Source organism: Spongiibacter sp., assembly GCF_041602295.1.
In the GTDB taxonomy this organism is placed as follows: Bacteria; Pseudomonadota; Gammaproteobacteria; order Pseudomonadales; family Spongiibacteraceae; genus Spongiibacter.
Window position 1 is genome coordinate 1 of record NZ_JBFIGO010000011.1, and the last position, 52,281, is coordinate 52,281.

At 59.1% G+C, this 52,281-nt stretch carries 47 protein-coding genes; 10 read left to right on the top strand and 37 right to left on the bottom strand.

Annotated elements, in window-relative coordinates:
• The coding region (locus ABYM29_RS03785; RefSeq protein ID WP_372862302.1) for a hypothetical protein at positions 1-199 on the top strand (199 nt) is incomplete at its 5' end.
• Between the two features lie 42 nt (positions 200-241).
• On the opposite strand, the gene ABYM29_RS03790 is transcribed toward ABYM29_RS03785, so the two are convergent.
• From ABYM29_RS03790 to ABYM29_RS03800, 3 genes are all read right to left on the bottom strand, one after another.
• Entirely contained in the window at positions 242-1,336 is a 1,095-nt protein-coding gene (locus ABYM29_RS03790) for a Rieske 2Fe-2S domain-containing protein (protein ID WP_372862305.1), read from the bottom strand.
• A gap of 12 nt (positions 1,337-1,348) precedes the next feature.
• Positions 1,349-2,110 (bottom strand): SDR family oxidoreductase, encoded by a 762-nt coding sequence (locus tag ABYM29_RS03795; protein ID WP_372862307.1) that lies wholly within the window; start codon positions 2,108-2,110, stop codon positions 1,349-1,351.
• 62 nt (positions 2,111-2,172) lie between these two features.
• On the bottom strand, positions 2,173-2,934 hold the full coding sequence (locus ABYM29_RS03800) for an SDR family NAD(P)-dependent oxidoreductase (RefSeq protein WP_372862310.1): 762 nt from the start codon (positions 2,932-2,934) through the stop codon (positions 2,173-2,175).
• A 225-nt stretch (positions 2,935-3,159) separates the two neighbouring features.
• On the opposite strand from ABYM29_RS03800, the gene ABYM29_RS03805 reads away from it, so the two are divergent.
• The 3 genes from ABYM29_RS03805 to ABYM29_RS03815 all read left to right on the top strand — a co-directional run bounded on the left by ABYM29_RS03805 (position 3,160) and on the right by ABYM29_RS03815 (position 5,672).
• Positions 3,160-4,026, top strand: coding sequence for a TIGR03619 family F420-dependent LLM class oxidoreductase (locus tag ABYM29_RS03805; protein ID WP_372862312.1), 867 nt, complete (start codon positions 3,160-3,162; stop codon positions 4,024-4,026).
• A gap of 132 nt (positions 4,027-4,158) precedes the next feature.
• Positions 4,159-4,821: a TetR/AcrR family transcriptional regulator gene (locus tag ABYM29_RS03810; protein WP_372862314.1), complete on the top strand. Its 663-nt coding sequence runs from the start codon at positions 4,159-4,161 to the stop codon at positions 4,819-4,821.
• Between the two features lie 2 nt (positions 4,822-4,823).
• A complete protein-coding gene (locus tag ABYM29_RS03815) occupies positions 4,824-5,672 on the top strand; it encodes a sterol desaturase family protein (protein ID WP_372862317.1) in 849 nt (282 codons plus the stop codon).
• Here the strand turns inward: ABYM29_RS03815 and hrpB are convergent.
• Both hrpB and ABYM29_RS03825 read right to left on the bottom strand, forming a co-directional pair.
• Positions 5,669-8,188, bottom strand: coding sequence for an ATP-dependent helicase HrpB (gene hrpB, locus ABYM29_RS03820; protein ID WP_372862319.1), 2,520 nt, complete (start codon positions 8,186-8,188; stop codon positions 5,669-5,671). The genes ABYM29_RS03815 and hrpB overlap by 4 nt on opposite strands.
• Positions 8,189-8,256: 68 nt before the next feature.
• Entirely contained in the window at positions 8,257-9,132 is an 876-nt protein-coding gene (locus ABYM29_RS03825) for an alpha/beta fold hydrolase (RefSeq protein WP_372862322.1), read from the bottom strand.
• A 424-nt stretch (positions 9,133-9,556) separates the two neighbouring features.
• On the opposite strand from ABYM29_RS03825, the gene ABYM29_RS03830 reads away from it, so the two are divergent.
• Positions 9,557-10,327, top strand: coding sequence for an EAL domain-containing protein (locus ABYM29_RS03830; protein ID WP_372862325.1), 771 nt, complete (start codon positions 9,557-9,559; stop codon positions 10,325-10,327).
• A 165-nt stretch (positions 10,328-10,492) separates the two neighbouring features.
• Here ABYM29_RS03830 and ABYM29_RS03835 read toward each other — a convergent pair whose 3' ends face one another.
• From ABYM29_RS03835 to fabV, 20 genes are all read right to left on the bottom strand, one after another.
• A complete protein-coding gene (locus ABYM29_RS03835; RefSeq protein ID WP_372862328.1) occupies positions 10,493-11,695 on the bottom strand; it encodes an acetyl-CoA C-acyltransferase in 1,203 nt (400 codons plus the stop codon).
• Positions 11,696-11,781: 86 nt separating this feature from the next.
• Positions 11,782-12,570, bottom strand: coding sequence for an SDR family oxidoreductase (locus ABYM29_RS03840; protein ID WP_372862331.1), 789 nt, complete (start codon positions 12,568-12,570; stop codon positions 11,782-11,784).
• 87 nt (positions 12,571-12,657) lie between these two features.
• On the bottom strand, positions 12,658-13,848 hold the full coding sequence (locus tag ABYM29_RS03845) for an acyl-CoA dehydrogenase family protein (protein WP_372862333.1): 1,191 nt from the start codon (positions 13,846-13,848) through the stop codon (positions 12,658-12,660).
• A gap of 49 nt (positions 13,849-13,897) precedes the next feature.
• Entirely contained in the window at positions 13,898-15,058 is a 1,161-nt protein-coding gene (locus ABYM29_RS03850; protein WP_372862336.1) for an acyl-CoA dehydrogenase family protein, read from the bottom strand.
• Between the two features lie 34 nt (positions 15,059-15,092).
• Positions 15,093-15,632 (bottom strand): YfaZ family outer membrane protein, encoded by a 540-nt coding sequence (locus ABYM29_RS03855; protein ID WP_372862339.1) that lies wholly within the window; start codon positions 15,630-15,632, stop codon positions 15,093-15,095.
• Positions 15,633-15,667: 35 nt separating this feature from the next.
• Complete coding sequence (locus ABYM29_RS03860; protein ID WP_372862342.1) at positions 15,668-16,552, bottom strand: SDR family oxidoreductase; 885 nt, start codon at positions 16,550-16,552, stop codon at positions 15,668-15,670.
• A 242-nt stretch (positions 16,553-16,794) separates the two neighbouring features.
• Positions 16,795-17,943 (bottom strand): acetyl-CoA C-acetyltransferase, encoded by a 1,149-nt coding sequence (locus ABYM29_RS03865; protein WP_372862344.1) that lies wholly within the window; start codon positions 17,941-17,943, stop codon positions 16,795-16,797.
• A gap of 51 nt (positions 17,944-17,994) precedes the next feature.
• Positions 17,995-19,044 carry an acyl-CoA dehydrogenase family protein gene (locus ABYM29_RS03870; protein WP_372862347.1) on the bottom strand — a complete coding sequence of 350 codons (1,050 nt, stop codon included), beginning with the start codon at positions 19,042-19,044 and terminating at the stop codon, positions 17,995-17,997.
• Positions 19,045-19,054: 10 nt separating this feature from the next.
• Positions 19,055-20,227, bottom strand: a complete 1,173-nt coding sequence (locus tag ABYM29_RS03875) for an acyl-CoA dehydrogenase (protein ID WP_372862349.1) — start codon at positions 20,225-20,227, stop codon at positions 19,055-19,057.
• Positions 20,228-20,275: 48 nt separating this feature from the next.
• Positions 20,276-21,031: an enoyl-CoA hydratase family protein gene (locus ABYM29_RS03880; RefSeq protein ID WP_372862352.1), complete on the bottom strand. Its 756-nt coding sequence runs from the start codon at positions 21,029-21,031 to the stop codon at positions 20,276-20,278.
• A complete protein-coding gene (locus ABYM29_RS03885; RefSeq protein ID WP_372862355.1) occupies positions 21,024-22,097 on the bottom strand; it encodes an NAD(P)H-dependent flavin oxidoreductase in 1,074 nt (357 codons plus the stop codon). The genes ABYM29_RS03880 and ABYM29_RS03885 overlap by 8 nt, the downstream gene beginning before the upstream one ends.
• Positions 22,098-22,173: 76 nt before the next feature.
• Positions 22,174-22,977 carry a CoA-transferase subunit beta gene (locus ABYM29_RS03890; protein ID WP_372862358.1) on the bottom strand — a complete coding sequence of 268 codons (804 nt, stop codon included), beginning with the start codon at positions 22,975-22,977 and terminating at the stop codon, positions 22,174-22,176.
• 21 nt (positions 22,978-22,998) lie between these two features.
• On the bottom strand, positions 22,999-23,874 hold the full coding sequence (locus ABYM29_RS03895; protein WP_372862360.1) for a CoA transferase subunit A: 876 nt from the start codon (positions 23,872-23,874) through the stop codon (positions 22,999-23,001).
• 137 nt (positions 23,875-24,011) lie between these two features.
• A complete protein-coding gene (locus ABYM29_RS03900; RefSeq protein ID WP_372862362.1) occupies positions 24,012-24,503 on the bottom strand; it encodes an Lrp/AsnC family transcriptional regulator in 492 nt (163 codons plus the stop codon).
• Positions 24,504-24,506: 3 nt separating this feature from the next.
• Positions 24,507-25,022, bottom strand: a complete 516-nt coding sequence (locus tag ABYM29_RS03905; RefSeq protein WP_372862364.1) for an Lrp/AsnC family transcriptional regulator — start codon at positions 25,020-25,022, stop codon at positions 24,507-24,509.
• On the bottom strand, positions 25,019-26,671 hold the full coding sequence (locus ABYM29_RS03910; RefSeq protein WP_372862367.1) for a FadD3 family acyl-CoA ligase: 1,653 nt from the start codon (positions 26,669-26,671) through the stop codon (positions 25,019-25,021). Before ABYM29_RS03910 ends, ABYM29_RS03905 begins: the two co-directional genes overlap by 4 nt.
• 128 nt (positions 26,672-26,799) lie before the next feature.
• Positions 26,800-27,915: an alanine dehydrogenase gene (gene ald / locus ABYM29_RS03915; RefSeq protein ID WP_372862369.1), complete on the bottom strand. Its 1,116-nt coding sequence runs from the start codon at positions 27,913-27,915 to the stop codon at positions 26,800-26,802.
• A gap of 87 nt (positions 27,916-28,002) precedes the next feature.
• Positions 28,003-28,833 (bottom strand): MBL fold metallo-hydrolase, encoded by an 831-nt coding sequence (locus ABYM29_RS03920; RefSeq protein WP_372862372.1) that lies wholly within the window; start codon positions 28,831-28,833, stop codon positions 28,003-28,005.
• Positions 28,834-28,894: 61 nt separating this feature from the next.
• Positions 28,895-30,256 carry an MATE family efflux transporter gene (locus tag ABYM29_RS03925; protein WP_372862375.1) on the bottom strand — a complete coding sequence of 454 codons (1,362 nt, stop codon included), beginning with the start codon at positions 30,254-30,256 and terminating at the stop codon, positions 28,895-28,897.
• A 133-nt stretch (positions 30,257-30,389) separates the two neighbouring features.
• Positions 30,390-31,580, bottom strand: a complete 1,191-nt coding sequence (gene fabV, locus ABYM29_RS03930) for an enoyl-ACP reductase FabV (RefSeq protein WP_372862378.1) — start codon at positions 31,578-31,580, stop codon at positions 30,390-30,392.
• A 341-nt stretch (positions 31,581-31,921) separates the two neighbouring features.
• Between fabV and ABYM29_RS03935 the strand changes: the two genes are divergently transcribed.
• On the top strand, positions 31,922-34,390 hold the full coding sequence (locus ABYM29_RS03935) for a TonB-dependent receptor (RefSeq protein WP_372862381.1): 2,469 nt from the start codon (positions 31,922-31,924) through the stop codon (positions 34,388-34,390).
• A 171-nt stretch (positions 34,391-34,561) separates the two neighbouring features.
• On the top strand, positions 34,562-36,055 hold the full coding sequence (locus tag ABYM29_RS03940; protein ID WP_372862384.1) for an FAD-dependent oxidoreductase: 1,494 nt from the start codon (positions 34,562-34,564) through the stop codon (positions 36,053-36,055).
• A gap of 117 nt (positions 36,056-36,172) precedes the next feature.
• Here ABYM29_RS03940 and pbpG read toward each other — a convergent pair whose 3' ends face one another.
• The 5 genes from pbpG to ABYM29_RS03965 all read right to left on the bottom strand — a co-directional run bounded on the left by pbpG (position 36,173) and on the right by ABYM29_RS03965 (position 40,344).
• Positions 36,173-37,072 (bottom strand): D-alanyl-D-alanine endopeptidase, encoded by a 900-nt coding sequence (pbpG, locus tag ABYM29_RS03945; RefSeq protein ID WP_372862385.1) that lies wholly within the window; start codon positions 37,070-37,072, stop codon positions 36,173-36,175.
• A gap of 129 nt (positions 37,073-37,201) precedes the next feature.
• Positions 37,202-37,603 carry a hypothetical protein gene (locus ABYM29_RS03950; protein ID WP_372862387.1) on the bottom strand — a complete coding sequence of 134 codons (402 nt, stop codon included), beginning with the start codon at positions 37,601-37,603 and terminating at the stop codon, positions 37,202-37,204.
• Between the two features lie 4 nt (positions 37,604-37,607).
• The gene (gene rimI, locus ABYM29_RS03955; RefSeq protein ID WP_372862389.1) at positions 37,608-38,069 is read right to left on the bottom strand and encodes a ribosomal protein S18-alanine N-acetyltransferase; all 462 of its coding nucleotides are present in this window, start codon (positions 38,067-38,069) and stop codon (positions 37,608-37,610) included.
• Positions 38,066-38,797 carry a hypothetical protein gene (locus ABYM29_RS03960; RefSeq protein WP_372862391.1) on the bottom strand — a complete coding sequence of 244 codons (732 nt, stop codon included), beginning with the start codon at positions 38,795-38,797 and terminating at the stop codon, positions 38,066-38,068. The genes rimI and ABYM29_RS03960 overlap by 4 nt, the downstream gene beginning before the upstream one ends.
• The gene (locus ABYM29_RS03965; RefSeq protein ID WP_372862393.1) at positions 38,797-40,344 is read right to left on the bottom strand and encodes a 2-isopropylmalate synthase; all 1,548 of its coding nucleotides are present in this window, start codon (positions 40,342-40,344) and stop codon (positions 38,797-38,799) included. Before ABYM29_RS03965 ends, ABYM29_RS03960 begins: the two co-directional genes overlap by 1 nt.
• A 206-nt stretch (positions 40,345-40,550) precedes the next feature.
• Between ABYM29_RS03965 and ABYM29_RS03970 the strand changes: the two genes are divergently transcribed.
• Entirely contained in the window at positions 40,551-41,993 is a 1,443-nt protein-coding gene (locus ABYM29_RS03970; protein ID WP_372862394.1) for a succinylglutamate desuccinylase/aspartoacylase family protein, read from the top strand.
• A gap of 14 nt (positions 41,994-42,007) precedes the next feature.
• Here ABYM29_RS03970 and ABYM29_RS03975 read toward each other — a convergent pair whose 3' ends face one another.
• The gene (locus ABYM29_RS03975; protein WP_372862395.1) at positions 42,008-43,486 is read right to left on the bottom strand and encodes an amidase; all 1,479 of its coding nucleotides are present in this window, start codon (positions 43,484-43,486) and stop codon (positions 42,008-42,010) included.
• Positions 43,487-43,598: 112 nt separating this feature from the next.
• Here ABYM29_RS03975 and ABYM29_RS03980 point away from each other — a divergent pair, with 112 nt between their 5' ends.
• Complete coding sequence (locus ABYM29_RS03980) at positions 43,599-43,856, top strand: TIGR02647 family protein (RefSeq protein ID WP_372862396.1); 258 nt, start codon at positions 43,599-43,601, stop codon at positions 43,854-43,856.
• A gap of 72 nt (positions 43,857-43,928) precedes the next feature.
• Positions 43,929-45,005 (top strand): metal-dependent hydrolase, encoded by a 1,077-nt coding sequence (locus tag ABYM29_RS03985; RefSeq protein ID WP_372862399.1) that lies wholly within the window; start codon positions 43,929-43,931, stop codon positions 45,003-45,005.
• A gap of 105 nt (positions 45,006-45,110) precedes the next feature.
• On the opposite strand, the gene ABYM29_RS03990 is transcribed toward ABYM29_RS03985, so the two are convergent.
• From ABYM29_RS03990 to ABYM29_RS04015, 6 genes are all read right to left on the bottom strand, one after another.
• Positions 45,111-47,363: a putative bifunctional diguanylate cyclase/phosphodiesterase gene (locus tag ABYM29_RS03990; RefSeq protein ID WP_372862401.1), complete on the bottom strand. Its 2,253-nt coding sequence runs from the start codon at positions 47,361-47,363 to the stop codon at positions 45,111-45,113.
• Between the two features lie 69 nt (positions 47,364-47,432).
• Positions 47,433-48,566: a chromate efflux transporter gene (chrA, locus tag ABYM29_RS03995; RefSeq protein ID WP_372862403.1), complete on the bottom strand. Its 1,134-nt coding sequence runs from the start codon at positions 48,564-48,566 to the stop codon at positions 47,433-47,435.
• A gap of 64 nt (positions 48,567-48,630) precedes the next feature.
• Positions 48,631-50,436 carry a DEAD/DEAH box helicase gene (locus ABYM29_RS04000; RefSeq protein ID WP_372862406.1) on the bottom strand — a complete coding sequence of 602 codons (1,806 nt, stop codon included), beginning with the start codon at positions 50,434-50,436 and terminating at the stop codon, positions 48,631-48,633.
• A 168-nt stretch (positions 50,437-50,604) separates the two neighbouring features.
• A complete protein-coding gene (locus ABYM29_RS04005; RefSeq protein ID WP_372862409.1) occupies positions 50,605-50,997 on the bottom strand; it encodes an acyl-CoA thioesterase in 393 nt (130 codons plus the stop codon).
• Between the two features lie 13 nt (positions 50,998-51,010).
• Positions 51,011-51,295 (bottom strand): hypothetical protein, encoded by a 285-nt coding sequence (locus ABYM29_RS04010; RefSeq protein WP_372862412.1) that lies wholly within the window; start codon positions 51,293-51,295, stop codon positions 51,011-51,013.
• A 17-nt stretch (positions 51,296-51,312) separates the two neighbouring features.
• On the bottom strand, positions 51,313-51,930 hold the full coding sequence (locus tag ABYM29_RS04015; protein ID WP_372862414.1) for a hemolysin III family protein: 618 nt from the start codon (positions 51,928-51,930) through the stop codon (positions 51,313-51,315).
• Positions 51,931-52,281 lie beyond the last annotated feature (351 nt).

Sequence of the window (52,281 nt, forward strand, 5' to 3'; positions counted from 1 at the left end):
CACGGTAATGCCCAAACAAACGAAGCTGGAAATGAGGCGTTTTTTTATCATGAATGTTTTCCGTTTTATCAGGTTTTATTGGATGCACACCCGCTTGCTATTAAGCACTGTAGTCGCGCTTTTCATTATTTTCCACGGCGAAGACTACACCGCGCAGCAATTAAAAAGACCACATAAAAAGTCAGAAAAACAAACATAATCGTTCATTTTTTGTACGATACAAAAACGCCCAAATGCGCCATTAACCCAGGCTATCAAAGGCTTTTTCAACTTCGCGACTCGCCGCCGGCGGCAGCTCTAAACCCTGCACATGGCAGATACCATTGACCTCTTGCTGACTGCGTCGCGCGTCGTCCATACACTGATAAAACTGCCGGTACCAGCGCCGACCCCGCGCAAATGGCCCGTCGCTTTTTAACTGCAACACTCTTGTGGCTGCTTGCTTGTTTTTCCAAATACCAAAGTCCGACGCCAACGAATCTAGCGCGCCAGCTTGTAGCTGGCGAGCGCGAGCGCGGTCTTCGTCATCCGGGCTGGCCTTGCCGCTGTTCACCAATAGGCCGTGCCACAACTTGCTGACGCCATCCTCGACCGGGGTATTGGCAATCAACTCAATGCTCTCAACATCGCCAAATAGCTGGTGGGATAGCAAAATACCGGGGCCGGTGTACCAGGTTGTGGTCTGCAACATGGCCTGGTACTCCTGATGAAATCCCCCCTGGCGCTGAATATAAATATGGTCGCGCCACTCGTTTTCGAAATACTCGCAGGGCGCGCCGTGTGTCGGCCCGAGATGGCGCGCATCGGCCATATTGTCAATCACTTCCTGGGGGTGAACCGCCAGTTCACCGAGGTGGTCCATCTGCCAGTGCAGCCACTGCGGCTGGTGCCACTGGGCCAAGTCAGGTGCGGCGTAGGCCGGCTCACCGCCCTCTGGGTCAAACCACATCCAAATGCCGCCCAGGCTCTCGACAACGGGATAACTCGTCAACTTGGCCGAGCGCGGCATCGGGCCGTCGTGGTAGGGGATATCATCGCAGGCGCCATCGGGGCCAAAACGCCAACCGTGATAGGGACAGCGAATCGACGAACCTTCTATCTGCGCCCCCTCTTTGGCGATCACCGCCGTATCGCTGGCAGCAATATGGCACTGCATATGCGGGCAGTAAGCGTCCAATAACACCGGTTGACCCTGCTCACCCCGGTACAGGGCGAAGTCGCGGGCAAAAAACCGCAGCGCCAGCGGCCGCGCCCCCAACTCACTGGCCTCGGCAATTAAAAACCAGCCCCGCGGAAAACAATTTGGCCCCAAACCATAGTCCTGAGCAGTTGCCATAAGTTTTACTCCTTAAATATTATCGGGTCTAAACATGGCGTCGTGGCCACCGTCGACATACAGCAGCGAACCACAGACAAACCCGGCCTCCCCGCTGAGTAAAAAACCAATGGCATTGGCCACATCGCTGGGCTCACCGGCCCGACCGAGCGGAATAGTGGCCAAGAACTCGCGAATAGCGTCGCCGTATTCAGGATGCTGTTCGGTTTCAGCTGTCATCGCCGTGCGGGTATAGCCCGGTGCCACAGCATTGAGCCTGACCCCGCGGCGAGCATACGCCGGCGCCTGCTGCCGCATCCAGCGCGCCAGCGCCTGTTTGGAGCCACAGTAGGCGGCGTGACCGCTGAGCTCGGCAATACGCGCCGCCACCGCCTCGCGATCGCCGTTGATCAGGGCCTGTAGATAGGCCTCATCAGTGGCTTGAGGCGCCGAATTCGACGACACCAATACCGCCGCGCCACGACGGCGTTGCAAGGCCCCGGCCAGGCCTTCCAACAGCTCAATTGAGCCGAAGAAATTCACTTCGGGAATCAGCGAAAGCGTCGCGCTGGTGCTGCCCACACCGGCGCAACACACCAGCCCATCCAAGCCTTCGGGAAACGCTTCCAGGGCCTGCTCGACGGCCCCTCGCCGTCCCGAGACCGTAGACAGGTCAGCGACAATATCCGCATCCTGGCGATCCAAACCCAGCACGTTTTCGCCGTCGTCTAGCAGCCGCTCACAGACCGCAGCACCAATACCTGAGGCACTGCCTGTTACCAGATAACCGCTCATCGCTCACTCCTTGTTCACCCTAGTTGTTGTCAGTATTACGCCGTCAACAGCGCCGGCTCACCCTAACCGAGATGGGCCTGCCCACCGTCCAAAGCAATACTTTGGCCGTTGACATAACGACAGGCCTCACTGCAAAGCGTAGCGACAAACTCGCCAATATCCTCTTTGCACTCACCGATACGACGCAGCGGAATAGAGGCGACAAATTCCGCCGCTTCATCGGGCCGATTGTCCGTCCACCACTTGAGCGCCGGCGACATGGCATGCGGCAAAATCACATTGGTGCGAATACCCTCTGGCCCCCACTCGCAGGCAGCGGCACGACTCAGCGAACGAATGGCCTCTTTCACCGCCGCGTAGGCGCCGTAACCGGTCATATCCCAACGCATCGCCGCCGAGGAGGCCAAATTGACAATGACCCCGTCGCCCTTCAAATGGGGATAACACAGCTTCATCAATCGCAGCGACGCCAATGGCCCAGATTGCCAACCCGCTTCAAGCGCCGCCTCGTCAACTTCCAGTAAAGTGCCCAGCGGCACTTCTTGGGCGTTGTTGACCAGAATATTCAGGCCACCAAACGCCGCCACCGTCTGCTCGACGGCACTCGCCAAGTCATCGCTGTCTTTCACGTTGGCAGCAATGGCCAGCGCCCTGCCGCCGGCCTCTTCGATCATCGACTGACTCGTCTGCAACTTATCGAGGCTGCGCCCCAGCAGGGCTACCGCCGCGCCTCGCGCGGCCAATGACAGCGCAATACCCTGACCGACGCCCTGCCCGGCCCCGCTGACCAATGCCACTTTGTTATGGAGAAATTGCTCGACCATAAAGCCTCCTGACTTTTTGAATAAAACGATAGTAGCGCCGGCCCCCTGGCAACCCGACGACAAAAACAGCTATTTTTATGCACATTTTCGCCTGCTCTGTTGCCGTGGCTGGTTTCGCCAATAAATATGAATGGAAATGTGCTGAGCAAGTGTAGCGCTGCTCCCTACCATGAACCTCAGCCATAGCGGTGACATAAGACACCGCCCAAACTGCGTGGAGTGACGATGAAATTTAGCTATAACCCCAGCATGTGCCCCGCCGAGCAATACCTGCCGTTGGCACAAGCGGCTGAGCAATTAGGCTTTCACAGCATGGCCTTCCCCGACAGCCTCTGCTATCCCGAGCAGGCATCCGCTAATTACCCCTACAACGGCAGCGGCTCGCGCGAGTTCCTCAAGGGCCTGCCCTTTGTCGAGCCGATGGTCGCCATCCCCTTTCTTGCGGCACAAACCCAGCGGCTGCGCTTTAACACCTCGGTATACAAATTGGCCGTGCGCCAACCACTGGTGGTCGCCAAACAACTGGCGACCTTGGCGGTGCTCTGCGGTGACCGATTGGACTTCGGGGTGGGCATCAGCCCCTGGCCGGAAGACTTTGAGGGCTGCCAAATTCCCTGGGAAAAGCGCGGCCAGCGCCTCGACGATCAGATCCATATTATTCGCGGGCTGCTCAGCGGTGAGTTTTTCAGTTACCAAGGCAAGCAGCTGAGTATCGACAGCATGCAGCTCTGCCCGGTGCCGGCGCAGCAGCCGCCGATTTTCATTGGTGGTCACTCTGACGCCGCACTCAAACGCGCAGCGCGGCTGGGCGACGGCTGGATCGGCGCCGGCGCCAGCCTCGAGGAATATCGTCAGCTTATTGGCAAATTGCAGGACTACCGCCGCCAGTTCGAGCGCGACCACCTGCCCTTTAGCATCCAGCTGAGCTCCGCCGATGCCTTTTCCAGCGCCGGTCAGGCCGCACTGACAGAACTCGGCGTCGACGAGTGCCATATCGCCTTTCGCAACGCCTATGACGGCAAGCCCGACACCACCAGTGTCGATGAAAAAATCAGCCAGCTGGAAACCTTTGCCCAGAGATTTATCCGCTGACGCAAGCTGACTCTGCATCGCCCATATTCACGCGTCCCTTTGCCGGCAATCGCCGGCTTTTTTACTAAGAGCTATGGCTAGCACCAAATTAAGACACTTGACTTATTAAGACAATCGTCTTAACTTGCAGCCATGGACACTCAAAGCGACCCACACAAACTGAGCCCCGGCGCCCTGAAGCTGCTGCTGACCGCCGAGCAATTGATCGCCGAAAAAGGCATTGATGGCGTTTCCAGCCGCGAGATTGCCCGCAGCGCCGGCCACAAAAACCATTCTGCCGTGAACTATAACTTCGGCTCCTTTGACGGTTTAGTGGAAGCGATCATCGACTACCGCGTCACCTCGGTGAATGAGCAGCGGGAACAATTGCTGCAAGCCGTTCTAGAAGTAGAACCGCAACCCAGCCTGGAATCCCTCGTCGAATTAATGATACGGCCACTGGCCAATGAGCTATTACACGGCGATGGCCGCAGCCGCTATCTCAACCTGATTACGCAACTACTGGCCCGCAAACACTGGCGGGAACTGTTTTTCGCCAACCGCGCGCGCTCCTCGGCACTAACCAAAATTGCCGCGCTGATTAAACAGCAGCTCAGCAACCAACTGCCCGACGCAATTTATGCAGAGCGCATCAGCCTCTTGGGTAACCACGCGATTCACACCGTTGCCGAGTGGGATGCCCAGCAGCACCACGGGGACATTCGCTTTGACGAAGACAAGCTTGAGTGGCGACTGCAAAACCTGATCGACTATTCCATCGGCGGCCTTAGCGCCCCGCATAATAAGAGGAAGTAAATATGGAACTGATGCCCAACCTCGAACTGATTATTCTCAGTATTTTTCTCTTCGCTTTTGGCTGTGAATGGTTGGGCGGGCGCCTAACACGCTCGCCGCGACCACTGCGCGACTTCGCCTTTATGCTGTTTGGCTTAGTCTCCAACCTCTTTGTTGCCGGTGCCGTACTCGGCAGCGCCATCGGCTGGCTGCTCGCGCACTACCTGCCAAACAACGCCGGCAGCTTGGCCAACACCCCGTTCTGGCTGGCCTTCCCGGCGATTTTTTTTATCGAGGAATTTGCTCACTACTGGCTGCACCGCGCCGCCCACGAATGGCGCTGGCTGTGGAAGATTCACCGCACCCATCACAGCGCCCAACAGCTGAATATCGCCGTGGTCTACCGCTATAACTTCTTCTGGGTGTTTATGCTGCCGCAAACGTGGATGGGCGCCTTTGCGATTTACTTTGGCTTGAGTGAAGCGTTTTTGGCAGCCGTATTTGTCACCTATATCGTCAACCTCGGCACCCATAGCAGCTACCGCTGGGACAACTGGCTGCGCAATAAAATCCCTGTATTAGAGCCCGTTTGGAAAGTCGTCGAGCGCGTCGTCACCCTGCCCGACACCCACCACGCCCACCACGCCTACGGCAAGACCGCCCACCCCAACGGCAACTACGCGGTCACCGTATTTTTATTTGATGTGTTGTTTGGCACCGCCAAAATTCCCAATAGCGCGCAGCGCAATTACGGCCTGCCGATCTCGCCGCGCCTGCACTGGGCCGAGGAGCTGCTGTGGCCCATCGTGCGCAAGCCGCTGTTGCCCAAGCCGGAAAAAACGGCAGCTCCCGCCGCCGGTGAGACCGTCTAGGGCTGGCGTGCAGCCCGCGCCTTGGTGTACGCCGTGGCCGTCGCCGACAAGGGGTCATCGGGCCAGGGGTGCTTGGGATAGCGCCCCTTCATGTCTTTTTTCACCGCCTGGTAACTACTGCGCCAAAAACCCGCCAAGTCCGCGGTGACCTGCAGGGGCCGCCGCGCCGGCGACAGCAAATGCAGCAGCAGTGCCTGCTTGCCCTCGGCCACTAGCGGCGTGTGCTCACAGCCAAACATTTCCTGTAACTTCACCGCCAGCACCGGCGGCGAACTGCAGTAATCCACCGCAATCCGCGACCCCGAAGGCACTTTTATGCGCTCCGGCGCCTGCTCTTGCAGCGCCTGCTGCTGGGGCCAATCGAGCTGGGCCAATAACATGGCGCGCACATCCAGTGCCTGAATATCGCGCAATTTGCTCACCTTGCTCAGGTAGGGCGCCAGCCAGTTTTCCGCGGCGTCGAGCAGTGCCGCCTCGCTAAAATCCGGCCAGCCACCGGGCGCACAGTGGTGGGCAGCAAGCAGGCCGACGCGGGCACAGAGCTGGCGCGCCTCGTCAGACCAATTGAGCAGGCCCAGGCCGCGGCGGCGGAACAGGCTTAACAGGGCTCCGACACGCTGCTCGGCACTAAGCTGCGCCTGGGGGCGACGAGCAATCAACAGCTTGCCCAGCCAGTGCTGACGTTCGGCGACAAACCGGCCCAGTTCCTCATCCCAATCGGCGCTCAACTCCTCGCGACACAAGGGCGCCAGGGCATCGTCAAGCAGCGCCTCATCCAGCCGGCAGGCGAGACGGATACGGTCAACGCTGTCGCCAGCCGTGCCGCTGATATCCACAGCCACCAAGTAGGGGCTGCCACGCAGCGGGTCGTCATCGAACACCCGAGCGCTGCGGCCGTTGCTGAGCTGAAAATCTGCGCTGCCGGGGCTGCGCTGGCGGGCAATGCGGTCGGGAAAGGCGCGGGCAATTGCCACCGCCAAGGCGCTTTCTACCCTTGCGGGCTGCCCGCCCTGGACCTCACTAAACAGCCGACGATACTGCTGAGCTTGGCGCACAATGTGGCCATAACGGCGCGGGGCGTTGGCCAGTACCGCCAGACGCGGCTGAATATCGGCGCCGTGGTCACCGCCAATATCGCGCTCACCCAACAGGGCGGCCAGCTGACAAGCTGGCGCCAGCGCGCCTAACTGCTGCGCCTCAATTAACATATGTGCAAGCCGCGGCGCCACCGGTAGCGCTGCCATCGCTCGGCCGTGATCACTCAGTGACAGCTGGCCCTCGCGCACCAGCAAGGCGCCGAAGCTCTGCAGCAAATCCCGCGCTTGCGCACAGTAGGCTGGCGGTGGCGGGTCCAGCCAGGACAACTCCTCCGGGCGACAGCCCCACTGCATACACTGCAGATACAGACTGCTAAGATCACTGTGCAAAATTTCAGCTTCGCTGTACTCAGTCAGGCGCTGTTGCTCAGCCTCACTCCACAGTCGATAACACACCCCCGGTGCCTGCCGCCCCGCCCTGCCGCTGCGCTGCGCTGCTGAGGCGGCGGCAATGCGACGGGTAGTCAAACGACTACTGGCGTTGCGGGCCTCGTAAACGAGTTGCCGCTCCAGACCACTGTCGACCACGATATTGACCCCATCGATGGTCAAACTGCTCTCGGCAATATTGGTCGCCAGCACGATTTTGCGCTGGCCCGGTGGCGGCGCGGCGATCGCCGCGCGCTGTTCGCTGAGGCTCAAATTACCGTAGAGCGGCGCGATCACCGTATCGCTATCAAACTGCTGGGCGAGCTGCTCGCTGCAGCGACGAATGTCGGCCTGGCCGGGCAAAAAGGCAAGAATATTCCCCTGGTGCGCGCGGTGCGCCTCGACAATACAGGCCTGCATGGCTCCGGTGATATCACCGCTGCGGGGATAGCGGCGCCTGTCCACCGGCCGGTAGTAGACATCGACCGGATACTGGCGCCCCTCGCTGCGCAGCAGCGGCGCATTGTCCAGGTAGTCACACAGGGCCGCGCCGTTTAAGGTCGCCGACATCAGCAGAATTTTCAGCGGCGCGTCGCGCAAGTCACCAAATAGTCGCCGCCCCTCTAAGGTCAGCGCCAAACCTAAATCGGCATTCAAACTGCGCTCGTGAAATTCGTCGAAAATCAACAGGCCGACATCATCTAAACTGGGATCGTCCTGCAGCATACGCTGCAATATTCCCTCGGTAATCACCTCTATACGGGTGTGCGCCGACACCTTGGTTTCGAGGCGCACCCGATAACCCACTTGTTCGCCAACGCGCTCGCCGAGCAGCGCCGCCATCCGCTCGGCGGCGCCGCGCGCGGCGATGCGCCTCGGCTCCAGCATCAGTATTTTTTTACCCGCCAGCCAGGACTCGTCAAGCAATGCCAGTGGAACCTGAGTGGTTTTACCGGCACCCGGCGGCGCCTCTAGCACCAGCTCGTCAGCGGCGGCCAACTGCTCTCGCAATGCATCGAGCAGGGAAAATATCGGGAGTTGCTCAGCCATGAATAAACAATTACCGCAGACCGCCGCAGCGTGCGCTGCGGCTCAAAGGAAGGTGCACGGCCACGCCGCTAGATAAAGTCCTTAAGATCGCGCAGAAAATCGTCCAGCTTGTCGTGATGAACCCAGTGACTGGCGCCGGGATAGTATTTGATAAACGCATCTTTAAAATAACTCATACGACCGCTCGCTACCGGGTCTTCAACAAAGGTCTCGGTCCCCCAGGCCAGGAATGTCGGACATTCGATATTGCTGAAAATCTCCCTCACCTCGTCTTCACCACTCTCCAGGCGATTCAGTTTGCGGGTGTAATTATCAAACTTCCAACTGTAAGTGCCATCTTCATTCTGGCTGGCACCGTGATGCGTCAAATGACAGGCTTGCGCTTTGCTGAGGTGGGGGTTTTCCTCGTGCATGCGCTTAAAGGCATCGTCAATACTCGGATAGCGCCGCGGCAGGCGCGCCGACATGCTCTGGCGCACCGCCACCCAGTCCCGCATCTTCTGCCGGTAGCTCATGGTATCGCAGACTTCAGTTTCATCTTTATTGGGCAATATACCCTCGATATTCACCAGCTTTTTGACATTTTCCGGGTAAATCGACGCATAGCGGCTAGCAATATTGCCGCCCATTGAATGGCCAACAATGGTCGCCGGCCCCAGCTGTTTCTGATTGATCAACTGCGCGATATCGCAGACATAGGCCTCAAAGCTGTAGTGGCCGTCGGGTGACCAGGCACTGTCGCCGTGGCCACGCAAGTCCGGGGCGATAATATGCCAGTCGTGGCGCAACTCCTGGGCAATCCAATCCCAGTTTCGGCAGTGATCTTGGCCGCCGTGAATAAGAATCAGCGGCGGCGCCTCGGGATTGCCCCAGTCCACATAGTGCAAACGCAGTCGCTGAGAAATGTAAATATGTGAGGTCGGGCCATGTAAATCGGGGATCATGCGGTTCTCCATCTGCTGCACCGGCGGCACCTAAGCCAGATCGTATTAGCCAACTATCTTATTCGGTGAAGCGCCACCGAGGCCAGCCACTTTTCGCCGTACATTGGATGGGCCATTATAATCAACACCACCATTTTGTGCTGTCGACCCGCTATAAGCACAGTTGTCGCCGTCAAACAGCCGCAGATAGGCATCAACCATTACACTGAACGTGACCACCGCCGGCGCCTCTGACATTCGAGCCCAGCAGCAGGGCTCAGCAAGAAAGAAAAACTGGCCTAGTAATGACAATTGTCATTGCCAGGCGCGGCAAGCGCCCGCTAGCTCATATATACTCAAGGATGTATGAGAGGGACTTCATCGGCGCAGGGATTGCGCCCTCCCAATGGCTCAACGAAAAACTGGCGACATTGGTGAATAGCTTATGGACAGCGAAATAAACATCGACGACATCCTCAACGGCGTTGCCAACAGTGAGTTTGAACTTCGTTTTAATCCGCAGTTAGATCTCGCCAGTGGCCGCATTTGCGCCCTCGAAGGCAACCTGATCTGGGTCAAGATGCGCTACGAAACACTGACCAAGGCGCATATTCTCAATATCCTTGGCCGCCATAATAAGCGGGTCAGCTTTTTCCTCTACTACCTCGTTCAAGCCCTGCGAGCACAGCTACACTTCAAACACATTGGCTATCCACTGCGTTTATCCATTAGCTTGCGTCCCAGTGAACTAAATTCACCGCGATTCTTCCAGGCCGTAGACCGTGTATTCCGCGAGTGTGGCGCCAGCGCTCACGGCATAACTCTCGAGTTACCCTCGACAATACTCGACGACTTTTATGAACACATCGGCACGATTAGTCGCCTTATCGACTACGGTTTTCATATCAGTGTGCGCGATTTTTATCAGGACCCCGATACGCTTAGCAAGGTTAGCCGAGACCTTATCGGCGAGATAAAAACCCCTGCGGCGCTCAGCAGAAAAATTCTCGACAGTGCGCGCGCCAGTCTCAACTTGCAGAAACTCCTGTGTGGCGCCGACAGGCTGGGCTGGTCTTGTGTCGTCGATGGCGTCGATGATCGCAACTGCCTCGAGGGTGTTAAAAACCTGGGCGGCCACATTTTGCAGGGACACTATATGGGCGACAACTTGAACCTCGACGACACCAGCGAATTGTTAATGCAGCTGGAGTTGTAATCTATAGCGAATAGCTCGCAAACCAGGGAGCGGGCCGCAGCGCACCAAACACTGCGGGCCGTCTCACCCCGCAAAACGAGCCCCTGAAAAGCAGACATAAAAAAACCGCTGTGGCAGCTGCCACAGCGGTTTTTCCTTCCTGCCAACTTGGCTTTTTATAATTTCTTAGAACACTTCGAACAGCGCTGCCGCGCCCATGCCACCACCGATGCACATGGTCACCACAGCATATTTTTCGCCGCGGCGCTTGGCTTCCAACAGCGCGTGCCCCACCAGGCGAGCACCGCTCATGCCGAAGGGGTGACCGATGGAGATACCGCCACCATTGATATTGAGCTTGTTGTTATCAATGCCCAGCTTATCGCGACAGTAAATCACCTGACAGGCAAAAGCCTCGTTCAATTCCCAAACGCCGATATCGTCGACCTTCAGGCCCTGGCGCTTAAGCAGCTTGGGAATGGCAAATACCGGCCCAATGCCCATCTCGTCAGCCTTACAACCGGCAACCGCCATGCCGCGATAGGCACCCAGCGGTGCCAGACCCAACTGCTCGGCGCGCTTGGCTTCCATGATCACACTGGCTGATGCGCCATCGGACAGCTGTGAAGCATTGCCGGCGGTAATGAAACGGCCCTCTTTAACCCACTGACCATCTTTCCATACCGGCGCCAGACTCTGCAGGCTTTCCAGTGTCGTCGACGGGCGATTGCATTCGTCGCGATCCAATACCACGTCTTTATAGGTGACTTCCTTGGTCTCTTTGTTAAACACCGACATGCGGGTGGCAAAGGGCACAATCTCGTCGTTAAACAGGCCGGCTTCCTGAGCGGCGGCCACGCGCATCTGGCTCTGCAGGGCGTATTCGTCCTGGGCGTCGCGGCTGATGCCGTAGCGCTCGGACACCAGTTCAGCGGTTTCGATCATCGGAATATAGGCCGTCGGATCAATTTCCGTGACCGTCTTCGATACATTGCGGTAGCTGTTCTTGTGCTTGGTTTGCACCAGCGAGATCGACTCCAGGCCACCGGCCACGGCCACATCCATCTCGTCGCACATAATCGACTTGGCTGCCCAGGCGATAGACATCAAACCCGAGCTGCACTGGCGGTCGATGGTCATCCCGGCTGCGGTGTCGGGCAGGCCTGCCGCCACGCTGCACAGACGGCCGAGGTTGTAGGCCTGGGTGCCCTGCTGGGCCGCAGCGCCCATGATCACATCTTCCACCGACGCGGGATCGATACCCGCCTTCTCGACGGCCGACTTGACCGCGTGGCCACCCATTGCCGGTGCTTCAGTGTCGTTCAATGCACCGCGGAAGGATTTGCCCATACCGGTGCGGGCGGTAGAGACGATGACAGCTTCTTTCATAGTGAACCTCGTTCGCTGTAGGCGCCGCAAGCGGCGCCCGGGTTGAATACGTTAGCTGGAATTCTGGGCTGCTAGGGTAACGCGCCTCAGGCACGCTGCGAAGAGCAGCTGATAATTTCGCCAGTCAGGTAGCTGGAGTAGTCAGAGGCCAGGAACATCATCACATTGGCGACTTCCCATACTTCGGCACCGCGACCAAAGGCTTCGCGGCTTTCCAGCTCTGCCAGCAGCTCTTCCGGCGCCGATTTCTTGAGCATGGGGTGCACCGCCAGTGACGGCGACACGGCATTGATGCGCACGCCAAAGTCGGCCGCTTCCAGGGCCGCGCAGCGAGTCAGCGCCATGACGCCGGCCTTGGCCGCCGCGTAGTGTGACTGCTCTTTCTGCGCGCGCCAGCCCAGTACCGAGGCGTTGTTGACAATCACGCCCGCGCCGCGGGTTTTCATATTGCGCATCATCTGCCGAGTCATGCGCATGGTGCCATTGAGGGTGACATCAATAACCTTGTCCCACTCGGCATCTTCCATGTCGATCAGCGACTTGGTGGTGCCCAATCCGGCATTGTTGATCAGCACGTCAACCCCGCCGCAGAACTCTTCGGCAAAGGCAATCAGCGCCTGCACGTCGTCTTCCGCCGCGACATTGCACACCTTGCCGGCAACCTGCTGCAGCCCAGTGTCGCTTTTCAGGCGCTCCACCGCGTCGTTCAGACGGCCTTCGTGGATATCACTGATCACAATGCTGCGACAGCCCTCTTCCACCGCGCGCTTGGCCGCGGCAAAACCAATACCGGCACCCGCCGCCGCGGTAATCAATACCGACTTGCCTTTCAGCAGGCCGTGGCCCGCCACGTATTCAGGAATCTTCACACTCATTCTATAACTCCGTTGCAGACGAACGCCGCTCAGCGCTCGTTGTTAAATCATTGTGCTCGCTCTGTCGGCTTCGCCAGTACCAGCGGCCTACCACTTGGGCTCTTTGGGCATACCGAGACCGCGCTCGGCAATAATATTGCGCTGGATCTGGTTGGTGCCGCCGTAGATGGTGTCCGAGCGAGTAAACAGGAACAGCGACTGCAAGCGGTTCAGCTCGTAGGGCGCCGCCGCCAGAATATCGGCCTCTGGCCCCATAATATCCACCGCCAGCTCACCGAGATCGCGGTGCCAGGTGGCCCAGTACAGCTTGTAGATCAGCGCTTCTTTTTGCAGGCTGCCATCGCCCTTGTCGCCCGACAGCATACGCATGCTGTTATAGCGCATTATTTTCAAACCGATATGGGCCTGGGCAATGCGCTGGCGAATCTGCGGGTCTTGGGCGGCGCCATTTTCACGCGCCAGCTTGACCACTTCGTTGAGCTCATTCTGAAAGGCCATCTGCTGACCCAGGGTCGACACGCCGCGCTCAAAACCGAGCAGGCCCATCGCCACCTTCCAACCGTCGCCGGGAGCACCAACGATATCTTCAGCATCGCACTGGGCATCGTCGAAGAACACTTCATTAAATTCAGAGGTGCCGGTGATCTGTTCAATGGGACGCACCGTGACGCCGGGCTGATCCATTTTCACCAGGAAGAAACCCAGGCCCTTGTGGGCCACCGAATCGGGATCAGTGCGGGCAATCACAAAGCAGTATTCCGACTCGTGAGCCAGTGAGGTCCACACTTTTTGGCCGTTGATGACCCACTTGCCCGTCGCCTCGTCAAAACGCGCCTTGGTTTTCACATTGGCCAGGTCGGAACCGGCGCCCGGCTCGGAATAGCCCTGACACCAGAACTCGGTGCCCGCCAAACTACCCGGCAGGTATTTGGCTTTTTGCGCATCACTACCAAAGGCAATAATCGTTGGCCCGGCCAGACCGTCGCCGATATGACCCATGCGGCCGGGGGCGCCGGCGCGGGCGTACTCTTCGTAAAAAATCACCTGTTGTTCGATCGACAGACCGCGGCCGCCATACTCCTTGGGCCAGCCCACACAGGTCCAGCCGCCCTCGGCCAGTTTTTGCTCCCAGCGTTTGCGCTCTTCCGGAAACATATGTTCGTCGCCGGGGCCGCCGCGAAATTTAAGCTGGGCAAACTCACCGACGAGGTTGGCCTTCAACCAGCTGGCAATTTCCTCGCGGAAGGCCTCATCTTTTTCACTGAATTGTAACTTCATACTTGTTCTCGCTTAGCCTATTCGTTTCAAACGCAGATCGACGCGCAGCTTATTCGCCGTCCAACAGCAGGGCGGCAACTTGCTCGCGGTGCTGATCGCTATTGCCCAGCAAATGCTCGCTGGCCTTGGCGCGTTTGAAGTACAGGTGAACGTCGTATTCCCAGGTAAAACCGACACCGCCGTGCATTTGCAGCGACTCACCGGCATTTTTGAAGTAGGCCTCGGAGCACCAAGCCTTGGCGATACTCGCTGCCTCGGCGAGTTCGCCTGCCAACGGGCCGCCATTGAGCGCTTCATCGGCCACACAGGCAGCGTAGTAAATCGCCGAGCGCGCCACTTCATTGCGCATCATCATATCGGCGGCTTTGTGTTTAATGGACTGGAAACTGGCAATCGGCCGATTGAACTGCTTGCGTTCTTGAGTGTAGTCCACCGCGGCTTCCAACAGCTGTTGCATACCGCCGGCCTGCTCACCGGCCAGGGCAATGGTGGCCAATTGTAGGGTCTTGTGCAGCGCGGGCCAGGCCTCATCGCCGTCGCAGACCAGCAGCGCGCTGGCGGGCAGGCGCAGCTCACGCAACTGGATCGCCGCCTGGCGGCGGGTTTGATCCATGGTCGGCAGCAATTCGCGGTGAATGCCCGGGGCACTGGCATCGACGGCAAACAGGCGAATACCCTGCTCACCCGCGCTGCCCTCGGCGCGGGCGGCCAAAATCATCAGCTCAGCGCTGTGGCCGTCGACCACATAGCGGTAGTCGCCGTTGAGCACATAGTCGTCGCCGTCCTGGCGATAGACGGCAGTAATGCCATCGGCCTGCCAGCTGCGACCACTGGTAACGGCCAGCGTCGCGGTTTTACCCTCGCAAATCGCAGCGAGGTGCTCAGCCTTTTGTTCTTCCGAGCCGGCGCAGAGCAGAGCGTTGGTCGCCATACACACCGTAGAGAAAAACGGCGCACACAGCAGATAGCGCCCCATTTGCTCAACGATCGCCATCAGCTCAACATAGGACAAGCCCAGGCCGCCATAGGCCTCGGGAATATGAATTGCCTGCCAGTACATCTCGCCACACAGGCGTTGCCACAGCTCGGCGTCATAGCCCAGCTCGGTGACCATCGCCGCGCGCACCGCCTCGCTGGTCGAGGTATCTTTCAGAAAGGCCTCCGCCGTATCGCGGATCATTTGCTGTTCGTCAGTAAACGCAAAATCCATACAGACTCCAGTTCACGACGGAGACCTCGCGGGTTTACAGCCGCAGCTGTAAGCGCACGAAGGGACCGTCTTCAAAATCGAATTCACCGCCTTTTTCGGCATCGAATTCAATGTCACCAAAACCCAGCTGGATCGCCGAGTTTTGAAAGATTGATATTTCCGCGCTGATCGACCACTCGCGGTAGCCATCGACATCACTGAAGCCGGTGGCCTCCGGCCCGTAATAAATGCCCGAGCGCAGTCGCAGTACATCGTTAATCGGCAAGCTGAGGTCACCACCAAAGGCCACCGCACCGCCGTCAAAACCGCTATCATCGGCCGTCAATGTGACCGCCTTGGCACCCACGCGGCCAGTCAGCGCACCGCGACGGCCATTGGCGTACAGGCCCAAAGACACCAGCTCGGCATCGTCTTCATGGTGCAACCAATCAAATTGGGCACTGCTTTCCGAACTCAGGTCGCCGGCGACCGACACGCCAAAGCTGTCGTCGCCAAAACGAAAGGCCACCCCGCCAGCCAGTGCGCTGTTGGCAGTGGCGGCGAGAGCGAAAGCGGCGATAAGCGGTAATTTCATGGTAATGACTCTCCGTGGATTGTGATCCTAGAAAATCAGGTACCATACACTTTCTGCGCCGGAACTGCCTCTGCCAGCAGTTTTTCAACCGCTTGGCCGACTTCAGCCGGTGCCCAGCGGTCGCCCTTGTCGACCTCGGGGCCCTTGCGCCAGCCATCGGCAATGGAAATCTTGCCACCTTCCGCTTCAAACACCTTGCCGCTCACTGCCGCCGACTCGGCGCTGCCCAGCCAAACCAGCAGGGAGGAGACGTTTTCTGGTGCCCAGTAATCAAAGCTGTCGTCTTCGGGCTTGGCCATGCGCTGTGCCATTTCTTCAACGGCGGTGGTCATACCGGTGCGCGCCGCCGGAGCGATGGCGTTAGCGGTAATGCCGTAGCGCGCCAACTCGGCGGCCTGATTCAGGGTCAGCGCGGCAATGCCCGCCTTGGCGGCGGCGTAGTTCGACTGGCCGATAGAGCCCTGCAGACCGGCGCCAGAGGTGGTGTTAATAATGCGCGCATCCACTTTGTGACCTTCTTTTGAACGGCCGCGCCAGTAGTGCACCGCGTGGGAGCTGATGCAGAAGTGGCCCTTCAGGTGCACCGCCATAATGGCGTCCCAATCCGCTTCGGTCATCGAGGCAAACATGCGATCGCGGTTAATACCGGCGTTGTTCAGCACGATGTGCAGATCGCCAAAGCTGTCAATCGCCTGCTTAACGGCGTTCAAGCTATCGTCGTAGTTGGTGATGTCCGAGGTGTTCACCACGGCGGTACCGCCGGCGGCAGTAATCTCGTCAACGACCTTTTGCGCCGCGTCCTGATTAATGTCATTAACAATGACCTTGGCGCCTTCGCTGGCAAATACTTTGGCGTGCGCCGCCCCCAAACCACCACCGGCTCCGGTGATAATAACCACGCGATCCTGACAAATACCCATTGCAGATCCTCTTTAATGTTTTCTGTGTGAGCCTTGGCCCACATCGAAAGTTTCTCTAAGCACTCACGAACAAAAGTCCGTCAAACCTTTTCATCAAATTACAGACAGATGCTGAACTCAGGGCTTCAGCTAAGCGTCACTGGCAAGGCGCGCAGCGTTTTTAGCGAGGGAGTTTACAAAGCCGTAAATGACCGAGTTAAAATCGCTGCGCAACACCGCCAGAGGCGTTTAGATGGAGCCGTTTACAGACGCTCTATAATCGTCACATTCGCCTGGCCACCACCCTCACACATAGTCTGCAGACCATAGCGGCCGCCACTGCGCTCCAGCTCGTGCAACAGCGTAGTCATCAGCTTGGTGCCGGTGGCGCCCAGCGGATGGCCCAGGGCGATCGCGCCGCCATTGACATTGGTTTTGGCGTGGTCGTAGCCGGTTTCTTTCAACCAGGCCATGGCCACAGAGGCAAAGGCTTCGTTAATTTCCACCCGATCGATATCCGCCAGCGTCATACCGGCTTTTTTCAGTGCGTACTCGGTGGCCGGAATCGGCGCAGTGAGCATCCAGATCGGATCATCGGCGCGCACACTGATGTGGTGAATGCGCGCTCGCGGCGTTAAATTGTAGCGCTTGAGGGCGTCTTCGCTGACGATCAACATCGCGCTGGAGGCGTCACAGGTCTGACTGGACACCGCCGCCGTCACTTTGTCGCAGCCGAACAGGAAGTCCAGTTCAGCCATTTTTTCCAGCGTCGACTGCCGCGGCGTTTCATCGGTGGTCACCCCGGCCAGGGGCACAATCTCGCGGTCAAAGCGCCCCTCTTCAATGGCTTGCAGTGCGCGGCGGTGCGATTCCAGCGCGTACTCTTCCAAGTCGCGACGGCTCAAGCCCCACTTGTCGGCAATCATCTGCGCCGATTTGAACTGCGTCGGCGGCTCGGCGCCGTAGCGCGCGACCCAACCTTCGGAGCCGGAAAACGGGTCTTTAAAGCCCATCGGCTCGGCGGCGATCATCGCCGAAGAAATGGGGATTTGCGTCATGGTCTGCACACCGCCGGCGATGACCACATCCTGGGTACCGGACATCACGGCCTGGGCGGCAAAATGCACCGCCTGCTGCGACGAACCGCACTGGCGATCAATGGTGGTACCGGGCACTTCCTGCGACAAACCGCCGGCCAACCAGGCACTGCGGGCAATGTCACCGGCCAGTGGCCCGATGGTGTCCACACAGCCAAAGATCACGTCGTCGTATTCGTTGTCGGGGATGCCATTGCGCTCGACAATCGCTTTCAGTACATGGGCGCCGAGATCGGCGCCGTGCACATGGGCCAATCCGCCCTTGCGGCGCCCAGTGGGGCTTCTTACTGCATCGACAATATAGGCTTCAGCCATGGTCTTTTCCTCGTAGCAGCCGCCGCACACGCGGCGGGCTGAGTCAGCTCGTTAAAAGGTTGCACCCGCGCCAAGCGCGGCGCCGTCGGCCAGCACGGCTGCCGCAACGCGGTTTTTGTGGAAACCGGCGGTGCCATAGCTGCTGTTAAAGGCCCAGGCACGCTTCATAAAGATATGCAGATCGACTTCCCAGGTGTAACCCATGGCGCCGTGTACCTGAATGCTGTTCTTGGCCGCCAGATCCGCCACCTCACAGGACACCACTTTGGCGTGGCTCACCGACAGCGCCGCCCGCGGCAGCTTATTGGCAATATCGTAGGCCGCGCGATACACCGGGGTTTTGGCGTATTCGAGTTTGTAGGCGATATTGGCCATATGGTGCTTCACCGCCTGGAAGGTGCCGATGGCCACACCAAACTGCTTGCGCTCGCTGGTGTATTGCACCGACAGATCGATCATGCGCTGGGCAAGACCCAGGCATTGGGCGGCGACGCCCAGCGCGCCGCGGTTCAGCGCGTTATCGATCAAGCTTGTGGCCGCCGCGCCGTCGGCGATCAGGGTCGCAGCAGCGGGGTCAAAATCCACGGCAAACAATTTGCGACCGGGATCGACCGACTCGTTGGCCCGCAGACTGGCCCGGGCCGCCTCGACGGCGTAAACCGCACCGTCTTTTTCCAGCAGCAGCAGGTCGGCGCAGTGGGCATCTTCCACCAGTTTGTTGATTTCCAAACCGGCGACAACGCGCGCTTCACCGCTGGCAATTTTCGGCAGCCAGGTATCGGCCAAATCACTGTTGCCGCACTCGACCAGCAGCGGGGTGGCGATCAGCACGCTGTTAACCAGTGGCTCAGACAGCGCCACGTAGCCAACCTCTTGGGCCAGCAGGACGAAATCCAGCTCTGTCATGCCCAGACCGCCGTGGGCCTCGGGTACGGTGATGCCGGTCAGGCCAAGTTCCGCCAGTTGCTGCCACAGCTCGTCACTGCGACCGCTGTCGGTTTCCCAAAGCTGGCGAATTTTTTCCGGGGTAACCTCGTTGACCAAAAAGTCGCGCACCGACTCTTGGAACAGGAGCTGATCTTCGCTAAAGGTAAAATCCATGTCAGTCTCCTTATTTGCGCGGCATACCGAGCATCCGCTCGGCAATGATGTTGCGTTGAATTTCGTTGGTGCCGGCATAAATTGGCCCCGACTGGGCAAACAGCCAGCCGTCGAGCCAGCTGCCAACGTCACCGGCATCCGGCGCCTCGGGCAACAACTCGCCGCGCGTCTGCAATATCTTCAGCGCTGTGGCGTGCATCTGCTGGTCGAGCTCTGACCAGAAAATCTTGTTCGTCGATGCTTCGGCGCCAATCTTGCCACCCTGCATCAAGCGGCAGGCGGTTTGATAGGTAGTCAGGCAGTAGGCCTCGGCGTCCATATAGGCGCGCAGCACGGCGTCGCGAATGCTGGGGTCTTCGTCGGCTGTGCTTTGATTGGCCTTGTAGAGCTCCACCAAACGGCGCGCAGTTTCCTGGAAACGGGCCGGCGAACGCAGCATCAAACCGCGCTCGAAGCCGGCGGTGGCCATCGCCACTTTCCAGCCCTCACCCTCGCCACCCAGACGGTTTTCAACCGGCACTTTGACATTGTCAAAAAAGATCTCGGCAAAACCGGGCAGGCCGTCGAGCTGGGGTATCGGCCGCACGGTGACGCCTTCCAAATCCAGCGGCAACAAGATAAACGTCAGCCCGTGGTGGCGCTGCGACTCGGGGTCGGTGCGGAACATGCCAAAGCACCAGTCCGCCCACACCGCGCGAGTCGACCAGGTTTTCTGGCCATTGATAATGTAGTGCTTGCCGTCTTCACTGAGCTCGGCGCGCGAGCGGATGGCCGCCATATCCGAGCCGGCATTGGGCTCCGACCAGCCCTGGCACCAAATGTCTTTACCAGTGGCCATACCGTTGAGGAAGCGTTTCTTCTGCTCGTCGGTGCCGTATTCCATCAGCGTGGGGCCGAGCAGGAAAATCCCGTTTTGGTTGACCCGCAGCGGTGCCTTGGCAGCGTAGTACTCTTCTTCAAAAATCAGCCACTGCAGCAGGTCGGCTCCGCGACCGCCCATTTCTTCGGGCCAGGTAATCATGCCCCAGCGACCTTCGTAGAGTTTGGCCTCCCACTCGCGGTGTTGTTGAAAGCCCTCTTCGGTATCAAAGGTTTTCAGTGGCTCTGCGGGGACATTGGCCTTCAGCCAGGCGCGAACTTCTTCGCGAAAGGCCTGATGTTCTGCGGTGTATTCGAGTTGCATACTTAACTCTCGTGTTGTGGGGTGATGGTGGACCACGTCACCCTGCAATCAAAATTTAGCGTCGCGCTTTTCAACAAAGGCATCTTTCGCCTCTTGAGAATCGGGATCGGCATAGGCCTCTTGGGTAAAACCCTGTTCCCAGCGGTACTTGTCTTCCAGGTTGCCGTCTTCAATGCCATTCAAGGCTTCTTTGGCCAGTTGCACCATGCGCGGTGACTTGGCGGCAATCTTCTCGGCAATGTCGCGCGCCGTCGCCATCAGCTGGTCGCGGGGCACTACTTTCTCAATGGCTCCCAGGCGATAGGCCTCCTGGGCGTCAATAGCTTCACCGGTGAAGTACATATGACGGACTTTCTGTACCGGGAACATCCGCTGCAGATGCGCGCCGCCGCCCATCGCACCGCGATCCACTTCCGGCACCGCAAAGGTGGCGCACTCTGAGGCCACCAGAATATCGGCGGCGCCGCTGATGCCAATGCCACCGCCCAGTACAAAACCGTGTACCGCAACAATGACCGGCTTCTGGTTGCGGTGAATGGCTTTAAAGGTTTCGTAGTTACCCTTGTTGACGCGGGTGATCATCGCCGGATTAGCCGCCAGCTCTTTAATGTCCACACCGGCGCAAAAACCGCGCCCCTCGGCGGCGATAATGATGCACTTCACCTGCTCGTTGTTGCCCAGGGCGTAAATTTCATCGGCAATGGCCAGCCAGCCATCGCTGTTAAAGGCATTGACCGGCGGGTGGTTAAATACCAGTTCGGCAATGCCGCTGTCGCTGATATTGCAGCTAAATGGCTTAGTCATGTGAGTTCCCCATTTTTGCGAAGCGCGCTTCGGCCTCGTCAACAATGCCGCGAATCAATGCTTCGCAGCTCAGTAATTCATCGATCACGCCCGCCACTTGCCCCGAGGGCAGTACGCCGTCGTCCGGCTGGCCGTCGACCATGGCTTTTTGAATAATCATTGGCGCATTGGCCGCCATAATGGCCTGGGCCTTGGTCATTTCCCCGTCGCGGGTCATCGCCAGTGCCGAGGTCAGCAGCGAGCTCAAGCTGGCACCGGTAAATTTGCGAAACGCCAAACCATTGCGCAGGGCGATCAGCAGCTTTTTAAGCGGGCTCGCCTGCTCCAATTCGCTGAGGAAGTTATTCAGGATCATCCGCTGCGGAATACCGTCCAGCGCGGTCGTGCGAATAATGGCCGCCGGATCTTTGCAGCTCAGATAGCGCAACTTGGTCGCCTCGGGTACCGGGCTTTCCTTGGTCAGCAAAAACCGCGTACCCATGGCGATACCGTCGGCGCCAAACGCCATCGCCGCCAGCAGACCGCGACCGTCTTTAAAACCACCCGCGCCCAATACCGGCACTTTATCGCCCACCGCATCAACCACCTGCGGCAGCAACAGCGTGGTCGGCACCGCGCCAGTGTGACCGCCGCCTTCACCGCCCTGCACCGTTACGGCATCGGCGCCCATTTCCACCGCTTTTACCGCGTGTTTGGGCAGGCCCACAGTGGGCATACAAACCACGCCGGCCGCCTTCAGCTTGGCAACCATTTCCTTGCCCGGCGAGCGCGAATAGCTCACCGCCTTAACGCCGTGCTTGATCACCAGATCGACAATCTCAGCGGCATTGGGCTGGTACATATGAAAATTCACCCCGAAGTTGGCATCGCTGAGCGACTTCACTTCGAGGATATCCGCCTCCATGCGCTCGGGGGGAATCGTCGCCCCGGCGAGAAAGCCAAAACCACCGGCATTGCCCGTGGCCGCCACCAGCTTGGGATCAGCCACCCAGCCCATAGCGGTTTGGATAATCGGGTATTTGCAGCCCAGCAATTCGGTGATGCGAGTGTTGAGTAGCGTCGACATAGGTAATTTAGCTCTGCTTAGAATCGACAAAACACCGGCGCGCAATGCGGCCGGTGTTAGTGATGCGCGACCGCTCTTAGGCGCGCACGCCCGGAGGATTGTCCTTGAGCTGCTTGGCACGCAGGTTGTGCGGGTCAATGCGGCGGATAATCTCCAGCTGTTCTTCGGTCGGCGCCGCCGTCGTCGGCACGTTTTCCGGAACGTGTACCGGGAAACCGGTGTTTTCCTGCACTTCTTCCACGGTTACCCCGGGGTGCAGGCTGACAATTTGCATTTGACGGTTGGGACCGCGGAAATCGAATACACCCAGATTAGTGTAGACCTGGCGCACGTCGATTTCGTCAAAGCTATAGCCCTTGGGCAGGCGCTCCGGGTTGTAGCCAATGGTACACACCACATCGCACTCGCCGTCGATGAACACGCGGCTGCTGTGCTGCGGCACCATGTAGCTGTTGGCGTGACAAATCGAGTTACCGGGGAAACCGCGCACGCCCAGCATCTGGATCTTAGGCTTGTTGTAGTCGCCGCCGAGGGCCGAAATATTGGCCTGGGCGAAGCGGTCGATCTGAGTGGGGCCACCAGTGAGATGGCGGCGACCGCTCCAGACATTGTCAAAAATGCGGCTAAAGCCCATCCAGGTTTCCGTTTTCGCCTTGAAGTCCGCCGGGCGCTTGCCCACCGGGTTGGGCTCGGACAGCAACCAGGCCTCCGAATCGGTCATCAGGATATCGGTATTGCTGCTCAGCATCGCCAGGCTGGCGGCGATGCGCGGCAGTACGCCGATACCGGTAACCAGTACTTCACCGTCGTTGTCGTAGGCACTGGCATTGGCACAAATCATCAGCTCGGCCAGGCTGTATTCTGTTGCAGGGGTAGTCATAGCAATGATTCCTCAGACCGATCAGTAAACAGGCAGCGGCAGTTGGCGAATGGCGTCCAGGCCACCCACAGCTTGCTGATATTCCGCTTCGCTGCGGCCCTTGATGTATTTGTCGAAGTAGGCCTCAAAGCCCCCTTCTTTCGCCGAGGCGTTGTACTCTTGGAAGTGCGGCACGTCGAAACCGTAGGCCGGCGCACAGGAGCTCGGGTGAGCGCCACCGGCTACCGGGATCACCGCGCTGGTCATGGTGCGCTCCCAGAACACATAGCGGGCTTCGTCACCCTCGGCAAAGTAGTCGCTGTCGACCAGCTCTTCGCAGCTGACATAGGTCTTGTCGGCAGCGCGCGCCATCCAGTCGTCCATATACAGGTCGGGGCCTTTAATCTGGCAGACGCCGCGACGGTCGGCGCGATCGACATGGATCAGCGCCGCATCGAGTTTCAATGCCGGCATCGCCAACCACGCCTTGTCGTCGTAGGGGCTGTCGATCACTTTGATATCGGGGTTGTGGGTGACCACATCGGTACCCAGGCCAATGCGAGTGGGGATATACGGGCAGCCCCAGGCCGCCGCGCGCAGCCCCAGCAGCATCATGCCCTCGTCGATTTCCATGACCTCGATCGCGCCGTTCTGGCGGGCCTGGCGGAAATAGGGCTCAAGGGGAATAAAGTCCAGCGACACGAAGGCAAACACCACCTTCTTCACCTTGCCGGCCGCGCACAGCATGCCGACATCAGCGCCGCCGTAGGCAACAATGGTCAGGTCCTTAAGATCGGATTTAAGGATCTCGCGGATCAGCGCCATCGGCTTACGACGCGGACCCCAGCCACCAATCCCGATGGTCATGCCATCGCGTAGCTCGCCAACGAGCTCCTGCAAAGCCATTTCTTTATTCACGTCCACTCCTTAATACAAAGCGAGATTTGCCGCTTAAAACAAGCCGTCATGCGCACAGATACTACGCATAACATTAGAGATTAAAGCTTACCAACGAAAAAAACCTAAGCTATAAGCCAAACAGATTACGCAAAATCCTATTCAACGGCGTTTTCGGCCTCGACTTTTACAATTCGACTCATTCGGTAGTCGTGTTTGACAAAATTGACCCCCAGCGAACACTCAGTGCGCAGCACACCGGGCAAGCCGCTGATGCGGCGGTGTAAAAACGCCGCCAGCTCGGCGTGGTTCTGCACCAGGGTAATGGCCAGCAGGTCGAAGCGGCCGAGCATTTTGCCAACAAAGCCAATCTCCGGCACCGCCGCCAGGCGCTGGGCCAGATCCTCACACTGGGCGCTGCGCTCGGCCTCCACCCAGATATAGGCCAGAATCGGATTGCGCAGGCGGGCAATATTGGTCATCGCGGTGATACTCACCAAGCCCTCGGCCTCCATGCGTTTAATCCGCGCCCGCACCGTGCCCTCGGCAATTCCCAGCTCGGCGGCAATTTTGCGGTTACTGGTGCGGGCGTCGTGGGCGAGGCCGTCGAGAATTTTCAGATCCAACTCATCCAGCTGATGCTTGTGCACGACTTACACCCCGTGCCCGAAGGGCACCCAGTTGGACTGATTCTTCAACACATCCAGCGCCACCGAGGGCTCCAGCTTGCGCACCCCCGGCACCGCCGCCAGTTGCCCCAGCAGATGATTCAAATCATCCTGGTCACGCGCCACCGCCAAGGTCTCGATATCCAAGGTGCCCACCACCTGACAGACGGAAAACACCTGATCAAAGCCCGCCAAGTCCTCGGCAACCTCGTCCGCGGCGCGCCCTTCCACCTGAATACCCACCGCCAGCATCATGCTGTAGCCGACCGCTTCATAATCGGTAACGGCGACTACCCGCAGACTGTCGGCCTCCTCCATACGGCGCACCCGCGAGCGCACCGTGGCCTCCGTCAACGCCAACTCAGCGGCGATGGTCTTGTAGGGCATGCGACCGTCGCGGCGCAGCAGGGCAACAATGCGAAAATCGACTTCGTCCATGCCACTGCCCAACACCTCGTCCGCAGCCGCCAACAGGCCATTTTCGCCACCGGAAATATTCACGCCGCACCGCCGAGCAGCTGCTTGGCCTGCGCCGCCAGCTCGGTTTTAAGCACCTTGCCCGAGGCATTCATCGGCAGCGCCTCAACAAATTCCACATAAAATGGCTGTTTATAGCGGGCCAGTTTGCCGGCGCAGAAGGCTTTCACCGCCTCCGCATCCAGCTCGGCGCCGGGGCGGCGAACAATAAAGGCCATGCCAACTTCACCCTGGGGCGCCTTGGGCACACCAATCACCGCCGCCTGCGCCACGCCGTCGAGGCCGTAGAGCAACTTCTCCACCTCGGCGGGGTAGACGTTTTCGCCGTTCATGATGTACATATCTTTCAGACGATCGGTGATACGCAGATAGCCGCGCTCATCCAGCACCCCAATATCGCCGGTGCGCAGCCAGCCGTCCTCGGTAATCGCCTCGGCGGTGGCCTCGGGCATATCGAAATAGCCCTGCATGACGTTGTAGCCACGCAGCCACACCTCACCCTCTTCGCCGGGGGCACGCGCCTCACCGGTTTGCGGGTCAGCGCACTTCAACTCCACGCCCGGCATTGCCCGGCCGCAGGTGTTGGCGATGGTCTGCGGGTCGTCGTCGGGGCGGCAAATGGTCACCACCCCGGTGGACTCGGTGAGCCCATAGGCGGTTACCACGGTTTCAAAACCCAGCTCGCTGCGCATGTCTTCCACCAGCTTTACCGGCACCGTCGCCGCGCCCGTCACCCCCAAGCGCAGACTGGAAAAATCGTAGTTGCCGCGCTCGGGGGCGGCGAGCAGCATTTCGTACAAAGACGGCGCGCCGGGCAACATGCTGATGCGCTCCCGCGCAATGGTTTCCATCACCGCGCGGCGCTCAAACTGCGCCATGGGGAAAATCGTGCAACCGCTGATCAGGGCCGCCAACCAGCCGGCCTTGTAGCCAAAAGAGTGGAAAAATGGATTGATAATCAGGTAGTTGTCATCCGCGCGCAGCCCCACGGTATCGCTCCAAGTGGCAAATACGCGAATGTTTTGCTCGTGACTGCAGAGCACGCCCTTGGCCTTGCCGGTGGTCCCGGAGGTAAACAACATGTCGGCGCTGTCCTCGGGGCTGATCGAGCGCTCCAAGGCAATAAAGGCGGCATCATCGGCAGCGGCCGACTTAGCGAGAAAACTTTGCCAACCCAGCTGCTGGCCCTCGTCGACGGCGCTGTCCAGGCGAATACTGTGGCGCAGCGACGGCAGCGACTGATCGGCAACGACCTCGGCGGGCACCGCCCCCTCAAGCTTGGCCACGGTAAGCAGCACCGTCACCCCGGCGCGGCGCAAAATATCCGCCGCTTCCGGCCCCTGCAAACGGGTATTGAGCGGCACCAGCACCGCGCCCACCGACTGCAAACCCAGCGCAGCGACAATCCACTGGGCGCTGTTTGGCGCCCAGATCGCCACTCGCTCGCCTTTTTCTACGCCGAGCGCCAAAAAGGCGCGCCCGGCCTGACGACGCAGATCATTGAGTGCGCGATAACTGATATCGCCAGCCTCCCCGCGAACCGCGGTTTTGTCGCCATATTGTTGGGCGGCCCAGCCGAGTAGGCGCGGCACCGTCAGCGGCGGCAAGGTGCGTTCAGCGAGACTGTCTGCGCGATCTGTTGAAGTCGTAGACGGCGTATTGGACGAAGACATGGCGGTGACCCTGAAAAATCGACAGAAATTTAGAGTCTAGAAGCAGAACCGCATGACAACAAGACTATGCGTAGCAATATCGCTCATTTACTACGCATAACACCGACAACTAATCCCTTCGGATGACGTCAGCCCTGCTCTCGCAGCCCCGCAATATCACTTAGCGGCCGCCCCTGGGCCTCGGCCACGGCGCGGCAGTAGAGCTTGCCAGCGGCAATATTGATGCCCTCACTTAAGCCCTGGGTGGCCGCGACCTGGGTCAGGGGCGTCTCAGCCAATCGCTGCACATAGCCCAGAGTGGCGTGGCTGAGCGCCAAGCTGGCGGTGCGCGACACCGCGCTGGGCATATTCGCCACGCAATAGTGAAGTACACCCTGCTCAACAAAGGTGGGTTGCTGATGGGTAGTGGGCCGACTGCTCTCGAAACAACCGCCCTGATCGACCGCCACATCCACCAGCACCGCGCCTTCGCGCATCAGCGGCAAATGCTCGCGGCGCAGCAATTGCGGCGCCCGCGCACCGGGCACCAGCGCCGCGCCGATCACCATGTCCACCTGCGGCAATACGTCCTCATGGCGCAGAGTGTCGAGCACCGCCAGCCGCGAACTGTTAAAACGGCTGACCAGCTGATTACGACGTTCGAGACTGGGTTCCAGCACGGCAACATTTGCGCCCATGCCCAGTGCCACATCTGCCGCCTGGCCGCCGACCACGCCGCCGCCGAGCACCAATACGCGCCCCGGCGACAAGTCCGCGACCGCCCCCAGCAACACACCGCGACCGCCTTGCGCGGTTTCCAAGCAGTGGGCACCGGCCTGTACTGACAGGCGTCCGGCAATTTCACTCATGGGCTTGAGCAGCGGCAGACGCCCCGCTTCATCGGCAATGGTTTCGTATGCAATGGCGGTGACACCGCTGGCGAGCAGGGCATCGGTCAGCGCCGCATCCGGCGCCAAATGCAGGTAACAAAATAACAGTTGGTCGCGGCGCAACAAGGCCAGCTCGCCTGGCTGCGGCTCCTTGACCTTGACCACCAACTCGGCGCTGTCATAGAGCTCGGCCGCGCTATCGACACACTGAGCCCCTGCCTGAAGATAGTCGTCATCGCGATAACCCGAACCGAGTCCGGCGCCGCGCTCAACCACCAGCAGATGCCCGCGCTGCGTAAGTTGCGCCACCGCTTGCGGCGTCAAACCCACGCGATATTCCTGGGCCTTACATTCTCTGGGCACGCCAATGCGCATTGCCACCTCCGCGGTCAGCGCCGCCCCTCACCGCGGCAGCCTATCGAGAAATATGGCTGATATCTGCGCAATTACAAACCGGCCCAGCTAACGCTGGCGCCAGAGCCCTCCCTCTTCCTGCACTTCACCCTCTTTTTGCAGCTTCAGCAGGTGCGCCCACAACGACAACTGGGCGATCGGGTGCAGCGACTCGTCAACATCGTCATAGGCGTGTACCACCAAGTCGGCCAAGGCGATCTCTCCGCGCCCCTGCAGCGCCGTACGCACCTTGTCCTCTCGCCCCAGACGGTGGGCAATCAGGGCTTCGATTTCGGCCTGCGGCTGCTCTATTAAACCGCCGTGTCCCGGGGCCAAGGCCTGCAGCGGGTACTCCAGCATCCGTCGCAATGAGTCGATGTAGTGGGCCATATCACCTGCCGGCGGAATAATCACCACCGTCGAGCCCTGCATGATGTGATCCCCGGTAAACAACAGGCCACTGGGCTCATGAAGGAAGCAGAAGTGATTATCGACATGACCGGGAGTGTAAATAGCACGCAGCGCCTCGCCATCCACATCGATGTGCTGCTCGTGCTGCAGTTCGACATCCGGCTTAAAGCTGGTGTCCTGATGGCCGTCGTCGGCAATGGCGCGACCCAACATGGGCACCGAAAAACGCTCAGCCAACAGCGCCGCTGCCGGCGAGTGGTCGGGGTGGGTATGGGTCACCACGATCTGCTCAAGCTCGCCACCCAGCTGCTCAACCGCCGCCTGCAAGGCATCCACGTGCTCGGCCATCGCCGGCCCCGGGTCGAGCAAGGTCAGCCGCCGCCGCCCCAACAGATAACTGTTGGTGCCCGGCCCCGTCATCACCCCCGGATTGGGCGCGATAAGGCGGTGCACCGCCGGCCGCAACTGCTCTAATACACCACTGTTCATGTTCGGACTCCTGTTTTTCATTGCCCGTCACCAGCAAGCATGTCGCAAGCGACGAGTAAATTCAAAGCCTGCCCAGCGGTTGCCGCAATCGCCAAACCAGCCGTGCGCCGAGCAACAATGCCGAACAACTCAGGCCGGCGAACAGGCCCAGCCAGTAGCCACTCGGCCCCATCGCCGGCCAGACAAGCAGCCCGGTAGCCAATACATAGCCCACCGGCAGCCCCACGCCCCAATAGGCGAACAAGGTCAGCAACATCGGCACCCGGGTATCTTCAAAGCCGCGCAGACAACCGCTGGCCGTCACCTGAAGGGCATCCGACACCTGATACAGCGCCGCGAACAGCAGCAGATGGCTGGCCAGCGCAATCACTTCGGCATTGTCAGTATAAATTTTGGGTATCAACTCGCGACTCACCACCAGCAAACTGGCCGCCGACAGACCGATGACTAAGGTGATACGAAAAGCCACGCTAATCGCACGGCGCAGCCCCTCGGCATCCTCTCTGCCGCGGGCGTGACCAATGCGCGCCGTGGCCGCCAAGGCAAAGCTCAGCGGCAACATAAACACCAGCGAGGTAAAATTCAGCGTGAGCTGATGACCCGCGACAATAATGGCCCCAGACTGGCTGAGCAGCAGGGCAATAACAGCAAAAATACTCACCTCAAAGAATATCGCCAGCGCCACCGGCAGCCCGAGCACGAACAGGTAGCGCAGCGTATCGCCTTCGAGACGCCAGGGCCGCAGGCGCAGACGAAACTCCGACTCGGTGTAACGGCGATGCCACAGCAGGTGCCCGACCATCAACAGCGCCATCAGCCACATCACCACGGCGGTAGCCCAGCCACAACCGACCCCGCCCAGCGCCGGAAAACCGAGCTTGCCGTAGATCAGCACATAGTTAACCGGGACATTGACCAATAAGCCAATCACACTGATCCACAGCACCGGGCGGGTATCACCCAGCGCCTCGGTATAGCTGCGCAGCGCCAGCATCACCGCAATGGCTGGCAAGCCCCAGCTGAGGCCGCTGAGATAATCGCGCACCATCGGCCGCATCGCGGCATCGACATCCATCCACGCCAGCACCGGGTCGGTATTGCGCAACAGCACAAAGGCCAGCACCCCAAATATCAGCCCCAGGCTCACCGCCTGCTGCACAATAGGGTTCACCCGCTGAGATTGACCGGCGCCCATATGCCGAGCCAGCACCGAGGTGGTTGTCATCAATAAACCGGTCAAAAATAAAAACACCGGCACCCAGATACTGGCGCCCACCGCCACCGCGGCCAGATCCAGCGCCGACACCCGGCCGGCCATTACCGTATCGACAAAGCCATTGGCCGACTGCGCCAACTGGCCGCCAAAAATAGGCAGGGCGATACGCAGTTGACTGCGCAATTCCTGACGCTGGGGTGAAGACATGGACGCTCTCGGCGGGAATCAATTCGGGCTGCACTCTAGCGCAGCATTCGCGACGCCGCAAACCACACCGCAGAGTTTTCGCGACAATTAAAAACGGGGGCCTTAGCCCCCGTGCACTCGCCGCCGCTGGGCGTCACACCATATTGGCGATAGGCACCACCGGGTCGACGTCAGCGTCATAATCTACGCCGTCGATCTCAAACCCGAACAAGCGCAGAAACTCCTGCTTGTAACCGGCAAAGTCGGTGATCTCACGCAGGTTTTCGGTGGTCACCTGATCCCAGGCCGCCGCCACCGCGTCCTGAATCTCAGGGCGCAGCTCCAAGCCGTCGGCGCGCAAGCGACCCTCTTCATCATATTGCGGGGCCGCGCCGTAAAGGCTGTTGCGGAACAGGCCGTAGACCTGCTCGATACAGCCCTCGTGGCTGCCGTCGGCCTTCATCACCTTAAACAGCAGCGCCAGATACAGCGGCATAATGGGGATCGCCGAACTGGCCTGGGTCACCACCGCCTTGAGGACCGATACCCGGGCGTCACCGCCCTTGGCAGCCAGGCGCTGACGAATATCGACGACGCGTTTGTCGAGGTCTTTTTTCGCCTGACCAATGGTGCCGTGCCAATAGATATCCCAGGTGATGCGCTCCCCCAGATAGGTATAGGCGGTGGTTTTGGCGCCGTCGGCCAGTACTCCGGCCTCGTCGAGAGCATCAATCCACATCTGCCAATCTTCACCGCCCATCACCGCCACGGTGTTGTCGATATCCTCTTGGGTGGCCGCCGGCAGCGTCACCGTTTCAATGGTTTCCTTGTCGGTATTTACGCCGCGCTGGCTGACGTCTTTGCCGATCGGCTTGAGGGTTGAATTAAAAATCTCGCCGGTTTTGGGGTGCTGTCGACGCGGCGCCGCCAGACTGTAAACCACCAAATCCACTTGACCGAGGTCGGCCTTGATCTGCGCAATGGTCTTTTCTTTAATTTCGTCCGAAAAGGCATCGCCATTAATGCTTTTGGCATAGAGGCCTTCGGCTTCGGCAAACTTATGGAAGGCAGCCGAATTATACCAACCGGCGGTACCGGGTTTCTTTTCCGTACCCTCTTTCTCAAAAAAGATGCCCAGTGTCGCCGCGCCAGCACCAAAGGCCGCGCTGATCCGCGAGGCCAGGCCGTAACCTGTAGAAGAGCCGATCACCAATACCCTCTTGGGACCATCGGCAATGGTGCCCTGCGCTTTCACGTAGTCAATTTGTTGCTGGACATTGGCTTCACAGCCCTTGGGGTGAGTGGTCACACACATAAAGCCGCGCACACGGGGTTTGATGATCATTCGCTGTTCCGCTCCATCGTTGAATAGCCTAAATATGGCGGGCATTATAAGGCCAGAGATTGCCGCCGCCTAATATGCACTGTCAACTTACGCCTCCAGCCCGCAGGCCCGCGGCGCCGGCCAATTCACAAGCGTGTAAAATGGGCAGTCCTTCGCATAATTGCTTCAGACGACCCGAACGGGGACAAACGCTGTGCTATCATCGCGACGATAATAGTAACAACTATGTAACTAATTGCGCATATTCCACTTTATGCGCACTAAAAAACTATCATAATTCCGTATAACTCAGGGAAACTACGCAATTGCTCTCGCATTGCGTCTTAAAAAAAGGGTGATATATGAAAGTCAGTACGCTGAAATCCCTCGCTGCGCTCGGCGGCTTGGGTTTGTCGGTCTTTGCGCCAACGCTGTACGCGCAAGCCGCTCTCGAAGAAGTGATTGTTACCGCGCAAAAAAAGGCCGAATCACTGCAGGACACACCAATTTCACTGACCGCTTTCAGTGAAGACCGCCTGGAAGTCGAGGGCATTAGCAACTTGGGCGACATCGGCTCCAAAGTCCCCAGCCTGACCATTGAACCCTTCCCGATTAACAACGCCACGCTGCGGATCTTTATTCGCGGTATCGGGATTTCCGATGCCCAGATCACCCAAGACCCGCCGGTCGGCATCTATGTCGACGGCGTGTATATTGCCCGCTCCACCGGCACCGCCCTCGACGTTGCCGACCTGCAGCGCATCGAAATCCTGCGCGGCCCCCAGGGCACGCTGTACGGCCGCAACACCACCGGCGGTGCAATTAACCTGATTACCAAAAAGCCAACCACCGAAGGCCTGGAATTCAAACAAAAATTCACCGTTGGCAACCGCGACCTGTTCACCTCGAAGAGCACGCTGAACCTGCCGGTGACCGACACCGTGGCGGCAAAGTTTGCGGTTATGCGCACCATGCAAGACGGCCACATTGAAAACACCGGCCCCGGCGGTGACTTCGGCGACCGCGACGTCGAGGGCTACCGCTTCGATCTGCGCTGGGATATTACCGAGTCGCTGGCACTGGACTACGCCTACGACAAGTCCGATTTTGATTATTACAACACCGAGTACCAGCACGTGCGCCCGCGCACTCCGATCGAAGGCAGTCAGGCCGACCTGGTCGACGCCAGCGGCAAGACCAGCTACTCCAATTCTCGCCAGGAAGCGGTCGGCACCGTGATGCCCTTCGAACAGTCCTCCACCGATATCGAGGGCCACTCGTTTACCTTGACCCAGGATTTTGAGAACTTCCAGCTCAAATACATTGGCGCCTACCGCGAGCTGTACGACAAGTCCTATGCCTCACTCGGCGGCGGCGTGCCCCTGGAACCGGGCGAAAGCCCCCACGGCGACAATGCGGAAAGCAAGGACGTCTACCGTCTAGACTCCCATGAATACTGCGGCCAGGCTGCCGAGTTTGTTCTGGGCGCCGGTAACTGTCTGCCCCTGACCTACCCCAAAGTTAGCCAAGAGCAGTTCTCCCACGAGCTGCAGCTGACCGGCGACCTGTTTGACAGCCGTGTTAACTATATTGCTGGCGCCTACTACTTCAAGGAAGAGGCCCAGGAAAACAACGGCCCACTGCACCATCAGTTGAGCGGCCCGGTTAACACCGGCCTGCCGGGCCTCGGCGGTCTGACCTCCGTTCGCGCAGTCAACATGCTCAGCCAGATTTACGACATTGAAAACGAAGCCGCCGCAATATTCGGCCAGTTCACCTGGACACCCGCCATCCTGGAAGATCGCCTGCACCTGACCTTTGGTGCCCGCCATTCAGAGGACAAGCGCTCGACGGTGAAATTTCAGCGCGACATGACCATTGCAGAAACCTCGGCGGGCCCGATTGACGTGTCCTTTGTGCAGTGCGGCGGCAACCCTGCCAATGGCGACTGCCGCAACTTCGACAGCATTCCGGCTTCGCAAGATTTCAGCAACGACTCGTTTAGCGTGGTTGCCGAATTTGACCTGACCGACGACATCAATCTCTACGCCAAGCGCGTTGAAGCCTACAAATCAGGCGGCTTTAACACCCGCGACCCCCAGCAGGATGGCAATCAAGGCCCGGCCTCAGACGGCAATGATTACGGCTTTGGCTACGCCGACGGCTTTGACGCCGAGTACGTTACCTCCTACGAACTGGGTATTAAGAGCGAGCTGCTCGACCGCCGCCTGCGGATCAATGCCGACGTATTCTTCAGCGAATACGAAGACATGCAGCTGAACTTCATCCTCGCCGGCACCGTGGCGGACACCAAGGTAACCAACGCCGGTGAAGCGGAGATGTTTGGCTTTGAGGCGGATGTCACCTTCCTGGCCAGCGAAAACCTGCTGCTGATGCTGAACTACGCCTTCCTGGACACCGAGGTGACCAAGGCGACCGATGTCAACGGCAACGATGTCGCAGATCAGTTTGTGTTCTTCTCAGCCCCCGAGCACAGCTTCACCGCCTCGGCTGACTACACCCTCTACCAAGCCGACTGGGGTCGCACTAGCGTCAACGTTAGCGTCAACTATATGGATGAGCGCAACGGTGGTTCGCGAGCCCTCAATGTGAAAAACACCCAGCTGCGCCAGTACGAATTGGTTAACGCTCGCCTGAGCTTGACCGACGTGCCGCTGGCTGGCGGTCGCCTGGGTGCCGGCCTTTGGGCGAAGAACTTACTGGACGAAGAATACGAGCTCACTGCAGTAGACAACCTGCCACAGGCTGACCGCTCAGTGATCTGGGGCGAGCCTCGCACCTACGGCCTCGACATCTTCTACGAGTACTAAGTATTACGTTTACCTGGGGCTGCTTTTGCAGCCCCTTTTTTTGCCCAAAAATCACCCCCACCGTGGCAGCCAGCCACTACCAAATTAACCACTTCTGCTCTTGATGCCCCCAGGCAAAAGCAGTAAATTAAGCGCAGTTTTTAATACACACATATTAAAAGAGTCATCACTATGAGCGATAAAGATAAAAGCAGCCCAAGCAAGCCCCTGCGCAGCAGCGCCGTTCCGCGCTGGGACATTGAAACCGACGTCGCCATCATCGGCTTCGGCGGCGCCGGTGCCTGCGCCGCCATTGAGGCCGCTGACGCTGGCGCCAGCGTCAGCCTGTTTGAATTGGCCAGCGCCAGCGGTGGCTCAACCGCCCTGTCCAGTGCCGAAATCTATATGGGCGGCAATGGCGGCACCCCCGTGCAGCAGGCCTGCGGCTATGAAGACGACACTGAAAATATGCTCAACTACCTGCGCGCCTGCTTTGGCAACCAGGCCGACGAAGACAAGCTGCGCGCCTACTGCGAAAACAGTATCGCTCACTACCAATGGCTGACCGCCATGGGCGTGCCCTTTAAAATGAGCGAGCTGAAAGAGCGCGCGATCATGGCACTGACCGACGACTGCCTGCTGTTTACCGGCAACGAAAAGGCCCACCCCTTCCCCGAACACGCCAAGCCGGTGCCCCGCGGCCACAATCTGGAAATAGAAGGCGACAACGGCGGCCCGCTGCTGATGAAGATACTCACCGAGGCCGTGGCCCAACGCCCGGCCATCGAGGTGCACTACGAGGCGCGCGCACTGACATTGATCCAAAGTGACGACGGCGAAGTGGTGGGCATTGTGGTGCGCATCAACCAGCAAGAGCACTATGTAAAAGCCAACAAGGGGGTGATTCTCTGTGCCGGCGGCTTCTGCATGAACGAGGACATGCTGCGCAAATACGCCCCGCAGTTTGACTGCGGCCTGACCCCCATTGGCAATCCCGGCGACACCGGCAGTGGTATTTTAATGGGCATGGGCGCCGGCGGCGCCACCGTCAATATGCACGAGTGTTTTGTCAGCCTGCCCTACTACCCTCCCGCCTCGCTGACCTACGGCATTCTGGTGAACGACAAAGGCCAGCGCTTTATTAACGAAGACTGCTACCACGGCCGAGTCGGCTACAACGCCCTGCTGCAGCAGCGCAACTCCAAGCGCATCTACATGATTACCGATGTCGACGGCTACGGTGACTACGAGAAAATGAGCTACTTGGGCGCACAAGTCGCCGGCACCGGTGACACCATCGAAGAGCTGGAACAAGAACTCGAGTTGCCCGCAGGTAGCCTGCAACATTCCCTGGAAACCTATAACCAACACGCCGAGCAGGGCAGTGACCCGCTGTTTCACAAATCGGAGGCTTGGCTGCGCCCGATACAACCTCCCTACGTGGCCCTGGACTGCACGCTTGGCCGCGGCCCCTTCTATCCCTTCTTCACCCTTGGCGGCCTGGACAGCCTGCCCAGCGGCGAAGTCGTCAACGCCGAGCGCGAGGTTATCCCTGGCCTGTATGCCGCTGGCCGCACGACCGCGGGCATCCCGCGCACGGCATCCGGCTACGCCAGTGGCATGTCAGTGGGTGATGCCACCTTCTTTGGTCGAATGGCCGGCCAGGCGGCAGCCAAACGCCAATAGCGGGCGACCTCGCCGTTAAGCTGTTATTAGCGCTTTGAGAAAGCCATAAAAAAACCGCTTCCATCCGGAAGCGGTTCCTCTGATCCTTGCCGCCAAGTCGGCGCCAACACCACGCACTCAGCGCAGGCTTGCCGTGCTCTGCAAGGCCATATACCCCGCCAGTTTGTTGCGCTGATAATTCTGTGCCGCAGAGGCCACCCGGCCACTGCTGCCGGACTCCAGCCAGCGCTTAATCCGCCCGGCATCCCCCACCGGACTGCTCTTGCCAAAGGAATCCAGCATCACCATCACCACCTGACGATCCCCCACCTCAGTTTGCATCACCAAACAACGCCCCGCCAAATCCAGGTAACCGGTCTTGCTCAGGTCGGCTTCCCAGCGCTGATAGCGCAACAGCGGGTTGGTATTGACATAGGCCAGGCGATAGCGCGGACGGTTAAATTGGGCGGTGTGTACCGGCGTGGTCGAATACTGCTGGATTTCCGGGTACTTGGCCGCCGCGGCGACCATTTTGGCCAAATCCAAGGCCGTGGCTATATTTTTGGGCGACAGGCCGCTGCTGTCGACAAAGCGGGTATTACGCATGCCCAGCTCAGCGGCTTTGTTGTTCATCGCCGCGACAAATTGCGCTTCGCCACCGGGGTAATTATTGGCCAGGGCGGCCGCAGCAAGGTTCTCCGACGACATCAAGGCAATGCGCAGCAACTCGCCCCGCGGCAGTTCAGAACCCACGCGAATACGCGAGAAATAGTGGTTAATCGACTCCCGGTCCCGCTCAGTGAAGCGGATTTTTTCCTTCAGCGACTGCCCACTGTCCAACACAACCATCGCCGTCATCACCTTGGTCAACGAGGCGATAGGCATCCGCAGGTTGGCGTGTTTTTGATATAACAACTGACCACTTTCGGCATCCATGGCCAGGGCGCTAACCGACGCCAACTTCAATTTGCCATCGCCGGCAATAGCGCCGCTACTTAAAAATAACAAAGTAACGATGAGATAACTTAAACTTCTCATAGGCTTGACTCTAACGTTATTATTCAGCCACAAGTTATCACAGCGATTCGAATACAACTGTGCGCGTTGTCGCCTTTCTTAACACAGACGCCTATGTCTCAGCAATAATTTCCTGTTTATTTGCGGGCACTAAGCAGGCTTAGTTCTCAAACTGTCTAGGATTTCGTCGACCGCACTGCGATCCATATCCCGGTCTTCCACCGCGCAGGAGTATGTCACCAGCAACAGGTGGTCCTCAGCGAGCAAATACCACTCGCGGACATAATCGCCGCCCTCCTCACCGTCAAACTCCCAGCCCTGCCAAGCCTCACCGATTTCACAGCGCTTACCGTCACTGAGCTGGTGACCGAGCTCGGCAATCAAACTTTCTAAGTCAGCTTGCTCAACCCTCCCGGTTTCCGACTGCAAATTACTCAGGCAGATACAGCCCAGCTCGTCCTCGTCGAAAATCAGTATGCTGTCTTCATCCAGCTCGCTGTGCCACTGCTGCGGCAAGGCGATAAACCAGAAGTCACTCTCTATTTCTTGCATGGGCTTATCCTGTATGCAGGGGCAGGTCGGCAGACATCAGTACGGCGTCTTCCCGTTCGCTGCCCAGCGGGTAATAGTTTTTGCGCAGTCCGTCCTCGTGAAAGCCAAGACAGAGGTAGAGCGCCCGCGCGGCGCGGTTGGAAGCCCGCACCTCCAGCAGACAACGCTGTGCACCAATTTGCTGTATCCATTCCAGGCCACCGCACAGCAGCTGGCGACCCAAGCCCCGGCCGCGCAGCTGGCGGTCCACCACAATGTTTAACAAACTCGCCTCATCCAACACCAATGAGAACGCCGCAATCCCCTGAAGGGCACTGCCGCTGTAAAGGCCAAAGCAGTAATCGTCACGCAGGCTGCGCCGCCAGATATCGTCTTTCCAGGGATGGGGATCGCTGCTTCGACTCAGGGCAATACACGCCGCCGCATCAGCGGTGGTTAATTCAACGAGATGCGCAGCGGCTGTCACGCGGTGATCGCCCGCAACGCCGACCACAGCGGCGCCTTCAAACGACCATCGTCCAGTAGCGCCTGGGCTGCCGGAGCATGTATCAGCTCGACCCCAGCAGCGCCGAGGTATTCCCGGCATACATAGCTCCGCATGCCCTCACCAAACACCAACACTGCCCGCAGTGGCCGCTCGCCTGCGCGGGCCAACAAGCGCGCACTCAAGGCTTCACGCGCCTCGTCGGCGCCCTGCAGCAAACCCGGCACTTTCACCAAGGGCCAATCAAAGCGCTCCGCCGACAGTGCCAATTCGGCATCGCATTGCCAGCGCCGTGCAACCGCGCGACTGATATTTGCCAAAAGACGCTTCTCTGCCGGACGCAGTTCGGCCTCACTGCAATCAGTCAGCAACCGCAGGCCTATCCCGGTATCAATTAAATTGGCACGAAAACGCACGCCCTGCGCAGCGCTGGCTGCCGGCGCCGCCGACACAGGCTCGCGGCCGCGGCTGTCGACAGCCTCCAGCTCGCCCAAACTGCGGCGCGCCGCCTGGGAATCGACCGCCACCGGCTGGGCAGTGGCCGGCACCGCAACAACTGCGGCCTGTTGCTGCTCAGCGGGTAGCGGCGGCTCATCAAGCGCCGCAAAATCCCCCTGCGAACTCGGCGCCGCCCCCGGCAACACAAACCGTGGCACGTAGAGCGGCAGGCCCATGGCCTGCAGATATAAGCGGCTCAGCTGAGCGCTCACTACACGCCCTCGCGCTGCGGGTGGGCCCGCGCCACGTCGGCTTCCAGTAAATTGAGCGCGTCCAGGTAAGCTTTCACCGAGGCCACAATAATGTCGGTATCGGCGCCATTACCGTTGACGATACGGCCACTCTTCGCCAACCGCACCTGCACTTCGCCCTGGGAGTCCGTGCCTTCGGTAATGGCGTTTACTGAGTACAGCTCCAGCTTGGCGCCGCTGTTGACTGTCGACTCTATGGCCTTGAAGGCCGCATCGACCGGGCCATCGCCCTCGGCACTAACATTACAGGACTCACCGTCGACGCTCAGCAAAATATCGCAGCGCGGTTTAAAGCCACTGCGCGACACCGCCTCCAGCGACTGCAGTTGATAGCGCTGCGGCTTATCGCCGGGCTGCACATCGCTCATCAGCGCCTGCAGATCCTCATCGAAGATCTCATGTTTTTTGTCCGCCAGCTCTTTAAACCGCGTAAAGGCCAAATCCAGCGCGGCCTGGTGCGCTACCTCAATACCCAAGGCCTCCAGTCGCGCCTTAAACGCAGCGCGGCCAGAGTGTTTGCCCAACACCAGTTTATTGGCGTGCCAACCGACATCCTCAGCACGCATAATCTCATAGGTCTCACGGTGCTTAAGCACACCGTCCTGGTGAATCCCCGACTCGTGGGCAAAGGCATTGGCGCCCACGATCGCCTTGTTTGGCTGAACCGGAAAACCGGTAATCGACGACACCAGTCGCGAGGTCGGCACGATCTGTGTGGTATCAATACCAACCTCCACCGGGAACACATCTCGGCGGGTGCGCACTGCCATCACGATCTCTTCCAGTGAAGCATTGCCGGCACGCTCGCCCAGACCGTTGATCGTGCACTCTACCTGGCGGGCGCCACCCAGCACCGCCGACAAAGAATTAGCGACGGCCAAGCCGAGGTCATTGTGACAGTGCACTGAGAAAATGGCCTTGTCGGCATTGGGAATACTGGCCATGAGACGGCGGATCAACTCACCGTACTCACCCGGTTCCCCGTAGCCCACCGTGTCTGGCAGGTTGATCGTCGACGCCCCGGCGTCGATGACTGGTTCAATAATTCGACAGAGGAAATCAAACTCCGAACGCGAGGCGTCCTCGCAGGAAAACTCCACGTCGCCGACCAAATTGCGGGCGTGGCGGACAGCCGACACCGCGCGCTTCACCACATCATCGGGCTCCATGCGCAGCTTGTACTGCATATGGATCGGCGAGGTGGCAATAAAGGTGTGAATACGGCCGCTATTAGCCGGCTTCAACGCCTCGGCAGCGCGATCAATATCCTGGGCACCCGCGCGAGACAGACTGCAGACGGTACTGTCTTTAACCGCTTCGGCCACCGCCCGCACCGCTTCAAAATCGCCAACACTGGCAATGGCAAAGCCCGCCTCGATCACGTCGACCCCCATGCGCTCGAGCATTTTGGCGATGCGCACCTTTTCCTCTCGGGTCATCGACGCACCGGGGCTCTGTTCCCCGTCGCGCAAAGTTGTGTCAAATATTACCAGGCGATCTGTTGTCACTGTGTGCTCCTTCTGCCGCGGCACGCCGCATCAATTCGGCAATTATAGACTTTGTGACAGCCCACCGCGCCCCCAATTTCGCCCCCGTGGCATTGAACTTATCCCGCCGATGCCGTCAAAAGGCTGCAAGCAGCCCAGCCCGCCACTTGACCTGCACGGCGCAGCACGGCTAAGTAAGCACTTTATTATCCGGGAGCTTCTCGACAATGCGCGCACTGCCCTCCGCCCTCAGCCTGACATTAATGCTTGGCCTGCTCTCGGTCACCTCAGGCCTGCGCGCCAACGAACAACAGGGACAGTCACTGCCAGAGGCCGCCATCAGCGAGCGCGAGCCACAAACCCTAGCACCCTTACCGAAATCTGCCACGCGCGTCGAGCGCCTCAGCTCAACGCCCGCCGTACCGGGCATCGCACTGAACATACTCGGCCACGACATCCTTCGAGGCAGCTTTCAACGCCTCTATTGGACAGCCGGCCAGGCAGTTGCCGGACTGTCAATGCCGACACCCGTGCTCATCGCCGCCGGCGTCAACCCCGGACCAACACTGTGTTTAACCGCTGCGGTACACGGCGATGAGCTCAACGGCGTGGAAACCATCCGCCGGGTGATGTTCAGCCTGGAAAGCGACAAACTCAGCGGCACCGTCATCGGCGTCCCCATCGTCAATATGCACGGCTTTCTGCGCACCTCGCGCTACCTGCCCGACCGCCGCGACCTGAACCGCTATTTCCCCGGCGACGTAAAAGGCAGCTCAGCCGCTCGCATCGCCCACAGTTTTTTTAATGAGATCATCGCCCACTGCGACCGCCTGATCGATATCCACACCGGTTCATTCCACCGCACCAACCTCACTCAACTGCGCAGTGACCTGGGCAAGGAAAGCGTGCGACAGTTCAGCAAAATGTTCCACGACGTTACCGTTCTCGACGGCGCCGGAGGCAGCGGCACGCTGCGCCGTGCTGCTGTCGACGCCGGCATTCCCGCCGTGACCCTAGAAGCCGGCGAACCCCTGCGCATGCAGCTGAAGGAGGTCAAACAAAGCGTCAATGGCATTAAAGCCGTCATGCACTATATGCAAATGATCGATGACAAGCCGGTGCGCGCGCCCAAGCAAAAAGTATTTTATAAATCACTGTGGCTACGCGCCGAACAAAGCGGCGTATTTCTATCGGAAACCAAACTCGGTGAAAACGTCCGCAAAGGCGACATCCTGGGCACCGTCACCGACCCTATCACCAACCGCTCCAGCGTCATTCGCAGCACCGTAGACGGCCAAATTATCGGCATGGCACTCAACCAAATGGTGATGCCGGGCTTTGCCGCTTACCACGTCGGGATTGCCGCCGACGAAAAACGTGTAACCGCCGAAAAAGTTGCCGACTCCATCGTCGCCGAGGCCCTGGAGCCGGTGGCCGAGAATATGAAGGAAGTCGCCAGAGAAGCCGCCCAGTCAGCGGCCCGTCGCAGTAACGACCCCAAAACGGTCAGTGCTGCAGCCCGCGAAGCCGTTAAAGAAGCGGTTAAAGACAGCTCTCGCCTGCTTGAGAACAGTGAGAACCATGCCGCGCCCGCCACAAGCCAAAAGCCCACCGCAGCCCCGGCAACGCCCGCCAACAATAACGCGGAGATGGACGAACACCCGGAATAACATGCCCCGCCGGGCTAACGGCCCAGCGGCAAGTCAGTAAAGCCCAGCTCGCGCTCGAGCTGGCCGGCCAAACTAAACAGCTGCTCTTCCCGGCACATACCGGCGATAAACTGCATTCCAAAAGGCAGGCCGTCAGCAGTTTTGCACAGTGGCACCGACATACAGGGCAGGCCCGTCACATTACCGAGCAGGGTATAAGCCATTTTGCCCAGCACCGGCAACGCCATCTTTTCCACCATGCCGCTGCGCATCAATAGCCGACCAATATTCATCCGATGGCTGGCCACCATCTGCGCAGCCTCCCAGGGAGACGGCGGCAACTGGCCGTGGGGGACGGCCGCCGTCGGTGTGGTGGGGCACAGCAACATGTCGTACTCACTGAGCAGCTCACCGGCGGCGCGTTGCACCTTGTGCCAACCGTAGCGCGCTGCCACCATATCGGCGGCGCTAAACGACCGCCCCATCATTGCCAAGTTCTTGGTGGCCGCTTCACAGCGGCTGATATCGGCACCCGGATAAGTGCTCGCCAGGCGTGCGAACAAGCCCGCCACCTCGCCGCCGACAATCACCAAGAAATCACGCCACAACTGCTCGCGATCGACCTCCACCTCGGTTTCCTCCACATGGTGGCCCAAGGCAGCCAAGCGCTCAGCCGTTTGCTCCAAACCACTCATCACCTCCGGGTCAACCGCCGTGGCGACCAAGGGCTCACGGCACAGACCAATGCGCAGCGGCTTTGGGTCGCGGCCGGCAGCCTGCAAAAAACTACCCTGCGGCGGACGAATGTCATAGGGCGCGCCATATTCCGGCCCACTGGTGCAATCGAGCATCGCCGCACTGTCGCGCACGCTGCGACTGAGCACGTGTTCAGCCACGGCACCCTGCCAATCCTCCCCCAGATCCGGCCCCATCGGGTTGCGACCGCGCGAAGGCTTTAGGCCAAACACCCCGCACCAGCTCGCCGGAAAACGTATCGAGCCGCCACCATCACCGCCATGCGCCACCGGCACAATGCCAGCCGCAACCGCCGCCGCGCTGCCCCCAGACGAGCCACCGGTGCTGTAACCCTTGCGGTGGGGATTGTGCGCCGGCCCGCTCAGCTGCGGCTCAGTGGTGATAATCAAACCAAATTCCGGCGTATTCGACTTGGCAAATATATTCAGCCCGGCCGCCTTGTAGCGCCTGACAATTTCACTGTCGTAGTCGGGAGTCACACGCACTGCGCGACTCCCCATGCAGATAGGCTCACCGGCGAACATCGCCATCAAATCCTTGAGCACAAAGGGCACCCCCTGAAAGGGGCCCGCCGGCAGACCGTCGCGAATTTGCTGACGGGCGCGATCGGCAAAACAGTGAACCAGGGCGTTGAGCTGCGGATTGCGCTGTTCGACTTGCGCCAGCGCGGCATCGAGCAACTGATCGGCGCTAACCTCACCGCTGCGCTGCAGTGCAGCCAGCCCCAGACCATCGTATTGCAGATACTCACTAAACATCGTCCGTCCTTATATTATTGCGGTGCGGAAACACCGCGCAGTGGCAAAGTGCCGCGATGCTCGCTACATTGAATCAGGTTTTCCAGTTTTGACTACTTCGGAGCCAACACCTATGAGAATGTCGGACAATATACTGCAAGAGATTCGCGTACTTTCCCAGTTCAACCCGGCATCGGGCTTTGAGGGCATCAAGGTCCATCACGACGCCGAGCCAGCGCTCATTGCGGCCGCAGAAAGGTTGTATAACAAGGGCATTATCAGCCGCATAGACGGCGGCTATTTGACCGACGCCGGCATCGAGCTAATGCGCCACCTCGACGGGCTCACCACCGTACTGTGCAACAGCGCCGATAGTCACGCCCTGCACTAGGCCGCCGCACCGGGCTGGGCCAGCGCAACCCTAAAGCGCTACACTGGTGGCTTTGCATCACAGGGCCGGTATATGGATCCCCTCACTCAAGGACTGCTTGGCGCCACCGCCGCACAAAACCTATCCCCGCCGCGCCGCCACGCCGCGGCAGCGACGGCACTGGGCTTTTTATCCGGTATGGCCGCCGACCTGGATGTGCTGATACGCTCCTCGGAAGACGCCCTGCTGTTCCTTGAGTACCACCGCCAGTTCACCCACTCACTCATTTTCATTCCGCTTGGCGCCCTGCTCTGCGCGTCGGTATTACAGCTATTGCTAGCCCGCATCTGGCCATTGAGTTTCTTCCGCAGCACACTATATTGCGCCGCGGGCTACGCCACCCACGCCCTGCTGGATGCCTGCACCACCTATGGCACACAACTGCTGTGGCCATTCAGCGACGCGCGCATCGCCTGGAACGTCCTCTCTATCATCGATCCGCTATACACCCTGCCAATTGCCGCCCTCGTGCTGCTGGCACAACGCGGGCAGCGCCGCTGGGCGGCGCGCGCCGCCCTTTGCTGGGCGCTCAGCTACCCGCTACTAGGCTTGGTTCAACGCGAGCGCGCCGAAACCGCCGGCTGGGCACTGGCCACTAGTCGCGACCACCACCCCGAAACCGTCGAAGCCAAGCCGTCATTCGCGAATCTGTTGCTGTGGAAAACGGTGTATCGAGACAATGGCTATTTTTATGTCGACGCAGTCCGAGTAGGCCGCCAGCCACAGATCTATACCGGCGACGCCATTGCCGCCCTCGACCCCGCCCGCGACTTGGCCTGGCTCCCCCACGACTCCCGGCAAGCACAAGATGTGGCCCGCTTTCAGTGGTTTTCCAAAGGCTACACCGCGCTACAGCCCGGCGACCCTTTGCGCATTATCGATATCCGCTATTCAATCTTACCCCACGAGCTCGATGCACTGTGGAGTATCCGCCTGTATCCCCAGCATCCAGAGCGCGGTGTCGACTATCAGACACACCGCAACAGCACCAACAAGAGCGCACTGCTTTGGCAAATGCTGATGGGCCGTGAGTTACCGGCGCCGCCCACGGCCGCCGCCGTTGCCACCGCAAAAACCCAAGCCGCCCCGCCGGCGAGTGGCCCCCTGTAACACGCCACTCAGCGCCCAAGCTCACCGCTGTCATACAGGGTAGCAACGCCGACCACCGCCGTATGGCCACGCACCGTCAAGCACGCATTGAGCAAGCCCAGGCGACTAGCCGCTGAGGCCCTCAGCAACTTGCGGCGCTGGCGATACCGCATCATCGTGGAATGCCTCTAACCACTCCAGCACCTCGACACTGGGCATCGGCGGGGCAATATAAAAACCCTGGGCCCAATGACAGCCCCACTCGACAAGCAGCTGCAAGGACGCTGCGTCCTCAACGCCCTCGGCAACCGCCTCCAGGTCAAAATAACTCGCCAGCGCCAAGGTAGTGCGAACGATTTTTTGGTCGTCATCATCACTGCGTAACTGCCTAACGAAATCGCGGTCGATCTTGATCTCGTTGACCGGCATATTCTTCACCTGTGACAGCGACGAGTAACCGGTGCCAAAATCATCTATGGCCAGGCCGTAACCGGCCGCGCGAAACTTTTTCAATAGCCGCAACGCTTCTGCGGGGTTGCCCATCAATTCAGTTTCGGTGATCTCAAATGCCAATGCCTCGGCCGGCAAATCATATTTCTGTCGGTGCTGCTCAATGATGTCGAGCATATCCGGGCGCACAAGATCCTGCACGGACAGATTAACGGCAACTTGTAGATCTACCCCGCGCTCACGCCAAGCACTCAGCTGAATACAGACCTGCGCGATCACCCAGTTACTCAGCTGGCTGATCAATCCCGACTGCTCCGCCAAGCTGATAAAACTCTCTGGCGGAATATCACCACGCCGAGGATGGCGCCAGCGGATCAGCGCCTCCATGCGCTCTACGCGACCGCTGCGTAAATTCAACTTGGGTTGGTAATACATCTGCAGCCCGGCGTGCCAGTCAATCATTGCCACGCGCAGCTCCTCCACTAAGCTTAAGCGCTTGAGGTAATCCTCCTCTTGTCCCAGCTTGTAACGGTGGAAGTTATAGGGTGCTCGACGCGCCGAATCCAAGGAAATTTCTAAGCGCCTGAGCAGCGTATCGGCATTTTCGGCACCGTCATCGGGAAATCCAACAATGCCTGTGCAGACATTCAGTTCAATATCGAACTTACTGATACCGTGATGGCGGCTAAGCTGCATGGCCAGCACGACGGCGGCAACATCATCGGCAACCCCCTCTTTGATCACCGCAATACCACCGCGGTAAAAGCGTGCGGCCACCAGTTGCTCGCGTTCCAAATAAGCGCCGATATTTACCAGACAGGCATCGGCAACATCCGGGCCGAAGACATCGCTAATCTCGCGAAAATTGCTGATATTAATCCCGACAAGATGAAAGGGGCGATCATGACTGCGCGCATCGTTAATCCGTTGACTGACAATACGCAGCAGTTCATTTTGATTTTTCATGCCGGTCAGCAAGTCATGGGTGGCACGGTAGCGCAGGTTTTTTTCTCGCCGACGCAGCAAGCGCAGCAAGTTATCAAACGCGTAGCTGAGACCGAGAACTTCCTCGGTATCGCTGCGCGCTCGCAAACTGCCTATCTCTCGCCCGCTCGCAAACACCTGCAATTGCCGAGTCAGAGCAGCCAGCGGAGCCGCCAGGTGCGACGCTTGACGACGGGCGACTAACAAGGCCAATAACGGCGCCAGAATCACCACCCCCAAGGCCAGCAACCAGGCGTAGCCCAGAGATCTGTCGCCACCGTGAAACTCCAGCTGTAAGGCTGTGTCTCCCGCTAACGCCGACGGCAGACTCAGCGATACCCCGAGCGCAGGCTCAGCCATGGCGGCAGCACCGCCAACAGCCGGGAAGCGCGCCAGTGGTCGCTCACCAACACGCAATTCAGCCTGCAGCCCCGCGGCCGCCAATACATTCTCAAACAAGCCTGGCGCCACTTCTCGCCCCACGACAAGCACTCGATCGGGCACATCCAACCAGGGCCGCCGATACAGCTGGTAAAGCCGCCCCGCCGCATACCAATATGCCGTAGCATCGCCATTACCGCTTAGCCCTGCGAAAAATTCCGGCCCCATCCAGCCGTCGGACGACCAGAGCAATCCTCCCGCGCTGTCGAATAGTGCCGCCTGATATCCCCCCGGCAGCGTCGGTAGAGCCTCACCGGCGCGAATATTATGCTGCAAATCACCGCTGCGCTGCGCGAGCTCCAAGGCCTCGGCCAGTTGACCGGCACTGCGCTCCAGCAGTCCTTGCAACTGGCTCGCCGCGACCTGGGCACGCTCAGGCAGTGCGCTGCTGGCACCCGCTCGGTAAAACAGGCCAGCGCTAATTAACATCGCCAATGCCGGCAGCAGAGCCACCGCCACCATCATCAACGACAACTGCCGTCTCAGGCTGACAACCCGACTCATTGAGCAAGATACGCCATAGGCGCAAAAGTGTGGGTAAACATGGTGTAAAGCCTCCCTGGCAAGATAGGTCTACAATAAAAATTTCGCATAAAGCAGTGCCGCGATGACGAGTATAATGAGAGGGACACGCTGACTGCGCAAGGCGCCAAACAACAAAACGGCCAACAGCAGCGCCGCCCAACCGCCCGGCGCCTGCAATAGCAAGGGGTTCAGCCACGCAGCGCCGAGCATTCCCACCACAACCGCATTGACCGCAGCGATTGCCGCCATAACCGGCGGTCGCTGAGCGAGTTGCTGCCACCACCCCGTCACGGCCAAAAGCAGCAAAAAACCCGGCAAAAAGACGCCAGCACAGGCCCGCAGCGCCGCCGGCAGGGCATTTTCCGGCTGCAGCGATGCCCCTAAAAAAGCCGCCAGCGAAAACATCGGCCCGGGCACCGCCTGGGCCGCTGCGTAGCCCACTATAAATTGTTCGCCGCTAATCGCATCGCCCAAAAAAGACTGCAGCAAGGGCAACGCCACATGGCCGCCGCCAAACACCAGGCTGCCTACCAGATAAAACTGGCTAAACACGCCACTGCCGATCAACGCCAGGACAAGTAGCGCAACAAACAACAACAGTGCCCAGTAGCCTCGCGTCTCTATCGACAACGGCGGCGGGGCATGATTCGCATCGGCGGCGGCCGCGCTGCGCCAGTATGCCAATAGTCCCGCCAGCGCCATTACACTGACTTGCAGCATCGGCTGCATAGCCAACGACATCAGCACCGCGCTGGCCATCGCCGTGGCCGCCAATGCCGCCCCCCGGCAAAACTGCCTAGCCATATTAATCAGCGCATCAGCCACCACGACCAGCGCCAAAATTTTCATTCCAGCAATCACGCTAGATAGCCATTCGGGGTGCTCGCGCAAGGTAAACACCGCGAGGCTGTACATCAGCACAAAAGAAGGAAGCGTAAAACCGATAAACGCCGCTATCGCAGCCGGCAAACCGCCGCGCCGCAGCGCAATGGCAAAGCCCAGCTGACTGGAGGCCGGGCCGGGTAAAAACTGGCACAGCGCCAACTGTCGAGCAAACTCCTCCTCACTTATCCAGTGGCGCTGATCGACAAAGACCTGGCGAAAATAAGCAATATGCGCGCTGGGGCCACCAAAGCTGATACACCCCAGGAATAGAAATTGCAGAAATACCCGCGCTGCCACGGCACTCTCCAGCTATGAACATCGACCGGCAATTTACCTCAGCACTGCGGCTGCGCCCAGCCTATCAGTCTTTCTTGCGCAGCTTGATTGGGCGTTTGCTGGGCGCCTTGCCCGCGGCATCCTTAGATTTAGCGGGTTTATCAAATTTACGCGGCTTTTTCGCACCGGCCTTGCGCGGCTTGCGCAGCGGTGTTTCCGGCAATTCGCCAGTGAAGCGGCTCATACTCAGCTCTTGGCCAGCCACCTTTGGCGCTTGCAGAGACTGCAAAACATCATCGGGCATATCCGCGGGCAGATCCACCGTACTAAAATCATCAAACAGCTGGATGCGACCAATGTAATCGCTATCGATCCCCGCCTCATTGGCGATGGCCCCGACAATATTGCCAACCCCAACGCCGTGTTTGCGACCGACTTCAATGCGGAAACGCTCCATACCGGTTTCCGGTCCCGCCTTGCGAGGCCCGCGGCTTTCGCGCTCCGATTTGTCACGCGCAGGTTTGTCGGCAGCGAGCTTGCTGGGTTTTGGGTCACCCTTCATCAGCAGGTCTTTATCGCCCTGGGCCAAACGCGCCAATGCTGCTGCCACATCCAATAGCTCAACGCCCTGCTCCTCACAAAAGCTTTGCAACATGTCGCGATACAGCTCTTTTTCGCGGCCACTGTCCAGTGTCGTCTGCAATTTAGCCTGAAACCGTTGTACACGCAGGGCATTGATTTCGGCCGCCCCCGGCAAACCCATTTCCTCTATACGCTGACGGGTAGCACGCTCTATAGACTGCAACATGCGACGCTCGCGCGGTGCGACAAACAGGATCGCGTCGCCACTGCGCCCAGCGCGCCCGGTGCGGCCAATGCGATGGACATAGGCCTCGGTATCATAGGGAATATCGTAGTTAATCACGTGGCTGATGCGGTCTACATCGAGGCCGCGCGCAACCACGTCGGTCGCCACCAAAATATCCAGGCGCGAGCCCTTCAGCATTTCCACCGTGCGCTCGCGCTGGGCCTGGGCGATATCACCATGCAGCTCGGCAGCGGCATAACCGCGACCTTGCAGCTTCTCTGCCAGCTCAGTGGTCGCCAGCTTGGTGCGCACAAAAATGATCATGCCGTCAAAATCTTCAGCTTCCAGCATTCGACACAGAGCATCGAATTTACTGGCGCCGCGGGCCAGCCAGTAACGCTGGCGAATACTCACGGCGGTACTGGTCGCCGTTTTAATGGTGACCTGCTCGGGGTCTTTTAAATAAGTATTAGCAATGCGCCGCACCGCCGAGGGCATGGTGGCCGAAAACAGGGCAATCTGGCGGTTTTCCGGGGTTTGCGACATGATCCATTCGACATCATCGATAAAGCCCATGCGCAGCATTTCATCCGCCTCGTCCAGTACCAGATGGGTCAAACCATCCAGTTTCAGGGTGCCGCGACGAATATGGTCCATCACCCGACCGGGCGTGCCCACCACAACTTGCACACCGCGTTTAAGGGCGTCGAGTTGCTCGCGATAGCCCTGGCCACCGTAGATAGACAGTACTTTCAATCCCTTAAGGTGCTTGGCGTAGGTCTGAATGGCTTCGGCCACCTGAATAGCCAGCTCGCGGGTGGGCGCCAAAATCAGCGCCTGAGTCGTTTTGCTGCCAAGATCGAGCATCGACAACATGGGCAGGGAAAATGCCGCCGTTTTGCCGGTGCCGGTCTGGGCTTGACCCAGCACATCGCGGCCCTCCAACAACAGCGGGATGGTCGCCGCCTGGATAGCGGAGGGGCGCTCATAACCCAGTTCAGAGACAACAGTCTCTACAGCCGGGTGAAGGCCAAGTTCAGTAAAGAGGGGAAGTTCCGCTTCCGCGGTAACGGCGTTGCTCATAATTCGGGCCTGATCTGGTGGTCGAGGGGTGACGCGCGGCTAATTCGGCGTCAGACGAACACAATACCGGCGGGGCGCAAATTATACGCGCAAAGGCCGGCAAATGCCCGACCTTAAGTAAGCTCATTGCGGTATTTATGCGCAGCCGGTCTCGACGTAAACCCAAGCTCAGTCGCGCCCAATGCTCCCCAGCTCGGCGCGACAGGAAGCGGGAATCTCCCCCTTTTGCTGCGCCGTGTAGTCAAAATAGACCAATACCGCCGTCCCCGTGGCCGTCATTTCGCCCCGCTGCCAAAGCTCATGACTGACGGTAAACGAGGTTCGACCAATATGACTTACCCAACTGCGCACCTCAACGGGGTATTCGTGATACGTCTGCGCGACAAACTCCACATCAATCTTACGCAGAATCAAGTTCCACTGCTTCAGACTCAATTCGGGATTAAAAATTTTGAAAATCGGCGTGCGCGCGGTTTCAAACCACTTGGGAATCACCGTGTTATTAATATGACCCAGGCCATCCGTCTCGTAAAACCGCGGAGACAACTCACAACGCAACATCCCTCACTCCCTATTAAGCTAACTGACGCAGCCAGTAGACAAACATACAGCACCACAACAGCACCGCCATCACCACCGCCGGAAACGCCTTTTCGGCAATATCACTGCCCAGCCGGCGCTGCTCCGCCGCGTACAGCAACAGAATCGACAGCAACACCTGCAGGGCCAACAGTACACTGGCGCTCGCCCATGAATAGCTCACGCCCGCCAAAACTAATGGCCGCAGTGAGACCAGCAAGGCCGCACCCAAGCCCAATACACCAAGGACTCTGGCAAACCATACCGACAGCGGCGTCATAAATACTCCTCAGCCGCTCAGGCAATATAGAGATAAATGCTTAAGTAGTGGCAAATACTGCCGCACAGTACGAACAAATGCCAAATCCCGTGAAAATGCCTGACCTGCTTATCAAACACGTAAAAGAGAATGCCCGCAGAATACGCCACACCCCCTCCCAACAACAACGCGACAGCAGGCTGTGGCAGGGCCGCCGACAGCGGCCGAAGAACCAACAGCGCCAGCCAGCCCATCGACAAATAAACCAAAATAGACCACAGGCGACGGCGCCCCTTAGGCAGCACTTCCAACAGCATACCCAACAGCGCCAAGCCCCAAATTAATGCCGACATCCACAGGCCATCACCGTCGCGCAAAACCACTAAAAGAAATGGCGTATATGTTCCGGCGATAAGGAGGTAGATGGCGAGGTGATCCAGCTGACGAAAGCGCGGTTTCCACACCCCGCGACTGCTGTGATACAGCGTAGAGAACACATAAAGAGCGAACAGGCTAAGTCCGTAAACAGCAAAGCTAATCGCCTTCCAGACCTCGGCCGCGGACACCGCCGGCCACAGCAATAAGCACATACCCAGCAGTGCCGCCAAGGCACCAACAAAATGGCTGTAGCCGTTAAAACGCTCCCCCTTGTACACTCGCTCCCCCAGACAATCGCGCCGACGCCCATCTTAGCGGAATACCCCGATAACACCAGCCGCCTTCCAGCCAGCACAAATGACAGGCGCCTGCCCGCAGCGACAGCGGGCACGCAAACAAACAGCTCTACAGGGAAGTCAAGCGAAGACCTGCGCCAGGCAGGGGTTCGCAACAGTCGCTATACCGCGCAGCGCTTCTCCAATTGCCCGAGACCCTCGAACAATACCTCAATATGGTGGGCACCATTGGTAGAAATCACTTTGCGAATGCGGATACTGCCGAGGCGGCCGTCGCGAAGGCGGATACTGTATTGCACGCCATTCAACAACTCTCCGTCATTACTCTGCAAG

What these genes read in the sequence shown, in the direction of transcription:
- ABYM29_RS03875 (WP_372862349.1), bottom strand. Translation starts at nt 20,227, where the DNA reads ATGCAACTCGAATACACCGCAGAACATCAGGCCTTTCGCGAAGAAGTT.
- ABYM29_RS03830 (WP_372862325.1), top strand. Translation starts at nt 9,557, where the DNA reads ATGGACAGCGAAATAAACATCGACGACATCCTCAACGGCGTTGCCAAC.
- ABYM29_RS03970 (WP_372862394.1), top strand. Translation starts at nt 40,551, where the DNA reads ATGCGCGCACTGCCCTCCGCCCTCAGCCTGACATTAATGCTTGGCCTG.
- ABYM29_RS03790 (WP_372862305.1), bottom strand. Translation starts at nt 1,336, where the DNA reads ATGGCAACTGCTCAGGACTATGGTTTGGGGCCAAATTGTTTTCCGCGG.
- ABYM29_RS03975 (WP_372862395.1), bottom strand. Translation starts at nt 43,486, where the DNA reads ATGTTTAGTGAGTATCTGCAATACGATGGTCTGGGGCTGGCTGCACTG.
- ABYM29_RS03920 (WP_372862372.1), bottom strand. Translation starts at nt 28,833, where the DNA reads ATGAACAGTGGTGTATTAGAGCAGTTGCGGCCGGCGGTGCACCGCCTT.
- ABYM29_RS03870 (WP_372862347.1), bottom strand. Translation starts at nt 19,044, where the DNA reads ATGGATTTTACCTTTAGCGAAGATCAGCTCCTGTTCCAAGAGTCGGTG.
- ABYM29_RS03940 (WP_372862384.1), top strand. Translation starts at nt 34,562, where the DNA reads ATGAGCGATAAAGATAAAAGCAGCCCAAGCAAGCCCCTGCGCAGCAGC.
- pbpG (WP_372862385.1), bottom strand. Translation starts at nt 37,072, where the DNA reads ATGAGAAGTTTAAGTTATCTCATCGTTACTTTGTTATTTTTAAGTAGC.
- ABYM29_RS03885 (WP_372862355.1), bottom strand. Translation starts at nt 22,097, where the DNA reads ATGTCGACGCTACTCAACACTCGCATCACCGAATTGCTGGGCTGCAAA.
- ABYM29_RS04005 (WP_372862409.1), bottom strand. Translation starts at nt 50,997, where the DNA reads ATGTTGCGTTGTGAGTTGTCTCCGCGGTTTTACGAGACGGATGGCCTG.
- ABYM29_RS03925 (WP_372862375.1), bottom strand. Translation starts at nt 30,256, where the DNA reads ATGTCTTCACCCCAGCGTCAGGAATTGCGCAGTCAACTGCGTATCGCC.
- ABYM29_RS03990 (WP_372862401.1), bottom strand. Translation starts at nt 47,363, where the DNA reads ATGAGTCGGGTTGTCAGCCTGAGACGGCAGTTGTCGTTGATGATGGTG.
- ABYM29_RS03865 (WP_372862344.1), bottom strand. Translation starts at nt 17,943, where the DNA reads ATGGCTGAAGCCTATATTGTCGATGCAGTAAGAAGCCCCACTGGGCGC.
- ABYM29_RS03845 (WP_372862333.1), bottom strand. Translation starts at nt 13,848, where the DNA reads ATGAAGTTACAATTCAGTGAAAAAGATGAGGCCTTCCGCGAGGAAATT.
- ABYM29_RS04010 (WP_372862412.1), bottom strand. Translation starts at nt 51,295, where the DNA reads ATGACGCCGCTGTCGGTATGGTTTGCCAGAGTCCTTGGTGTATTGGGC.
- ABYM29_RS03890 (WP_372862358.1), bottom strand. Translation starts at nt 22,977, where the DNA reads ATGACTACCCCTGCAACAGAATACAGCCTGGCCGAGCTGATGATTTGT.
- ABYM29_RS03860 (WP_372862342.1), bottom strand. Translation starts at nt 16,552, where the DNA reads ATGGGTATTTGTCAGGATCGCGTGGTTATTATCACCGGAGCCGGTGGT.
- ABYM29_RS03815 (WP_372862317.1), top strand. Translation starts at nt 4,824, where the DNA reads ATGGAACTGATGCCCAACCTCGAACTGATTATTCTCAGTATTTTTCTC.
- ABYM29_RS03880 (WP_372862352.1), bottom strand. Translation starts at nt 21,031, where the DNA reads ATGACTAAGCCATTTAGCTGCAATATCAGCGACAGCGGCATTGCCGAA.
- ald (WP_372862369.1), bottom strand. Translation starts at nt 27,915, where the DNA reads ATGCGCATTGGCGTGCCCAGAGAATGTAAGGCCCAGGAATATCGCGTG.
- ABYM29_RS03850 (WP_372862336.1), bottom strand. Translation starts at nt 15,058, where the DNA reads ATGGATTTTGCGTTTACTGACGAACAGCAAATGATCCGCGATACGGCG.
- ABYM29_RS03985 (WP_372862399.1), top strand. Translation starts at nt 43,929, where the DNA reads ATGGATCCCCTCACTCAAGGACTGCTTGGCGCCACCGCCGCACAAAAC.
- ABYM29_RS03800 (WP_372862310.1), bottom strand. Translation starts at nt 2,934, where the DNA reads ATGGTCGAGCAATTTCTCCATAACAAAGTGGCATTGGTCAGCGGGGCC.
- ABYM29_RS03855 (WP_372862339.1), bottom strand. Translation starts at nt 15,632, where the DNA reads ATGAAATTACCGCTTATCGCCGCTTTCGCTCTCGCCGCCACTGCCAAC.
- ABYM29_RS03935 (WP_372862381.1), top strand. Translation starts at nt 31,922, where the DNA reads ATGAAAGTCAGTACGCTGAAATCCCTCGCTGCGCTCGGCGGCTTGGGT.
- fabV (WP_372862378.1), bottom strand. Translation starts at nt 31,580, where the DNA reads ATGATCATCAAACCCCGTGTGCGCGGCTTTATGTGTGTGACCACTCAC.
- ABYM29_RS03840 (WP_372862331.1), bottom strand. Translation starts at nt 12,570, where the DNA reads ATGAGTGTGAAGATTCCTGAATACGTGGCGGGCCACGGCCTGCTGAAA.
- ABYM29_RS03825 (WP_372862322.1), bottom strand. Translation starts at nt 9,132, where the DNA reads ATGATCCCCGATTTACATGGCCCGACCTCACATATTTACATTTCTCAG.
- ABYM29_RS03795 (WP_372862307.1), bottom strand. Translation starts at nt 2,110, where the DNA reads ATGAGCGGTTATCTGGTAACAGGCAGTGCCTCAGGTATTGGTGCTGCG.
- ABYM29_RS03835 (WP_372862328.1), bottom strand. Translation starts at nt 11,695, where the DNA reads ATGAAAGAAGCTGTCATCGTCTCTACCGCCCGCACCGGTATGGGCAAA.
- ABYM29_RS03950 (WP_372862387.1), bottom strand. Translation starts at nt 37,603, where the DNA reads ATGCAAGAAATAGAGAGTGACTTCTGGTTTATCGCCTTGCCGCAGCAG.
- ABYM29_RS03980 (WP_372862396.1), top strand. Translation starts at nt 43,599, where the DNA reads ATGAGAATGTCGGACAATATACTGCAAGAGATTCGCGTACTTTCCCAG.
- ABYM29_RS03810 (WP_372862314.1), top strand. Translation starts at nt 4,159, where the DNA reads ATGGACACTCAAAGCGACCCACACAAACTGAGCCCCGGCGCCCTGAAG.
- ABYM29_RS03805 (WP_372862312.1), top strand. Translation starts at nt 3,160, where the DNA reads ATGAAATTTAGCTATAACCCCAGCATGTGCCCCGCCGAGCAATACCTG.
- ABYM29_RS03910 (WP_372862367.1), bottom strand. Translation starts at nt 26,671, where the DNA reads ATGTCTTCGTCCAATACGCCGTCTACGACTTCAACAGATCGCGCAGAC.
- hrpB (WP_372862319.1), bottom strand. Translation starts at nt 8,188, where the DNA reads ATGGCTGAGCAACTCCCGATATTTTCCCTGCTCGATGCATTGCGAGAG.
- ABYM29_RS04000 (WP_372862406.1), bottom strand. Translation starts at nt 50,436, where the DNA reads ATGAGCAACGCCGTTACCGCGGAAGCGGAACTTCCCCTCTTTACTGAA.